Origin of the sequence: Streptomyces phaeofaciens, assembly GCF_014648915.1 — a bacterium.
Lineage (GTDB): Bacteria > Actinomycetota > Actinomycetes > Streptomycetales > Streptomycetaceae > Streptomyces > Streptomyces phaeofaciens.
In genome coordinates, this window is the sequence record NZ_BMSA01000024.1 from 113,337 (window position 1) to 169,311 (window position 55,975).

Annotated in this window: 55 protein-coding genes and 1 pseudogene (2 of these 56 only partly in view); 34 read left to right on the forward strand and 22 right to left on the reverse strand. The window is 71.7% G+C overall.

Going from position 1 to position 55,975, the window contains the following annotated elements; genetic code table 11:
• Both IE275_RS33140 and IE275_RS33145 read right to left on the reverse strand, forming a co-directional pair.
• Window positions 1-484 carry the 5' portion of an inorganic phosphate transporter gene (locus tag IE275_RS33140; RefSeq protein WP_189716045.1) on the reverse strand. It extends 752 nt beyond the left edge of the window, so 484 of the gene's 1,236 nt are visible here — the first part of the coding sequence; it begins with the start codon at window positions 482-484; its stop codon lies beyond the left edge, outside the window.
• A gap of 142 nt (window positions 485-626) precedes the next feature.
• Entirely contained in the window at window positions 627-1,412 is a 786-nt protein-coding gene (locus IE275_RS33145; protein ID WP_189716047.1) for a lysozyme, read from the reverse strand.
• Between the two features lie 204 nt (window positions 1,413-1,616).
• On the opposite strand from IE275_RS33145, the gene IE275_RS33150 reads away from it, so the two are divergent.
• The 3 genes from IE275_RS33150 (at window position 1,617) to IE275_RS33160 (ending at window position 5,253) form a co-directional block, all read left to right on the forward strand.
• Entirely contained in the window at window positions 1,617-2,348 is a 732-nt protein-coding gene (locus IE275_RS33150; RefSeq protein ID WP_189716049.1) for a class II aldolase/adducin family protein, read from the forward strand.
• Window positions 2,349-2,472: 124 nt separating this feature from the next.
• A complete protein-coding gene (locus tag IE275_RS33155) occupies window positions 2,473-3,621 on the forward strand; it encodes an alpha/beta hydrolase (protein ID WP_189716051.1) in 1,149 nt (382 codons plus the stop codon).
• Between the two features lie 201 nt (window positions 3,622-3,822).
• Window positions 3,823-5,253 (forward strand): hypothetical protein, encoded by a 1,431-nt coding sequence (locus IE275_RS33160; protein WP_189716053.1) that lies wholly within the window; start codon window positions 3,823-3,825, stop codon window positions 5,251-5,253.
• An 18-nt stretch (window positions 5,254-5,271) separates the two neighbouring features.
• Here IE275_RS33160 and IE275_RS33165 read toward each other — a convergent pair whose 3' ends face one another.
• Entirely contained in the window at window positions 5,272-5,685 is a 414-nt protein-coding gene (locus IE275_RS33165; protein ID WP_189716055.1) for a VOC family protein, read from the reverse strand.
• A gap of 243 nt (window positions 5,686-5,928) precedes the next feature.
• Between IE275_RS33165 and IE275_RS33170 the strand changes: the two genes are divergently transcribed.
• The 3 genes from IE275_RS33170 (at window position 5,929) to IE275_RS33180 (ending at window position 9,029) form a co-directional block, all read left to right on the forward strand.
• The gene (locus IE275_RS33170) at window positions 5,929-7,527 is read left to right on the forward strand and encodes an ABC-F family ATP-binding cassette domain-containing protein (RefSeq protein ID WP_189716057.1); all 1,599 of its coding nucleotides are present in this window, start codon (window positions 5,929-5,931) and stop codon (window positions 7,525-7,527) included.
• 335 nt (window positions 7,528-7,862) lie between these two features.
• Complete coding sequence (locus tag IE275_RS33175) at window positions 7,863-8,084, forward strand: helix-turn-helix domain-containing protein (RefSeq protein ID WP_004002281.1); 222 nt, start codon at window positions 7,863-7,865, stop codon at window positions 8,082-8,084.
• Window positions 8,085-8,225: 141 nt separating this feature from the next.
• Window positions 8,226-9,029 (forward strand): enoyl-CoA hydratase/isomerase family protein, encoded by an 804-nt coding sequence (locus IE275_RS33180; RefSeq protein ID WP_189716059.1) that lies wholly within the window; start codon window positions 8,226-8,228, stop codon window positions 9,027-9,029.
• A 46-nt stretch (window positions 9,030-9,075) separates the two neighbouring features.
• On the opposite strand, the gene IE275_RS33185 is transcribed toward IE275_RS33180, so the two are convergent.
• Window positions 9,076-9,792, reverse strand: a complete 717-nt coding sequence (locus tag IE275_RS33185) for a nucleopolyhedrovirus P10 family protein (RefSeq protein WP_189716061.1) — start codon at window positions 9,790-9,792, stop codon at window positions 9,076-9,078.
• 88 nt (window positions 9,793-9,880) lie between these two features.
• Between IE275_RS33185 and IE275_RS33190 the strand changes: the two genes are divergently transcribed.
• The 5 genes from IE275_RS33190 to amaP are packed head-to-tail and all read left to right on the forward strand — an operon-like array spanning window position 9,881 to window position 12,226.
• On the forward strand, window positions 9,881-10,360 hold the full coding sequence (locus tag IE275_RS33190; RefSeq protein ID WP_189716063.1) for an Asp23/Gls24 family envelope stress response protein: 480 nt from the start codon (window positions 9,881-9,883) through the stop codon (window positions 10,358-10,360).
• Between the two features lie 30 nt (window positions 10,361-10,390).
• The gene (locus IE275_RS33195; protein ID WP_124002412.1) at window positions 10,391-10,576 is read left to right on the forward strand and encodes a hypothetical protein; all 186 of its coding nucleotides are present in this window, start codon (window positions 10,391-10,393) and stop codon (window positions 10,574-10,576) included.
• Entirely contained in the window at window positions 10,573-10,956 is a 384-nt protein-coding gene (locus IE275_RS33200) for an Asp23/Gls24 family envelope stress response protein (RefSeq protein ID WP_189716065.1), read from the forward strand. Before IE275_RS33195 ends, IE275_RS33200 begins: the two co-directional genes overlap by 4 nt.
• Window positions 10,953-11,639, forward strand: a complete 687-nt coding sequence (locus IE275_RS33205; RefSeq protein WP_189716067.1) for a DUF6286 domain-containing protein — start codon at window positions 10,953-10,955, stop codon at window positions 11,637-11,639. The genes IE275_RS33200 and IE275_RS33205 overlap by 4 nt, the downstream gene beginning before the upstream one ends.
• A complete protein-coding gene (gene amaP, locus IE275_RS33210) occupies window positions 11,636-12,226 on the forward strand; it encodes an alkaline shock response membrane anchor protein AmaP (protein ID WP_189716069.1) in 591 nt (196 codons plus the stop codon). Before IE275_RS33205 ends, amaP begins: the two co-directional genes overlap by 4 nt.
• 74 nt (window positions 12,227-12,300) lie before the next feature.
• On the opposite strand, the gene IE275_RS33215 is transcribed toward amaP, so the two are convergent.
• The 5 genes from IE275_RS33215 to IE275_RS33235 all read right to left on the reverse strand — a co-directional run bounded on the left by IE275_RS33215 (window position 12,301) and on the right by IE275_RS33235 (window position 17,245).
• Window positions 12,301-13,056 carry an SDR family oxidoreductase gene (locus tag IE275_RS33215; protein WP_189716071.1) on the reverse strand — a complete coding sequence of 252 codons (756 nt, stop codon included), beginning with the start codon at window positions 13,054-13,056 and terminating at the stop codon, window positions 12,301-12,303.
• Between the two features lie 5 nt (window positions 13,057-13,061).
• Window positions 13,062-14,849 (reverse strand): glycoside hydrolase family 15 protein, encoded by a 1,788-nt coding sequence (locus tag IE275_RS33220; RefSeq protein ID WP_189716073.1) that lies wholly within the window; start codon window positions 14,847-14,849, stop codon window positions 13,062-13,064.
• A 121-nt stretch (window positions 14,850-14,970) separates the two neighbouring features.
• Window positions 14,971-15,765 (reverse strand): SURF1 family cytochrome oxidase biogenesis protein, encoded by a 795-nt coding sequence (locus IE275_RS33225; RefSeq protein WP_189716075.1) that lies wholly within the window; start codon window positions 15,763-15,765, stop codon window positions 14,971-14,973.
• Between the two features lie 70 nt (window positions 15,766-15,835).
• A complete protein-coding gene (locus IE275_RS33230) occupies window positions 15,836-16,069 on the reverse strand; it encodes a metallothionein (RefSeq protein ID WP_078633039.1) in 234 nt (77 codons plus the stop codon).
• An 81-nt stretch (window positions 16,070-16,150) separates the two neighbouring features.
• Complete coding sequence (locus tag IE275_RS33235; RefSeq protein WP_189716077.1) at window positions 16,151-17,245, reverse strand: DEDDh family exonuclease; 1,095 nt, start codon at window positions 17,243-17,245, stop codon at window positions 16,151-16,153.
• A 402-nt stretch (window positions 17,246-17,647) separates the two neighbouring features.
• Between IE275_RS33235 and IE275_RS33240 the strand changes: the two genes are divergently transcribed.
• Window positions 17,648-18,352: a VIT1/CCC1 transporter family protein gene (locus IE275_RS33240; protein WP_189716181.1), complete on the forward strand. Its 705-nt coding sequence runs from the start codon at window positions 17,648-17,650 to the stop codon at window positions 18,350-18,352.
• 8 nt (window positions 18,353-18,360) lie between these two features.
• Here IE275_RS33240 and IE275_RS33245 read toward each other — a convergent pair whose 3' ends face one another.
• The gene (locus IE275_RS33245; RefSeq protein WP_189716079.1) at window positions 18,361-21,441 is read right to left on the reverse strand and encodes an NACHT domain-containing protein; all 3,081 of its coding nucleotides are present in this window, start codon (window positions 21,439-21,441) and stop codon (window positions 18,361-18,363) included.
• 151 nt (window positions 21,442-21,592) lie between these two features.
• Here IE275_RS33245 and IE275_RS33250 point away from each other — a divergent pair, with 151 nt between their 5' ends.
• From IE275_RS33250 to IE275_RS33260, 3 genes are read left to right on the forward strand one after another with little or no spacing between them, the layout of a single operon-like run.
• The gene (locus IE275_RS33250) at window positions 21,593-22,558 is read left to right on the forward strand and encodes a sterol desaturase family protein (protein ID WP_189716081.1); all 966 of its coding nucleotides are present in this window, start codon (window positions 21,593-21,595) and stop codon (window positions 22,556-22,558) included.
• Window positions 22,555-23,217 carry a lysoplasmalogenase gene (locus IE275_RS33255; protein ID WP_189716082.1) on the forward strand — a complete coding sequence of 221 codons (663 nt, stop codon included), beginning with the start codon at window positions 22,555-22,557 and terminating at the stop codon, window positions 23,215-23,217. Before IE275_RS33250 ends, IE275_RS33255 begins: the two co-directional genes overlap by 4 nt.
• 36 nt (window positions 23,218-23,253) lie before the next feature.
• Complete coding sequence (locus IE275_RS33260; protein WP_189716084.1) at window positions 23,254-24,297, forward strand: zinc-dependent alcohol dehydrogenase family protein; 1,044 nt, start codon at window positions 23,254-23,256, stop codon at window positions 24,295-24,297.
• A 49-nt stretch (window positions 24,298-24,346) separates the two neighbouring features.
• Here IE275_RS33260 and IE275_RS33265 read toward each other — a convergent pair whose 3' ends face one another.
• Both IE275_RS33265 and IE275_RS33270 read right to left on the reverse strand, forming a co-directional pair.
• A complete protein-coding gene (locus IE275_RS33265) occupies window positions 24,347-25,723 on the reverse strand; it encodes a CoA transferase (RefSeq protein WP_189716086.1) in 1,377 nt (458 codons plus the stop codon).
• A 164-nt stretch (window positions 25,724-25,887) separates the two neighbouring features.
• A complete protein-coding gene (locus tag IE275_RS33270; RefSeq protein WP_189716089.1) occupies window positions 25,888-27,417 on the reverse strand; it encodes a S8 family peptidase in 1,530 nt (509 codons plus the stop codon).
• Between the two features lie 346 nt (window positions 27,418-27,763).
• Between IE275_RS33270 and IE275_RS33275 the strand changes: the two genes are divergently transcribed.
• The 3 genes from IE275_RS33275 to moaA all read left to right on the forward strand — a co-directional run bounded on the left by IE275_RS33275 (window position 27,764) and on the right by moaA (window position 30,880).
• Entirely contained in the window at window positions 27,764-28,120 is a 357-nt protein-coding gene (locus IE275_RS33275) for a DUF485 domain-containing protein (RefSeq protein WP_189716092.1), read from the forward strand.
• Entirely contained in the window at window positions 28,117-29,742 is a 1,626-nt protein-coding gene (locus tag IE275_RS33280) for a monocarboxylic acid transporter (RefSeq protein WP_189716094.1), read from the forward strand. The genes IE275_RS33275 and IE275_RS33280 overlap by 4 nt, the downstream gene beginning before the upstream one ends.
• Before the next feature lie 148 nt (window positions 29,743-29,890).
• On the forward strand, window positions 29,891-30,880 hold the full coding sequence (gene moaA / locus IE275_RS33285; protein WP_189716096.1) for a GTP 3',8-cyclase MoaA: 990 nt from the start codon (window positions 29,891-29,893) through the stop codon (window positions 30,878-30,880).
• A gap of 12 nt (window positions 30,881-30,892) precedes the next feature.
• Here moaA and IE275_RS33290 read toward each other — a convergent pair whose 3' ends face one another.
• Window positions 30,893-31,111 (reverse strand): hypothetical protein, encoded by a 219-nt coding sequence (locus tag IE275_RS33290; RefSeq protein ID WP_189716098.1) that lies wholly within the window; start codon window positions 31,109-31,111, stop codon window positions 30,893-30,895.
• A gap of 216 nt (window positions 31,112-31,327) precedes the next feature.
• Window positions 31,328-31,723: a DUF3099 domain-containing protein gene (locus tag IE275_RS33295; protein WP_189716101.1), complete on the reverse strand. Its 396-nt coding sequence runs from the start codon at window positions 31,721-31,723 to the stop codon at window positions 31,328-31,330.
• 202 nt (window positions 31,724-31,925) lie between these two features.
• Between IE275_RS33295 and IE275_RS33300 the strand changes: the two genes are divergently transcribed.
• On the forward strand, window positions 31,926-32,204 hold the full coding sequence (locus IE275_RS33300; protein WP_189716103.1) for a GlsB/YeaQ/YmgE family stress response membrane protein: 279 nt from the start codon (window positions 31,926-31,928) through the stop codon (window positions 32,202-32,204).
• 96 nt (window positions 32,205-32,300) lie between these two features.
• On the opposite strand, the gene tyrS is transcribed toward IE275_RS33300, so the two are convergent.
• From tyrS to IE275_RS33315, 3 genes and pseudogenes are all read right to left on the reverse strand, one after another.
• On the reverse strand, window positions 32,301-33,569 hold the full coding sequence (gene tyrS / locus IE275_RS33305; RefSeq protein ID WP_189716110.1) for a tyrosine--tRNA ligase: 1,269 nt from the start codon (window positions 33,567-33,569) through the stop codon (window positions 32,301-32,303).
• A 49-nt stretch (window positions 33,570-33,618) separates the two neighbouring features.
• Window positions 33,619-35,049, reverse strand: a complete 1,431-nt coding sequence (locus IE275_RS33310; protein WP_189716112.1) for a metallopeptidase TldD-related protein — start codon at window positions 35,047-35,049, stop codon at window positions 33,619-33,621.
• Window positions 35,046-35,312: pseudogene (locus tag IE275_RS33315) on the reverse strand (metallopeptidase TldD-related protein); the annotation flags it as partial. The pseudogene IE275_RS33315 and the gene IE275_RS33310, both read right to left, overlap by 4 nt.
• A gap of 978 nt (window positions 35,313-36,290) precedes the next feature.
• On the opposite strand from IE275_RS33315, the gene IE275_RS33320 reads away from it, so the two are divergent.
• From IE275_RS33320 to IE275_RS33350, 7 genes are all read left to right on the forward strand, one after another.
• Window positions 36,291-37,472, forward strand: coding sequence for a helix-turn-helix transcriptional regulator (locus IE275_RS33320; RefSeq protein WP_189716114.1), 1,182 nt, complete (start codon window positions 36,291-36,293; stop codon window positions 37,470-37,472).
• Window positions 37,473-37,604: 132 nt separating this feature from the next.
• Entirely contained in the window at window positions 37,605-37,790 is a 186-nt protein-coding gene (locus tag IE275_RS33325) for a hypothetical protein (RefSeq protein ID WP_229870783.1), read from the forward strand.
• A gap of 11 nt (window positions 37,791-37,801) precedes the next feature.
• Window positions 37,802-38,023, forward strand: a complete 222-nt coding sequence (locus IE275_RS33330) for a DUF7848 domain-containing protein (RefSeq protein WP_229870785.1) — start codon at window positions 37,802-37,804, stop codon at window positions 38,021-38,023.
• 264 nt (window positions 38,024-38,287) lie between these two features.
• Entirely contained in the window at window positions 38,288-38,602 is a 315-nt protein-coding gene (locus IE275_RS33335) for a hypothetical protein (RefSeq protein WP_189716120.1), read from the forward strand.
• 669 nt (window positions 38,603-39,271) lie between these two features.
• A complete protein-coding gene (locus IE275_RS33340) occupies window positions 39,272-40,660 on the forward strand; it encodes a replication initiator (RefSeq protein WP_189716183.1) in 1,389 nt (462 codons plus the stop codon).
• 20 nt (window positions 40,661-40,680) lie between these two features.
• Window positions 40,681-40,842, forward strand: a complete 162-nt coding sequence (locus IE275_RS33345) for an excisionase family DNA-binding protein (protein ID WP_189716122.1) — start codon at window positions 40,681-40,683, stop codon at window positions 40,840-40,842.
• A 47-nt stretch (window positions 40,843-40,889) separates the two neighbouring features.
• A complete protein-coding gene (locus tag IE275_RS33350; protein ID WP_189716124.1) occupies window positions 40,890-42,137 on the forward strand; it encodes a tyrosine-type recombinase/integrase in 1,248 nt (415 codons plus the stop codon).
• Between the two features lie 60 nt (window positions 42,138-42,197).
• Here the strand turns inward: IE275_RS33350 and IE275_RS33355 are convergent, their stop codons facing one another.
• The gene (locus IE275_RS33355) at window positions 42,198-43,724 is read right to left on the reverse strand and encodes a TldD/PmbA family protein (protein WP_189716126.1); all 1,527 of its coding nucleotides are present in this window, start codon (window positions 43,722-43,724) and stop codon (window positions 42,198-42,200) included.
• Window positions 43,725-43,982: 258 nt separating this feature from the next.
• On the opposite strand from IE275_RS33355, the gene fabG reads away from it, so the two are divergent.
• From fabG to IE275_RS33370, 3 genes are all read left to right on the forward strand, one after another.
• On the forward strand, window positions 43,983-44,687 hold the full coding sequence (fabG, locus tag IE275_RS33360; protein WP_189716127.1) for a 3-oxoacyl-[acyl-carrier-protein] reductase: 705 nt from the start codon (window positions 43,983-43,985) through the stop codon (window positions 44,685-44,687).
• Window positions 44,688-44,692: 5 nt separating this feature from the next.
• The gene (gene fabI, locus IE275_RS33365) at window positions 44,693-45,460 is read left to right on the forward strand and encodes an enoyl-ACP reductase FabI (RefSeq protein WP_189716129.1); all 768 of its coding nucleotides are present in this window, start codon (window positions 44,693-44,695) and stop codon (window positions 45,458-45,460) included.
• A gap of 174 nt (window positions 45,461-45,634) precedes the next feature.
• On the forward strand, window positions 45,635-45,967 hold the full coding sequence (locus IE275_RS33370; RefSeq protein ID WP_189716131.1) for a hypothetical protein: 333 nt from the start codon (window positions 45,635-45,637) through the stop codon (window positions 45,965-45,967).
• Here the strand turns inward: IE275_RS33370 and IE275_RS33375 are convergent.
• Entirely contained in the window at window positions 45,948-46,637 is a 690-nt protein-coding gene (locus IE275_RS33375; protein ID WP_189716133.1) for a FadR/GntR family transcriptional regulator, read from the reverse strand. The two genes, IE275_RS33370 and IE275_RS33375, sit on opposite strands and share 20 nt — an antisense overlap.
• 81 nt (window positions 46,638-46,718) lie before the next feature.
• Between IE275_RS33375 and IE275_RS33380 the strand changes: the two genes are divergently transcribed.
• The 4 genes from IE275_RS33380 to IE275_RS33390 all read left to right on the forward strand — a co-directional run bounded on the left by IE275_RS33380 (window position 46,719) and on the right by IE275_RS33390 (window position 49,339).
• Entirely contained in the window at window positions 46,719-48,185 is a 1,467-nt protein-coding gene (locus IE275_RS33380) for a CynX/NimT family MFS transporter (RefSeq protein ID WP_189716135.1), read from the forward strand.
• Window positions 48,186-48,189: 4 nt separating this feature from the next.
• Window positions 48,190-48,303, forward strand: a complete 114-nt coding sequence (locus IE275_RS46885; protein ID WP_268255312.1) for an SGM_5486 family transporter-associated protein — start codon at window positions 48,190-48,192, stop codon at window positions 48,301-48,303.
• Window positions 48,304-48,505: 202 nt separating this feature from the next.
• On the forward strand, window positions 48,506-48,715 hold the full coding sequence (locus IE275_RS33385; RefSeq protein WP_189716137.1) for a hypothetical protein: 210 nt from the start codon (window positions 48,506-48,508) through the stop codon (window positions 48,713-48,715).
• A 105-nt stretch (window positions 48,716-48,820) separates the two neighbouring features.
• Complete coding sequence (locus IE275_RS33390) at window positions 48,821-49,339, forward strand: SixA phosphatase family protein (RefSeq protein ID WP_189716139.1); 519 nt, start codon at window positions 48,821-48,823, stop codon at window positions 49,337-49,339.
• Between the two features lie 105 nt (window positions 49,340-49,444).
• On the opposite strand, the gene serB is transcribed toward IE275_RS33390, so the two are convergent.
• Window positions 49,445-50,659, reverse strand: a complete 1,215-nt coding sequence (gene serB, locus IE275_RS33395; RefSeq protein ID WP_189716141.1) for a phosphoserine phosphatase SerB — start codon at window positions 50,657-50,659, stop codon at window positions 49,445-49,447.
• A 127-nt stretch (window positions 50,660-50,786) separates the two neighbouring features.
• Window positions 50,787-52,970: a streptophobe family protein gene (locus IE275_RS33400; RefSeq protein WP_189716143.1), complete on the reverse strand. Its 2,184-nt coding sequence runs from the start codon at window positions 52,968-52,970 to the stop codon at window positions 50,787-50,789.
• A 205-nt stretch (window positions 52,971-53,175) separates the two neighbouring features.
• Here IE275_RS33400 and IE275_RS33405 point away from each other — a divergent pair, with 205 nt between their 5' ends.
• Entirely contained in the window at window positions 53,176-55,728 is a 2,553-nt protein-coding gene (locus tag IE275_RS33405) for an ABC transporter ATP-binding protein/permease (RefSeq protein ID WP_229870794.1), read from the forward strand.
• 69 nt (window positions 55,729-55,797) lie between these two features.
• Here the strand turns inward: IE275_RS33405 and IE275_RS33410 are convergent, their stop codons facing one another.
• Window positions 55,798-55,975, reverse strand: partial view of a transglycosylase SLT domain-containing protein gene (locus IE275_RS33410; protein ID WP_189716145.1) — the final stretch only. Its footprint extends 545 nt past the window's final position; the window shows 178 of its 723 coding nt (coding positions 546-723); the start codon falls outside the window, past its right edge — the gene reads right to left on this strand; the stop codon is at window positions 55,798-55,800.

The following is a 55,975-nucleotide window of genomic DNA, read 5'->3' on the forward strand; positions in this document are numbered from 1 at the left end:
TGCCCAGGGTGTAGGAGAGGCGGGTGGCGAGCATCGCCGCGACGCCCGCGACCAGCGGAGCCGCGATCGCCGGGATCAGGACCTTGGTGACGAGGACGTCACCGTGGACCGCGCCCATGCCCGCCGACGCGATGGTGGCGCCGATCAGTCCGCCCATGAGGGCGTGGGAGGAGCTGGAGGGGAGGCCCACCAGCCAGGTCAGCAGGTTCCAGAGGATCGCGCCGACCAGGGCGGCGAAGATGACCTCGGGACGTATGCCGGACTCGTCGACGAGTCCCTTGGAGATCGTGTTGGCGACCTCCACCGAGAGAAAGGCGCCCACAAGGTTGAGCGCGGCGGACATGGCCACCGCGACCTTGGGCTTGAGTGCACCGGTCGAGATGGTCGTGGCCATCGCGTTGGCGGTGTCGTGAAAACCATTCGTGAAATCGAACGCGAGAGCGGTAACCACCACAATCGCGAGGATCAGCGAGAAGTTTTCCATTTACCCAGGCAATCGTTCGAAGTCATTGGTCGGTTGACCGTAGGCAACCTGGGTGAACGGAAGATGAACTGAGGCGGTCACTGTGGTGTCCACATCAGGGGGTCGTCGCCGCATCCGGTGCGGCGACCCAAGCGCCCCTTGGTCACGCGCCCTTGGCGAACCTCGCGAGCCCCTCCGCGGAGCCGTTGAAGAGATTCTGGTCACCCGGAAGGCTGCCGCCGTCGGCGTACTGCCAGAAGGTCCACGACGCCCAGCCGGCGGGCAGTGCCCCGGTGTCCGACGGGTGGTAGCGGGCGATCCACAGCGCGTGGTCGGCGGCGAAGTCGGGGCTGCCGCCGGTGCACGTGTTCCACCAGTGCGTGGTCGTGTAGATCACCGGACGGCGGCCGGTGAGCCGGAGCACCTCGTCGCTGAAGGCCCTGATCCAGGCGACCGTCGCCGCCCTGCTCAGGCCGTAGCACCGGCGGTGCGCGTCGTACGGGTTGTATTCGATGTCGAGCGCGGGCGGCAGCGTTCCGCCGTCGGCGCTCCAGCCGCCCCCGTTGCGGACGAAGAACGCCGCCTGCGCCTTGCCCGGACCCTGGTCCGGCAGGGCGAAGTGGTAGGCGCCGCGGAGCAGGCCGACATCTCCGGCTCCGTCGTACTGCTGTGCGAAATACGGATTCCGGTAGCCGGTGGACTCGGTCGCCTTCACATAGACGAAACGGGCGCCGGCGGCCTTCGTCCGCGCCCAGTCGACGGTCCGCTGGTGGGACGAGACGTCGTGCCCCATCGGGCGCTCCGCCGCGGCGGCCGGCGGCCCGTCGAGCAGGGTGGCGAGCAGGGCGCCCGCCGCGGCGAGCGCCACGGCGCAGGCCGACCGGGTGCGGGTGCGGGTGCGGGTGTGGCGGTGGTGGCGGCGGTGGGGTGAGGAGTGATCGCGGGCCATGCTTCCCCCCGGAACGGCGGCGTGCACGAAACGCCCCAGAGGCTAGGGGAAGATCCCTGGACATTCGGGTATGCGCGCCGATCTCCGGCCAATCACCGCAACGGGGTGATGTATGCCGATATGCGGTCTTTCGGAGTCTCGGCTTCCGCCCTACAGTGCCCGCGTGCCGCGACGGCCCGCGGCTGCCCCTGGCAGGATCGGGGCATGGCTGAGCAGCGGCGTGAGCGACGGGAGTCCCGGGACGCGCGGGACGGCGCACCGGACGGGGAGGCCTCGCGGGGGAGGAGTGCGCTCCCCGAGGAGGCGAGCGCCTGGACGGCCCTCGTGGCGACGGCCCGCCGCACCGTCTTCGACGGCCTGGTCGTCGGCACCTCCGGCAATGTCTCCGTCCGCGTCGGCGACACCGTGCTGGTCACCCCTTCGGGCGTGCCCTACGACCGCCTCGGCCCGGACGACATCACCGGCGTCGACCTCACCGGCCGGCAGGTGCTCGGCACGCTCGTCCCGACGAGCGAGCTGCCCATGCACCTCGCCGTCCACGCCACCACCGACGCCCTCGCCGTCGTCCACACCCACGCCGTCCACGCCACCGCCGTCTCGACCCTCGTGGACGAACTCCCGTCCGTCCACTACATGACGGGCGCCCTCGGCGGCCCCGTCCGGGTTGCCCCCTATGCGCCGTACGGCACCCAGGAGTTGGCCGAGAACATGCTCCGCGCCCTCGCCGGCCGGACCGGCTGCCTCCTTCGCAACCACGGCACCCTCACCTACGGCACCACCCTCGACCAGGCGTACGACCGCACCGCCCAACTGGAGTGGATGTGCAGCCTGTGGCTCAAGGCATCCTCCGTACCCGGCCGGAACCCGACCCTCCTGACGGAGGAACAGATCGCCGACGCGGGGGAGCGGCTGCGCGGCTACGGCCAGCGCCGCTGACCCCCCCCGCGGCAAAGCCGCCCGCCCCCTCCCGCCGCGCCCGCCCCTCCCGCCGCCCGCCGCTCCCCGCCCACCGCTGCCGCCCCCACTGGCCGACGACGGGGATGGCCAGGAGACTGGACGCGTGCGCACTGTCACCGCGGCGGCCGCCGCCGTCACCGCAGCCCTGGCCGCCGGCGCCGCGAGTGTCGCCGCCGGCCGGTTCGCCAGCGACGCCGCGCTCAAGGCGCCGCCCGGCCGTCCCCTGCCCACCGAACCCCGGCTCACCGTGCACGCCACGGCCGCCGGCCAGGTCGTCCTCACCCGCCATCTGGCCGCCCTGCGCCCCGGTACCTACGGCCTCTCCGGCGACGGCTCCCACGCGGTCGTCGGCCCCGTCCTGGCCAACGCCGTGCACTCCGCCGACACCGTCGTACGCCGACTGGAACGCGTCACGCACGGCACCCTGAGCCCCGGCGACGCCGTGTGGCTCACCCCGAACCTCTACGTCGGCAACCCGAGCGGCACCCTCGGCCTGGACCACGCCGACATCGACGTGCCCGGCGAGCTGGGCTCGCTGCCTGCCTGGTTCGTGCCGGGAGCCCGCCGCACCTGGGTGATCGCGGTGCACGGCCTGGGCACCACCCGGGAGCACGTCCTGAACCTCCTGGGCTTCCTGCACCGCCGCCGCTTCCCGGTGCTCGCCCTCTCCTACCGGGGCGACCTCGGCGCGCCCCGCCCCCCGGACGGCCTGAACCACCTCGGCCAGACCGAGTGGCGCGACCTGGACGCGGCGATGCGCTACGCCGTCCGCTACGGCGCCGAACGCGTCATCCTGCTCGGCTGGTCCACCGGCGCCGCGATGGCCCTGCGGGCGGCCGCCCACTCCGGCCTGCGCGACCTGGTCTCCGGGCTCGTCCTGGACTCCCCGGTGCTGGACTGGCAGGCCACCCTGCGGGCCCTGGCCGCCGCCCGGCACACCCCGGGCGCGCTGCTGCCGCTCGCCGTGCGCGCCGCGCAGGGCCGCACCGGGCTGCACGACGGACCCGGCGGATCCGCCGGCCACGGCGACGGGGCCGCCGACCCGGCCGTCGGTCTGAAGGTGCCGACGCTGGTCTTCCACGGCCCCGACGACACCGTGGCCCCCTGGGAGGCCTCCCGCAGGCTCGCCGACCGCCTCCCCGGCCTCGTCGCCCTGCACACCGTCGCCCGGGCCCCGCACGCCGCGATGTGGAACGCCGACCCGGCGGACTACGAAGAGACCCTGCGCCGATTCCTGACCCCCCTGAGCTGACCGACGCCCCTCCGGGCCGACCTGCGCCGACCCGGCGGGCCGAGCGCCCGCGGAACCGCTCCCAGAGGTTCCGTTTAAGGCCGTACCACTGGCCTGAACACGCCTCTGCACCCCTCCCCGCATCCTGTGCGTTGGCCAGTCCCGTAGCCCGCCGTGACATTCCGTTTGGGTTTTCGGACCGTCAACCGGAAGACTGCACCCGTGACGTCCCGTATCCCGCGCGACTCCAGGCTTCGACTCGTCCGCCCGCGACCCCTGGCCTCCGCCCCCACAGCTGTGAACCAGCGGCGCCCGCGCCGCCCCGCGCCCCGCCCCCCGGAGGGCACCCCGGCCCCGGCGGAGCTGGCCAGAATGGCACGCTCAGGTCTGGCCGCCGCAGCCCGTGTCGCCCGCTGGGCCGACAGCGCCCTCGGCCCCGGCCGTGACGCCGCGACCGCCGACGGCAAGGCCACCCTGTCCGACCCGTCCGCCGAACGCGCGGCCGCCGATCTGGGCCTGACCCCGGATCAGGTCCGCCACGACTGGGACATCGCCCGCCTCGCCGGCCTCATCGAGGTGCACGGCGACAGCGCCCGCCCCGGCTGGCGGCTGCGCGCCTGGAACCGCGACGACAGCGCCGTGCTGCGCGGCTGGGTCGCCCTCTTCGACGCCTGGTCGCTCGCCACCCCGGAACCCGCCGAGGAGGAGGCCGCCGCCGTCGCCGAGGTCGTCTCGGCCATGCCGCAGGTGCTCTCCTTCCTCCAGCTGTCCGCCGGGCCCGTCCCCGTGGACCAGCTCCTCGACCTGCTGCGCCAGCGCGTCACCGAGCTGCGCACCGAGCGCTGCGAGGTCCCCTACGCGGCCGACGCGGCGAGCCCCACCGCCCTGGTGCCCACCGCCGACGCCGACCCGGCGGAGCCCGCCCGGGACGCCGAGCTCGCCCCGCTGCTCGACTGGGCTCTGCACGCCCTCGCCTCGGTGGGCGCGCTCACCTGCGGCGCCGGCCAGGCCACCCTCACCCCGCTCGGCAGCTGGGCGGTCTGGGTCAAGCTGGAGCAGATCTGCGTCGCCGCGCAGAGCCCCGCGGGCAACATCGAGCAGGCCGCCGAGGACATGCTGCGCGGCTGCGCCCAGCTCCGCCCCAACGCGGCCCGCTCCGAGTACCGCGCCTGGCTCGCCGCCCGCACCGTCGGCGGCGCCGTCACCGAACTGCTGGTCGCCTCCCGCGGCGAGGACGCCCTGCTGCGCGGCCTGGCCTTCGAGGCGCTGCGCGTCGTCGGCGCCCCCGCCGAGCCCGACGTCCGCGCGGTCGTCGACGAGCCCGCCCTGCGGCCGTATGCGCTGCTGTGGCTGGCGGAGCACGACGGGGTGGACCCCGAGGACGCGCACGAGGTGCTCACCCGCGAGGAGGCCACCTGGCTGTGGGTCGACACCGCCGCCGCCGTCGCCGACCACGGTGAGGCCCCGATGCTGGTGCGGCACCTGGAGTCCGCGCTGCAGCCGACCGTGCCCGCCCTGCTGGACGAGGTGCGGGCCGTGGGACACCCGCGCACCGTGCAGGTGCTGGTGGCGCTCGCCGCCGCGCACCCCGACCCGGCGCTGGCCAAGGCCGTCCGCCGGGCCGCCTTCCAGGTGCACACCGGCGGCAGCTGAGCCGCGGCCCCGGGGCCGTCAGCCCTGTATGTCGGGCGTGTACGTGCCGAAGCTCCAGATGTTGCCCTCGACGTCCCGGGCCATGTAGTCCCGGGAGCCGTACTCCTGGTCCGTCGGGGGCATCAGGATCTCCGCGCCGTGCTCCACGGCCCTGCGGTGGTGGGCGTCCACGTCGTCCACTACGACGTAGACGCCCGTGGGGCCCGCGCCCTTCATCGCCGTGTCGAAGACGCCGCCGCGGCCCTTCGAGCCCAGCATCACCGCGCCGTTGCCCTGGACCAGCTCGGCGTGCATCACCACGCCGTCCTCGCCCTCGTACACGGACAGCTCGGTGAACCCGAAGGCCTCCGTGAGCTGCCGGATCGCGGCCTTCGCGTCGGTGTACAGGACCGACGGATAGACGCTCGGGCGTGTGCCGTTCGTTACTGCCATGCCGATCACTCCCCTTGTGATCACCCTTGATCACCGCCGGAAATGTCATCCGCCGCCCAGTCTGGCAGCCACCACTGACAACGCCCCGGCGGAGCGGGAAGCGCGGTGATCGAACACGCGAACGCAGAAAACTGCTTGCACGGTCCCGTTAGACTGGCCTCATGGCCATTCTCCTCGCGCATTAGACGGCGGGAACGTCCTCAGCCGCCCATACCGCCATCGACCCCGCACAGGAGTCTGACCGTGATCTCCGCCTCCGGCATCGAGCTGCGCGCCGGTGCCCGCGTCCTCATCGAGAACGCCTCCTTCCGCATCGCCAAGGGTGACCGCATCGGTCTCGTCGGACGCAACGGCGCCGGCAAGACCACCCTGACCAAGGTCCTGGCCGGCGAGGGCATCCCCGCCGGCGGACAGGTCACCCGCTCCGGTGAGGTCGGCTACCTCCCGCAGGACCCCCGCACCGGAGACCTCGACGTCCTCGCCCGCGACCGCATCCTCTCCGCCCGCGGCCTTGACGCCCTGATCCGCAAGATGCGCGAGAACGAGCAGCGGATCGCGAACGGCACCGGCGCCACCCGTGACAAGGCCATGCGCCAGTACGAGCGCCAGGAGACGGAGTTCCTCACCAAGGGCGGGTACGCCGCCGAGGCCGAGGCCGCCACCATCGCCGCCGCGCTCAACCTGCCCGACCGGGTGCTCGGCCAGCCCCTGCACACGCTCTCCGGCGGTCAGCGCCGCCGCGTGGAACTGGCTCGCATCCTGTTCTCCGACGCCGACACCCTGCTGCTCGACGAGCCGACCAACCACCTGGACGCCGACTCGATCGTCTGGCTGCGCGACTACCTCAAGACGTACCGCGGCGGCTTCATCGTCATCAGCCACGACGTCGACCTGGTCGAGACGGTCGTCAACAAGGTGTTCTACCTGGACGCCAACCGCTCCCAGATCGACGTCTACAACATGGGCTGGAAGCTCTACCAGCAGCAGCGCGAGTCCGACGAGAAGCGCCGCAAGCGCGAGCGGCAGAACGCCGAGAAGAAGGCCGCCGCGCTGCACTCGCAGGCCGACAAGATGCGCGCGAAGGCCACCAAGACGGTCGCCGCGCAGAACATGGCCCGCCGTGCCGACAAACTGCTCTCCGGCCTGGAGGCGGTTCGCCAGTCCGACAAGGTCGCCAAGCTCCGTTTCCCCGAGCCCGCGCCCTGCGGCAGGACGCCCCTGATGGCCGAGGGCCTGTCGAAGTCCTACGGCTCGCTGGAGATCTTCACCGACGTCGACCTGGCCATCGACAAGGGCTCCCGGGTCGTCATCCTCGGCCTGAACGGCGCCGGCAAGACGACCCTGCTGCGTCTGCTGGGCGGTGTGGAGACGCCCGACACCGGCGAGGTCGTCCCCGGCCACGGCCTCAAGCTCGGCTACTACGCCCAGGAGCACGAGACCCTCGACCCCGAGCGCTCGGTGCTGGAGAACATGCGCTCCGCCAACCCCGACCTGGACCTGGTCGAGGTCCGCAAGACGCTCGGCTCGTTCCTGTTCTCCGGCGACGACGTCGACAAGCCGGCCGGTGTCCTGTCCGGCGGTGAGAAGACCCGGCTGGCCCTGGCGACCCTCGTGGTCTCCTCGGCGAACGTCCTGCTGCTCGACGAGCCCACCAACAACCTCGACCCCGCCAGCCGCGAGGAGATCCTCGGCGCGCTGCGCACCTACAAGGGCGCGGTCGTCCTCGTCACCCACGACGAGGGTGCCGTGGAGGCGCTCCAGCCCGAGCGGATCATCCTGCTGCCCGACGGTGTCGAGGACCTGTGGGGAGCCGACTACGCGGATCTCGTCGCCCTGGCGTGATCGAATGCGTGATCCACGGCGTATGGATCATTCGGCTTACCGGTGATCCATCATCTGTGTGAGATCTCCTCGTATCGAGGTGTGTCCTACATCGATTTCACGGCCGATCCCTTTGTCGACAAGGGGTCGGCCGTTGCGCGTCTCTGACCTGCCATTTCGCGGAACAACCCGTTCGGCCGTACGAACGCCACCCGGTGGAATCACAGGTTCCACTTGTGGGGACGCGCTCCTGTCGTCAAAACCCTGTCGCACGGACCTTGCCGAATGGGTGGCCATCACGCGCCGGAGGGGTGATCATGAGGGGACCAGAGCGCACTTCCCATGAGGAGGCACGGGTGGCCGAGACTCTGAAGAAGGGCAGCCGGGTGACCGGCGCCGCGCGCGACAAGCTCGCGGCAGACCTGAAGAAGAAGTACGACTCCGGTGCGAGCATCCGGGCGCTGGCCGAGGAGACCGGCCGCTCGTATGGCTTTGTGCATCGGATGCTCAGCGAGTCGGGCGTCACGCTTCGTGGGCGTGGCGGAGCGACCCGGGGCAAGAAGGCCGCCTCGTCCTGATCGGGCGGCCCACCGGCTTCGATGGTGGCCACCCGGTCGGTTCTCCGATCGGCCGGGTGGTTACTGTGCAGTCACTTAGCTGTTCATCCAGCTGTTCATCTGGCTTGATCGCTGACTGACCGCACACATCGGAGGCGCCCCATGGCCACGCCCGCCCAGGAACTCGTTCCCCTGCTCGACAAGGACGGCGTACGGCTCACCGTCGACGACGCACTCGCCACGGTGACGCTGACCAACCCGGCCAAGCGCAACGCGCAGAGCCCCGCGATGTGGCGGGCGCTGGCCGAGGCCGGACAGCTGCTGCCGGGCTCCGTCCGCGTGGTCGTGCTGCGCGGCGAGGGCAAGTCCTTCTCCGCCGGCCTCGACCGGCAGATGTTCACGCCCGAAGGGATCGAGGGCGAACCGTCCTTCATCGACCTCGCGCGCAGTGGCGACGCCGAACTCGACGCCGCCATCGCCGGGTTCCAGGAGGGCTTCACCTGGTGGCGGCGGAGTGACGTCGTGTCCATCGCCGCCGTCCAGGGCCACGCCATCGGCGCGGGCTTCCAGCTCGCCCTCGCGTGTGACGTCCGCGTCGTCGCCGACGACGTGCAGTTCGCCATGCGCGAGACCAGCCTCGGACTCGTCCCCGACCTCACCGGCACGCATCCCCTCGTCTCGCTCGTCGGCTACGGCCGCGCGGCCGAGATCTGCCTGACCGGGCGGTCCGTCGGGGCCGAGGAGGCGGTCGTCTCCGGGCTGGCCAACATCGCCGTTCCGGCGGCGGAACTCGACGCCGCGGCGACGGACCTCGCCTCGGCGATCCTGGCCGCGCCCCGGGACGCCGTCATCGAGACCAAGGCACTGCTGCGCGGTGCGACGGGCCGTGACTACGACGGCCAGCGTGCCGCCGAGCGGGCCGCGCAGGCACGACGACTGCGGGACCTGGCCGGCCTCGGCGAATGAGCCGTGCCCGCGGCGGGCGCCCGGCCCGGCGCGGCGGCGCGCCCGGTCAGCCCACCGCCGTGACCACCACCGCCACCGTCGGGTGATCCGGCAGGGCGTTCCCCACCGCCGTCCGGACCTCCCGGGTCACATCCAGGGCCCGGAGGTCCCTGGCGACGGCGATCTCCACGCGCGCGTGCCGGCGCGGCAGGGCGGTCGCGTCCCCGGCGGGTTCCGCCAGCTGCACCGCCCGGCCCAGTACGCCCGTCAGGGCCGTCACCCCCGGCACGGACCGGGCCGCCCGCGCGGCCCGCTCCTCGTCGCCGCTCCGTTCGCGCCCGGCCGGCGGTATGTCCGGGGGCGGTGCCGGTTCGGGTTCGGGAGTCTCGTCCAGCAGGGCCGTGATCCGCAGATCCACCTCCGCCACCACCAGGCCCAGCCGCCCGGCGGCGGCCCGCGCCAGAGCCTCCCGCACCCGGGCCGCCACCGCCGGCAGAGGCTCCGTCGCCACCGCCGCGAAGTCCGCCGTCAGCCGCAACGGCCCCGGCGGCAGCCCGCTCGGCGGCCGCGGTACGACGGACTCGACCGACTCGTCGGCGTTCTCCGGATCCGCCGGGGCGAGCCGCAGCCCGCCCGGCCGTACCCCCGGCACCTCCCGCACCGCCTCCCGCAGCACCGCCCGGGCCGCGGTCTCCGCGATCCACGCGCCGTCCCGCGGCCCTCCCAGGGGGAGCAGTCTCCCCAGCTCCAGCTGGTGCCGTACCGCACTCGTCCACCCGTCCATTCCTCCAGCCTGCCGTATCGGCGGGGCGCGGGAGGGCAACCGCGCTTACCGTGGTCGAAGGGACGACGACCGAGAAGGACGTGCGGCCATGACTGAGGCAACGGAGCAGGCCCGGGCGCAGACCGAAGGCGGGACGGAGGGTGTGTCGACCCGCAAGGCCACCAGGCGCGGCGGTGGGGACCCGGGAACCCGCGGGCGGACCACCATCGCCGACGGGGTCGTGGAGAAGATCGCGGGGCTCGCGGCCCGGGACGTCCTCGGCGTCCACGCCATGGGCAGCGGCGTCAGCCGCACCTTCGGGGCCGTACGGGACCGGGTGCCCGGGACCTCCAAGTCGGTGACCCGTGGTGTGAAGGCCGAGGTCGGCGAGGTGCAGACCGCGCTCGACCTGGAGATCGTCGTCGACTACGGCGTCTCCATCTCCGACGTGGCGCGGGATGTGCGGGAGAACGTGATCACGGCCGTGGAGCGGATGACCGGACTCCAGGTCGTCGAGGTCAACATCGCGGTGAGCGACGTGAAGCTGCCCGATGAAGAGGACGAGGAGCCGGAACCCCGGATCCAGTGACGCACCGTCCGACGATCGGAGGAACGCAGCATGAGCATGGCCGTGGTCGGCATGATCGCCGGCATGGCACTGGGCTTCGCCGGGTACTTCGGCGGGTTCGGGGCCTTCCTGCTGGTGGCGGCGCTGGGCGCCATCGGGTTCGTCGTCGGCCGGTTCCTGGAGGGGGACCTGGAGATCGGCGACTTCTTCCGCACCCGTGACGACCGGCGCAGGTGACGCCGGTGAGCGAGGGCGCGGACGCCGTCGTCGGACGCCCCGCCGTCGTCCCGCCCCGTGAACGCGGGGCGACCCGGATCGCCGACCGGGTCGTCTCGAAGGTCGCCGCGCAGGCCGCCCATGAGGCGGTCGGCCCGCTGCCGCCCGACGTGACCCGCCCGCACGCCACCGTCGTGGTCCACCACGGCGCCGCGCATGTCCGGGTCCACCTCGAACTGGACTATCCCACCGATATCGGCACCCGTTGCCGCGCGGTGCGTCGACATGTCACCGAGCGGGTAGGCGCGTTGGTGGGAATGGAGGTCCCGGAGGTCGCCGTGCAGGTCGAACGGCTGCACCGGACGGCGGCCCACGGCGAGGCACACGGGAGGACGCGATGAGCGAGCCCCGGGGCTCGGAGAGCACACTGCCCGTCCTGGAGAAATCGGCGCAGAACGAGGCGGACGACGCCACGGAAGGGGCGGCGCCGAACACGCCCGCGCATCCGGGGGAGGAACCGCCCGCCGCCCACGGCCTCGGCGGCGGCCGGCGGTTCTGGTCCGCGCGCCGCGTCCCGGCGGGCATCGTCGCGGCGGTGCTGCTCGTGATCGCGGGCGCCTTCCTGTACGACGTCGTCGCGGTCCGCGCCGACCGCACCGCGTCGGCCTGGCGGCGCGGCCTGGCCCGGGAGCTCGCCGAACGCCCCCTCGACGACACCTGGGTGCTGGTCGGCGCCGGCGTCGCGGCCGCCCTCGGCCTCTGGCTGATCGTGCTGGCCGCCACCCCGGGCCTGCGGGCCGTCCTGCCGATGCGGCGCACCCACCCCGACGTCCGCGCCGGCCTCCACCGGGACGCCGCCGCACTGGTGCTGCGCGACCGCGCCATGGAGGTCGCCGGTGTGCAGTCGGTCCGGGTACGCACCGGTCGGCGCCGGGCCGATGTCCGCGCGCTCTCCCACTTCCGTGACCTGGACGACGTCCGCACCGACCTGGACACCGTCCTCACCGAGGCCGTCCGCGGCCTGGGCCTGACCCACCCGCTCGCCCTGTCGGTGCACGTGCGGCGGCCCGGGAAGAAGAGGTGAGGGCCGTGCAGCTCAGGACCGTCAACCGGGTGCTGCTGGGGGTCGTCGGGCTGGTGCTGCTCGCCGTCGGCGGCGCGGTCCTCGCCGTGGGACTGGGCGTGTCCCCGCCGTCCTGGTGGATCCACGACGGCCCCCACGACGTCCTGCTCAGCACCGCCGAACGCACCCGTTGGCGCACCGAGACCTGGTGGTGGCCGACGGTCATCGCCGTCCTGGCGCTGCTGGTGCTGCTGGCCCTGTGGTGGCTCACGGCGGTGCTGCGCCGCCGCCGGCTCGGCGAGGTCCTGGTCGACACCGGCGACGGCGCGGGCGCCCTGCTGCGGGGCCGGGCCCTGGAGGGTGTCCTGACGGGCGAGGCGGCCGACCTGGAGGGCGTGGCCCACGCGCACGTCCATCTGACCGGCCGCAGGGACGCCCCGCGGACGCGTGTGCGCCTCCGGCTGGAGCCGCACGTGGACCCCGGCACGGCCCTGCACCAGCTGACGGCACAGGCCCTGGCCCACGCGCGGGACTCGGCGGCCCTCCCGGCGCTCCCGGCCGAGGTACGGCTGCGGGCGGCCAAGCACAAGGCGGAAAGGGTGAGCTGAGAGAACCCGCGCCCCGCGCCCGGCGACCCTTGTCGGAACCCGTGTCTCGGAACCCGTGTCTCGGAATCCGTGTCTCAGAACCCGTGCCGCATTCCGCCGTCGACCGGCACCATCAGGCCCGTCAGATAGGAGGCGGCGGGCGACAGCAGGAACGCGGCGGTCCGCCCGAACTCGTCCGCGGTCCCGTACCGCCGCAGCGGGATCCGGGACTCGTTCGCGGCCCGGGTGGCCTCCGGGTCGGCGGACATCGCGTCCAGCTCCCGCACGCGATCCGTGTCGATCCGTGCCGGAAGCAGCCCGACCACCCGGATCCCCCGCGGCCCCAACTCGTCCGCCAGCGACTTCGCGAAGCCCGCGAGACCCGGCCGCAGCCCGTTGGAGATCGTCAGTCCGGGAATTGGCTCATGCACCGACCCGGACAGCACGAAACCGATCACACCGCCGGCGTCCAGCTCGGCCGCGGCGGCCCGCGCCAGACGGACCGCCCCGAGGAACACCGACTCGAACGCGGCCTGCCACTGCTCGTCCGTGTTGTCCGCGACGAACCCGGGCGGCGGCCCGCCCACACTCACCAGCACCCCGTCGAACCCGCCGAAGGCCTCCCGCGCGGCGGCGATCAGCCGTGCCGCCGCCGCGGGGTCGGCGTTGTCGACGGCGACGCCGACCGCGTTCGGCCCCAGCGCGGCCGCCGCGTCGGCGACCCGCTGCTCGTCCCGTCCGGTCAGCACGACCCGCGCGCCGTCCGCGACCAGCTCGCGCGCGGCGGCGTTGCCGAGGCCGCGGGTCGCTCCGGTGACGACGTACACCCGGTCCTTCAGTCCAAGATCCATGGCCCCTATCCTGCCTCCTCGCCGCCGAACAGGGCGAGGGCGGTGTTCACCAGGCCGATGTGGCTGAAAGCCTGCGGGAAGTTGCCGAGGTGGCGGCCGGCGGCGGGGTCGTACTCCTCCGGCAGCAGGCCCACGTCGTTGGCCAGGCCCACCAGCCGCTCGAACAGCTCCCGCGCCTCCTTCGTACGGCCCGTCAGGTGCAGGGCGTCGGCGAGCCAGAACGAGCAGGCGAGGAAGGTGCCCTCGTCGCCCGGCAGGCCGTCGACGGGCGTGCCGTCGGTGCTGTACCGGCGCACCAGACCCCGGTGGCCCAGCTCGGCGCCGATCGCGTCGACCGTGCCGACGACCCGCGGGTCGTCCGGCGGCAGGAAGCCGACGCGCGGGATGAGCAGCAGGGAGGCGTCCAGTTCGAGCGAACCGTAGGACTGGGTGAAGGTGTTGCGCCGCCGGTCGAAGCCCTTCTCGCACACCTCCAGGTGCACCTCGTCGCGCAGCGCCCGCCATCCGGCCAGGTCCCCGGCCAGTTCCGGGTTCTCCTCCAGGGCGCGTACGGCCCGGTCGGCGGCCACCCACACCATCACCTTGGAGTGGACGAACTGGCGCCGGCCGCCGCGCACCTCCCACAGCCCCTCGTCCGGCTCCCGCCAGTTCCCGGCCAGCCACTTCATCAGCGCGCACTGCACCGCCCAGGCGTGCGGTGTGGCCGGCAGACCCGAGCGGCGGCCCAGCGACAGACTGTCCATGACCTCGCCGTAGACGTCCAGCTGGAGCTGGTTCACGGCCTCGTTGCCGATGCGTACGGGCACGGAGTCGGCGTGTCCGGCCAGCCAGGACAGTTCGAACTCGGGCAGCCGGCGTTCGCCCGCCAGCCCGTACATGATCTGGAGGTCGGCGGGGTCGCCGGCCACGGCGCGCAGCAGCCAGTCCCGCCAGTCCCGAGCCTCCTCCTGGTAGCCCGCGGCCAGCAGGGCGTTCAGGGCGAGGGTGGCGTCGCGCAGCCAGCAGTAGCGGTAGTCCCAGTTGCGCACCCCGCCCGGCTCCTCGGGCAGGGAGGTGGTGGGGGCGGCGACGATTCCGCCGGTGGGCCGGTAGGTGAGGGCCTTGAGGGTGATCAGGGAGCGCACGACGGTGTCCCGGTGGGGGCCGTCGTAGCGGCACCGCGCGGCCCACGCCTGCCAGTCCTCGACGCTGACGCGCAGGGCCTCGCGCGGGTCGACGAGGGGCGGGCGGGGTTCGTGCGAGGGGTGCCAGGTGAGCACGAACGCGACCGACTCGCCCGGGCCGACGGTGAACTCCGAGTGGGTCGCGAAGTCCTCGCCCCAGGTCCGCACGGGCGGTTCGCTGCGCAGCCAGACGGCGTCCGGTCCGGCGACGGCCACCCGGTGGCCGTCGGACCGGCGCATCCAGGGGACGACCGAGCCGTAGTCGAAGCGCAGCCGCAGCCGGCTGTGCATCGTGACCCGGCCGCGCAGTCCCTCGACGACGCGTACGACGTCGGGGGCGCGGTCGCGCTGCGGCATCAGGTCGGTGACCCGGACCGCTCCCTCGGGGGTCTCCCACTCCGTGTCCAGCACGAGGGTGTCGGGGCGGTAGGCGCGCCGGGTGCAGGGGCCGTCGACGCCCTTGGGAGCGATGCGCCAGTGGCCGTTCTCCTCGTCGCCGAGGAGGCGGGCGAAGCAGGCGGCGGAGTCGAAGCGGGGCAGGCAGAGCCAGTCGACGGAGCCGTCCGTGCCGACCAGGGCGGCGGTCTGTTCGTCGCCGATGAGCGCGTAGTCCTCGATGCGGGGGTGCACGGGGTTGCGGGTTCCCGCCGGAGGCCCGGGGCAATCAGGGTGGGGCCGGGCGGGTGACGGCGCACCCGCGGGCCGCGTGACCGCCTCGGGAGCCGCCCGCGTCCCACCGGCGGGGGCGCGCTCACACCGGAGCCGGTGCCTCTTCCCTGCGGTCCTGCGCGACGGCCGCCGCCGCACGGTCCCGGCGTTCGCGGCGGACCAGGACGAACCAGCCCACGGGGACGCCCGCGGCGAACAGCCACCACTGGATGGCGTAGGCGTAGTTCAGCGCGGCGTCCTCGTCGCCGGGGGTGCCGATCGGCTCGGGGGTGTCGCCCTTCGGCTCGGGCGCGGTCTGCGCGATGTAGCCGCCGAGCACCTCGGCACCGAGACGCTCGGCCTCCCGCTCGCTGTTGATCAGCATGATCTGCCGGTCCGGCAGCCCCTGGAGGTTCTTGATGCCGCTCGCCGCGGTCGTCTCGTCCGGCATCAGCCGGCCGGTGACGGTGACCTTCCCGGCGGGCGGCGCGGGGATCTTCGGGAACGCGGTCTGGCTCGGGCCGTCCGCCGGGATCCAGCCGCGGTTGACCATCAGCACCTTGCCGTCCGTCAGCACCAACGGGGTCAGGACGTGGAAGCCGACCTCCTCGTCGGAGTTGACCCGGCGCCGGACGACGACCTCGTGCGCGGTGTCGAAGGTGCCCGTCGCCGTGACGCGCCGGTACCGCTCGTCGCGGCTGACGGTGTGTCCCGGGGACGTCATCCGCTCCACGGGTACCGGCGTCGCGTGCAGCGCGTCGGAGACGAGCTGGTTGCGCGCGGTGCGCTCCTCGTAGCGGTGCATCTGCCAGAAGCCCAGCCGGATCATCGTGGGGATCAGGAGGAGGGCGACCAGCGTGAGGATCACCCACTGCCGGGACAACAGGAAGCGGTACACCCCACGACCGTACCTCCCGGCCGCGGGGCGCTCTCAGCGGGGTACCGGCAGGGGGACACCGGCGGGGGACTCAGACGCGGTCGACGATGCCCGCCCTCCCTTCCGCCCGCGCGCAGTGGGCGCCGCAGTACCAGTGGCCCTCGACCTCGACGCCCTGGCCGATGATCTGGACCCGGCAGTGCTCGCAGATCGGGGCCATGCGATGGATCGCACAGGAGAAGCAGTCGAAGACGTGCACCGCGCCCTGCGCGTGCACCTCGAAGGTCATTCCGTAGTCATTGCCGCATACTTCGCATCTCGCCATGCGCCACAGGGTGAGCCGTCGCCCCGCGCGCGGGCGAGCGGGGCGTGGGCGAGTCGCGCGGCAATCACCCGGACGTACGGGTCACCCGGCGGCGGACGCGGCGTCCCCCGCCGGGAGCGGGCCGTCCTCCGCCGGGCGCGCGCTCTCTCCCGCCGCGGGCGCCGTGTCTCCCGCCGCGGGCTCGACGTCTCGCAGCAACTGCCCGAACGCCGCCTCGTCGACCACCGGCGTCCCGAACTGGCGGGCCTTCAGCACCTTCGAGGTGGCCGAGTCGGGGTCGTTGGTGACCAGCAGACTGGTCAGCCGGGACAGGCTCGTCGCCACATGCAGGCCCGCCTCGGTCGCCCGGTCCTCCAGCAGTTCGCGGTCGACGGACGTGTCACCGGAGAAGGCGACCCGCATGCCCTGTTTGAGCCTTTTGCCGTCTTCGTACCGCCCCGGGTTGGGATATGGGCACGCGGGCCGCTTGCGGGACGCCCGCCAACTGGTCGGCCGGTACCCGCCGCCGTACCCCCCGTACCCGCCCCGGCCGCCGGCCTGCTGCCCGATCCGGGGCGCCGGCCGGTCGTGCCACTCGGTCAGCGGCCGGCACTCGTGCAGCGGCAGCCGGACCCCGCCCGCCGCCGCGGCCCGCAGACTCGGCCGGAACGCCTCCGCGAGCACACGCGCGTCGTCCAGCGCATGGTGCGCCCGCTGCTGGACGACGCCGAAGTGGGCCGCCAGCGACTCCAGCTTGTGGTTGGGCAGCGGCAGCCGCAGCTCCTTGGAGAGCGCGATGGTGCACAGCCGCTGGCGCACCGGGGCCTCGCGCTCCGCGCGCGCGTACTCCCGCGCGATCATCTGCCAGTCGAAGACCGCGTTGTGCGCGACGAGCACCCGGCCCGCGAGCCGCTCCGCGAACTCCTCGGCCACCTCCCCGAACAGGGGGGCGCCCTCCAGTACGTCGCTCGTCAGACCGTGGATCCACACCGGGCCCGGGTCGCGCTCCGGGTTGACCAGCGTGTACCAGTGGTCCTCGACCTCGCCGCGCGCGTCCAGCCGGTAGACGGCGGCGGAGATGATCCGGTCGTCCCGGGCCAGGCCGGTGGTCTCCACGTCGACGACCGCGTACCCCTGCGGATACGCCGCCGGCCACTCCGTGGCGGAGGACGCTGTGGTCGTACGGTCTTCGAGCATGGTCAATGAGGATACGGGGCCGCACTGACACCCCGTCGCACACGCCCCGGGGAAGGGCACGCCGGAAGACCGGTGAGACGTACGGGAGTTCGCGTCAGGGCGCGTGTGTGTACGAATGAAAGACACGCGCGCGTGCACGTGCGTGTACCAGACGGTCAGCCCCGAGCGGCCACCAGGTCCCCCGCGGCCAGGGCCCTGAGCGCACGCGCGCGTGCCGCGAACGCGGTGTCCGGCTCACCGGTGCTTCGCCGGTAGCGCCACAGCGCGTCGGGGGCGCCCGGCCGGGGCGCGCGCCGTACCACCGCGACCTCGCCGCGGGGTGCGACGCTCCGTCGTGTGACGGAACACGAGAGGGATCACGAGGGGGATCGCAAGGGGGATCACGAGGGGGGACCCGACCCGGTGCCCGGCCACGGCGAGGCGCACGGGGGCACCCTCGGGTCCCGCCTGAACTGGCTGCGGGCCGCCGTCCTCGGCGCCAACGACGGCATCGTCTCCACCGCGGGCCTCGTCGTCGGCGTGGCGGGCGCGACGGCCGACCGTTCGGCGCTGCTGACGGCCGGCCTGGCCGGTCTGCTGGCCGGGTCGATGTCCATGGCGGCGGGGGAGTACGTCTCCGTGTCGACCCAGCGCGACTCCGAGAAGGCCGCGATCGCGCAGGAGCGGCGGGAACTGCGTGAGCAGCCGGAGGCCGAACTCGAGGAACTGACCGGGCTGCTGGAGGAGCGGGGCCTCACCCGCGAGGTGGCCCGCGAGGCCGCCGTCCAGCTCACGGAGCGCGACGCACTGAGGGCCCACGCGCGCGTGGAGCTGGGCATCGACCCCGACGACCTCACCAACCCCTGGCACGCGGCCTGGGCGAGCTTCCTCGCGTTCACGGCGGGTGCCCTGCTGCCGCTCCTCGCGATCGTCCTTCCCCCGTCCGGCCTGCGCCTGCCCGTGACCGTCGTCTCGGTCCTGCTCGCCCTGGCCTGCACCGGCTGGAGCAGCGCCCGCCTGGGCGCGGCGGCCCCGGGACGAGCGGTGCTGCGGAACGTGGCGGGCGGCGCACTGGCGATGGGGGTGACGTACGGGGTGGGGGTGCTGTTGGGGGCGGCGGGGGTGTGAGGTGCGGGTCAGGAGGAGATGCGTTTCAGGCGGTCCGCAGGGAGGAGCTCGGCGCCGCGCAGGTCCAGGTCGGACGTGACATGGACCGTGAGGGTCTCGTGGTCGGCCAGTGGCGTCAGGTCGATCGTTCCACGGCAGCGGGCGATCTTGAGGGTGCGCAGGTTCGGCAGCTCCTTCAGGGGGTCGAGGCCGGTGGTGAGCTCGCACCCGTGGAGGGCGAGCTCGGCCAGCCCCCGGTGGCGGGTCAGGGCCTTTGGTGCCACGGCGGGGCTGTCGGCGATCTGAAGGATCTCGATGGAGGGCAACTCCGTCGAACGGGCCAGTTGTTCGGTGTGTGCCGCGCCGGTGACGCTCAGCCAGTCGAGCCGCGACAGCCGGGACAGTCCGTCGAGCCGGATCCCCTCCGCCTCGCCGAAGAGCCCAAGGCCCGCGAGCGACGGGATCTCGGGAAGGTCGGCCAGGCGGCGCACGTCCTCCGGCAGGTAGTCCAGCGAGACGTGCCGGAGGTCCCGGAGCCCACCGAGCGGGGTCAGGGACACCCTGGGCGAGAGCTTGTAGAGGTAGAGGTTCGTCACCGGCAGGTCTGCCAGAGGCGAGAGGTCGCGCACGCCCGCGCAGCCGTCGAGGCCGAGCAGTTCGAGCCGGGTGAGCCGGGCCAGAGGGGTGAGGTCGTCCACCCCCTCGCCGTTGAGGAACAGCCAGGTCGCGTGCGCGTTCCTCGTGATCACTTCGGGGATGCCCAGGTGTGCCGCGAGGTGGAAGTGCTCGATGTGCGGGAGCCGTTCGAGCGTGGCCAGCTGCGCCGGTGTCACCACATGGAGGTAGTTGCCCGGGAATCGCGCTCCGGACAGCACGGTATCCGCGTACTCCCGTGCGTCGAAGGACCGCCAGCCGACGGAGATCTGGTGAGCCACCCGGAACCTGATGTCCGCCCGGAACCGCGCGACGACCGCCATCCCCGCCGCCCCGCCCACCAGCGCCGCCGTCCGGACGACGGCCGCCGCCGTCTCCTCGTCCAGCCCCTCCGGTCCCGGCAGCAGCTCCAGCACCAGCTCGCCGACCTTCGCGAGTTCCTCCGCCTCCGCCAGGCTGCGCGGCGGCATCAGCTCCTCGGCCCGGGACTCGACCTCCCGGCGCACCGCCGGATCCAGTTCCGGGGCGTGTTCCAGGCTCGCCGCCGCCAGCAGCACCAGCCGATGCCGATGGCGCTGCGCCTTCTCCGCGCGGCGCAGCAACTGCCGTAGCAGACGTGTGCGTTCCTCCACGCGCGCGTGCCCGACCGCCATGCGGACGACGTCGTCCCACTGGTCGTCGTGCGCGTGGCGCACCAGCACACCGAAGTCGCGGGCCTCGACGGCCGCCTTCGCGCCGAGGTAGTCCTGGAAGGTGCGGTGGACGAAGTCCACGGAGCCCGGCACCGGCTCGCGCAGCAGCCCGCTGCGGATCAGCAGATGGGCGAAGACCTGCTCGGCGTCGCCCTGGTCCCGTACCTGCGGCATCGCGGCCAGCCACTCCTGGAGCAGGGCGACGACCTCGTCCCGCGCGGCCTCCACCTGGCCGTTGCGGATCATCCAGTACGCGAGTCGCTGGAGGAGGACGGTCTGCTCCTCACGGGAGAGGACGATGCCCTCGGCCCGCGCGATCTCCCGCTCCGTGTCCCGTCGTACGAGCAGCATGTCCAGGGCCGCGTCGTACAGCTCCTTGCGCGCGCGGGGCAGGTAGGTGCGCCGGTCCCGGTGCAGGGCGCACAGCAGCGCGCACATCAGGGGATTGGTCGCGAGCCGGCCGAGGTCCCGGCGGGTCGTCACCGCCTCCGTCAGGCTCTCCTCGTACCGGTCCAGCAGGTCCCGTTCGGTGTCCGGGGCGCACTCCTCGCGGGCGGCGTCGTGCCAGTGCCGAACGAACGCCCTGATGTCGTCGCGTTCCATCGGCAGCAGCGTGTGCGCGGTGAAGCCCTGGGGCGCCAGCCAGTCCTCCGGGACCGCCGACGGACGCGTGGTGACCACGTACCGGGCCCGCGGGAAGGCCGTGAGCAGCGACTTCAGCCACTTCTCCGTGCGCTCGCGCAGACGCTGCGGCACTTCGTCGACGCCGTCCACGAGGACCAGCGCCCGTCCGTCGCCCAGGAGCCCCTCGGCCCAGCCCTGCGGGGCGCTCAGCGGTACGCCCGACGCGGGGAGGAAGTCCTCCGGCAGCGGGAACCCGTCCGCCGCGGTGAAGGAGCGCAGGCGCAGGACGAACGGTACACAGCGGTTCCAGTCCGCGAGCTCCGGGCCGAAGGAGCGCCGGGACGCGTTCAGCGCCAGCCACTGCATCAGCGTCGACTTTCCCGAGCCGGCCGGGCCCCGCAGCACCAGCCGTCGGCGGTCCGCGAGCGCCTGTTCCACCGTCATGGGCGTCCGCGTCCCGTCGGGCGGGCCCTCACCCGGCGGTGCGTGGTGCCGCTCCGCGGTCACCGCCAGGCTCAGGTACGCCGTGTCCAGCGGCCACTCCGCGCGCCGCCGGCCGCCGAGGGTGATCCCGAACAGCTCCAGCCGGGAGTGGGTAGCGGCGACGAAGTCGGCGTACCGCTGCTCGAAGGCGAGGTGGGCCGGCGGCACCGGGTCGGCCCGGTCCCGCAGCAGCGCACCGGTCCGCCGCGTCTGCTCCACCGCCGCCCGTGCCGCGAACGACGGCTGCGCGGTGAGCTGTTCGACGACATGCGCGCAGCACAGCCGCAGCAGCTCCGTGTAGAGGCCCTGCGCCGCCTCCGTCAGGTCGTCGACCGGACGCCGCAGCTCGTCCGCGAGCCGTCGGGGGTCGAGGTCCGCCGCGAACAGCCGGCCGGGGGTCAGCTCGCCCGCCGCCGTGAACGTGTCCTGGACGGCCGCGACCGCGGCCAGCCGCTCGTGCTCCGGCAGGGACGCGTACCCGTCGGCGATCCGCCCGCCCAGGACCCGTGCCAGCCGGTCCGGCCCCGGCCGCCCGGGCAGCGGCCGCACCGGATCCGTCACCAGCCCCGCGCCCGGCTTCGGCGCGAGCACCGACTTCGCGACCGTCGAGACCACCGTCGACGCCAGCCGCACCACCACGACCTCGATGCCCTGCATTTCCGGCCTCCCCCGTCCGCCGTCCCCGGAATCGTAGGCAGGTCCGGTGCGTCCGTTGGCGGAGATCGCCAACAAGCAAGCGCATCCCCCCGGGAATACTTGTGGGTAACACCGTCTAGCCGGGGCTGACCAGCGGTTCTACGGTGCCCCCATGCCGAACCTGCCCGATGTCGTGCTCTGGTCGATACCCGCCTTCGTCCTGCTCACCGTGATCGAGATGATCAGCGTCCGTCTCCACCCCGACGAGGACGCGGCGGGGTACGGGACGAAGGATGCCGCGACGAGCGTCGGCATGGGGCTCGGGAGCCTCGTCCTCGACTTCGTCTGGAAGATCCCGATCGTCGCGATCTATACGGCGATCCACGAACTGACGCCCCTACGGGTCCCGGTGCTGTGGTGGACCGTCCCGCTGATGCTGCTCGCGCAGGACCTCCTCTACTACTGTTCCCACCGCGGCCACCACGTCGTCCGCATCCTGTGGGCCTGCCACGTCGTCCACCACTCCAGCCGGAAGTTCAACCTGACCACCGCGCTGCGCCAGCCCTGGACGTCCCTGACCGTCTGGCCGTTCTACGTCCCGCTCGTCGCCGCCGGTGTGCACCCGGCCGCGCTGGCGTTCTGCTCCTCGGCCAGCCTGGTCTACCAGTTCTGGATCCACACCGAGCGGATCGACCGGATGCCCCGGTGGTTCGAGTACGTCTTCAACACGCCCTCCCACCACCGCGTCCACCACGCCTCCCAGGGCGGCTACCTCGACCGCAACTTCGGCGGCATCCTCATCGTCTGGGACCGTCTCTTCGGCTCGTTCGCCGCCGAGACCGAACGGCCCGTCTACGGGTTGACGAAGAACATCAACACGTTCAACCCCGTCAAGGTCGCCACCCATGAGTACGTCGCGATCGTCAGGGACATCAGGGCGGCGGACGGCTGGCGCGCACGCGCGGGCCATGTGTTCCGCGGACCGGGCTGGCAGCCGACGGCCGGTCCGGGGGCGGTGACGGCGACAGCCGGGGCGACGACGGCGGGGGCCGCGACGCCGGCCACGTCCGACGCCGGTGCTCCCGCCACGGCCCGCGCGCGTGTCACCGCCCCGCCCGAGGAGAGCACGGTCTCGTGAACCCCCGCGTCCCCCTCCTCGCCCTCGGTCTCGCCACCGCCGTCGACCTGACCTCCCTCGCGGCAGGCTTCGACCCGGGACACCTGGTGGCCAAGCCGCTCCTGATGCCGCTCCTCGCCGTCTGGGCGGCCCTGAACGGCGCACCCCGGCTGCTCGTCGCCGCGCTCCTGTGCGGCTGGGGCGGCGACGTCCTGCTCCTGTCCGACGCGGACCCCGCCTTCCTCGCCGGCATGGCCTGCTTCGCGGCCGGCCATGTCTGCTACCTCGCCCTGTTCGTCCGCGCCGGCCGCTCACGCGCGTGCGCCGTCCTCCTCGCCCCCTGCTACGCCACCGCGCTGATCGCCACCGTCGCGCTGCTCCGGCCCGACCTCCCGCCGGACCTGCGCCTCCCGGTGGCCGCGTACAGCACCCTGCTCATGGCGATGGCGTACACCGCCACCACCCGGCTCGGACCCGTCACCGGCGCGGGTGGCGCGCTGTTCCTGCTGTCCGACACCCTCATCGCGACCGGCGTCGCCGACTGGCCGCAGCCGCCGCGTCCCGAGGTGTGGATCATGCTCACGTACATCGCCGCGCAGTTCCTGCTGGTCCGGGGCACCCTCGCGGAGCGGCGGGCGCCGGTGACGGCGTACCGTGAAGTGCGCTCGACCACCCCCTGAGCGCACCCACGCAACCGCACGAGAAGGACCCTCGCCATGCGCGCCACCACCATCCACGCCCCGTTCGACATGCGCGTGGAGGACGTTCCCGAGCCCGTGGTGCAGCTGCCCACCGACGCCGTGGTCCGGGTGCTGCGGGCCTGTATCTGCGGCAGCGACCTGTGGGCGTACCGCGGTGAGGCGGCCCGCCGGCCGGGGCAGCGGATCGGGCACGAGTTCCTCGGTGTGGTCGAGGAGACCGGCGCCGAGGTGGGCACGGTCAGGACCGGCGACCTGGTCGTCGCGCCCTTCATGTGGTCCGACGGCGTGTGCGACTACTGCCGCGAGGGCCTGACCACCTCCTGCGTGCACGGCGGCTTCTGGGGCTCGGTCGGCTACGACGGCGGCCAGGGCGAGGCCGTCCGCGTGCCTTTCGCCGACGGCACCCTCGTCGCGCTGCCCAAGGACGCGGTCTCCGACGACCGTCTGCTGTCCGCGCTGCTCACCCTCTCCGACGTGATGGGCACCGGCCACCACGCCGCCCTCGGCGCGGGCGCCCGGCCGGGGGCCACCGTCGCCGTCGTCGGGGACGGCGCGGTCGGCCTGTGCGCGGTCCTCGCCGCCAAGCGGCTGGGCGCCGAGCGGATCATCGCCCTCGGCCGCCACCAGGTGCGTACGGACATCGCCCTCGGCTTCGGTGCCACCGATGTCGTCGCCGAGCGCGGCGAGGCGGCCGTCGAGGCCGTCCGCGAACTCACCCGCGGCCAGGGCGCGCACGCCGTCGTCGAGGCCGTCGGCACCGAGCAGTCCATGCGGACGGCCGTCGACATCACCCGCGACGGCGGCGCCGTCGGCTTCGTCGGCGTCCCGCACGGCAGCGGCACCGGGCTCGACCTCGGCGTCATGTTCGACCGCAACATCGCCCTGCGCGGCGGCGTCGCCCCGGTCCGCGCCTACATCCCCGAGCTGCTGCCCGACATCCTGGCCGGCACCATCGACCCGTCCCCGGTCTTCGACCTCACCGTCGGCCTCGAGGGCGTACCGGCGGGCTACAAGGCGATGGACGAGCGCACCGCCCTCAAGGTCCTGGTGACCAACTGACCGAGGGGGCGGGGTCCACCGGCCGCCCTGGCCGGTGGACCCCGCCCGCTCAGGCGGCCCAGCGCGCCGGATCCGCCCCCCACGGCCCCGGCGGACGCGCCCAGTCGCCGGGCCCGCTCTCGAAGGACACCGGCGGCAGCGCGTACCGCAGCCGCCCGAGCGGGCCGTCGGTCTCCGCGAGCCAGGCGCCGGGCCCCTCGTGGACCTCCCCGTCCTCCTCGGCGGCCGCGTCCCGGCCCGCCATGAGCCACCCGGCCGTCCGCGCCAGCGCCACCCGTACGAAGCGGCTCCCGCCGTCGTACGACCGCTCGGTCAGCGCCCGCAGCACGGCGGCCGCCAGCAGATAGCCGGTGCCGTGGTCGAGCGCCTGCGCGGGCAGCGCGCCCGGCCGCTCCGGCGACCCCTCGACGGCCGCGATGCCCGTGGCCACCTGCACCAGGCTGTCGAAGCCGCGCCGCCCGCCCCACGGCCCGTCCGGACCCCACGCCGACACCTGCGCCACCACCAGCCCGGGCCGGCGCCCGGCCAGTGCCTCGGGGGAGAGCCCGAACCGGTCCAGGGAACCCGGCCGGTAGCCGGTGACCACGACGTCCGCCGCCGCCAGCAGCTCCTCGAAGGCGCGCCGGTCCGCCGTCAGGTCCAGCAGCGCCGACCGCTTCCCGAAGCCCGTGTCGGCGTGCTGGTCGGGCAGTTCCGGCAGTCGCGGCGCGTCGAGCCGCAGGACGTCGGCGCCGAGCAGGGCGAGCGTGCGGGTGGCGACCGGCCCGGCGAGGACCCGGGTCAGGTCCAGCACCCGCAGACCGGCGGCCGGCAGCAGGGGAGTGCCGCCGCCCCGGAGCGGTGCGAGCGCACGCGCGTGTGCCCCGTCCAGCCGGCCCCGCTCGACCAGTGGCCGCGCGGCGACGGCGGCCGCCTGCGCGTGCGCGGCCCACTCCTCGGGGGTGCGCAGGGCGACGGCCAGGCCGCCGGCCGCGTACACCGCCTCCTCGACGTCCCGCGCGGACCGTTCGGCGAGCGCCGCCTCGACGGCGGCCGGGTCCTGCGGCACACCCAGCGCCCTCGACAGCCGCTCCCGGTGGTGCGGGTAGTTGGCGTGCGTGCGCACCCATCCGTCGGCCGTCCGCCAGAACCGCGACAGCGGCGCGAAGAGCACCGGCGGCCGCCCGTCGACCAGCAGCTGCCGCTCACTGGTGAACGCGGTCGCCACCGCCCCGTCGTCCACGCGTACCCCCGGCACCCGGGCGAGCCCGGCCCGGTGCGCCCCCAGCTCCGCGCCGGCCAGCGCGCACGCGCCCACACAGGCGCGCGCCAGCTCCCGCACGGGCAGTCGCGCCGGCAGCGCGCCCTTCCGTGCGACGGTCGACACGCGCGCGAGGAGGGCGGGATCGCCGCCCAGTTCCGACCAAGCGAACTTGATTTCCACCATGACTGCATCATGCAGTATTGATTCAATCAACATAGGGAGCCCGGGGCGGCTGAGCGCGACGGGACGCGCCGGCCTTGCCGCGCGAGGCACCGAAACAGAACCCGTGGCACGGCGAAGGGCCGGACGGATGATCCGCCCGGCCCTCGGAACCACCCGCTCCGCGCCTACTTCACGGCACGCAGCGCGTTCACGATGCCCCAGCCGTAGAAGCCGTTGACCCGCGGGTTGCCGGCGCAGGTCGCGTCCTGCGTGCCGTCGCCGTTCTGGTCGTACGACTCCGGGCAGCCCGGGTTGTCCGCCTGGACCTTGAGCAGGGCCTGGAGCTGCGCCGGGGACGCCCACGGGTGCTCGGACTTCAGCAGCGCGGCGACACCCGCGGCGTGCGGCGAGGCCATCGAGGTGCCCTGGAGGAAGCCGTAGGAGTTGTTCGGCATCGTCGAGAGGATGCGGCCGTTCTTCGACGGCGTGTCCGGGATCTGGTAGAGCCGGTCACCGCCCGGCGCGGCGATGTCGACGACACCCTTGCCGTACGAGGAGTAGTACGACTTGACGTTGTTCACGCCCGTCGCGCTCACGGTGACGACGCCCGGCAGCTGGGTCGGCACGTCGAAGCACTCGTGCGGGTCGATGGTCCGCTCGTACGGCGTCGTGTCGTCGGGGCTGCTGGCGTCCACGATGGCGTCGGAGTCCAGGTCGTGGTTGGAGTTGCCCGCCGAGGCCAGGTTGAGCGTGCCCTTCTTCTGGGCGTACAGCTGGGCCCGGTTGACCGCGTCGACGATGGCTTCCTGGTCCGGGTCGTCCATGCAGTTGTACAGCCACGGGTCCACGTAGTAGCTGTTGTTCGTGATCTCGACACCGTGGTCGGCGGCGAAGACGAACGCGCAGACGACGTTCTCCGGGTAGAAGAGGCCGTCCTTCGGGTCGCTGACCTTGATGCTGGACACCTTGACGCCCGGCGCGACACCGGCGACACCGATGCCGTTGCGGGCCGCGGCGATCTCACCGGCCACGTGCGTGCCGTGGTAGTCCTCCGCCGTGTACGGGCGCCAGGCGCCCTCGGCGGTGTCCGCGACGCCGCCGACACAGTTCGCCGACTGGGACGCGGAGAAGTTCGGCGCGAGGTCCGGGTGGGTGTCGTCGACGCCGGTGTCGATCACGGCGACGGTCACCTTGCGGCTGCCCGGGTTGATCTCCGCGGCCTTGTCGGCGCCGATCGCCCGCAGGTCCCACTGGTCGGCCTCGAGCGGCTCGCTCTGCGGGGACGCGGCGGACGCGGCCTCGATCTTCTCGGCCTGCGCCTCCGACAGCACCTGCGCGGCACCGTCGTCGGTGGTGTCCGCGACACTCAGCGGGCCGGTCCGGGTGGCACCCGCCGACTGCACGCCGCGCACCGCGCGTATCTGCGGACCGAAGTCCGGGTTGGCCGAGTGCACGACGATGACGCCGATCCTGTCGTACGTCGCGACGACGGTGCCGCCGGCCTTGGCGATCGCCTTCTTCACCGACTCGATCGTGCGGTGGTCCACCTTGGTGTTGACGACGTACGCCAGATTCACGGCGTCGGCCGTCTGGGTGGCGGACGTCGCGACCGGCGCCGCGGAGGCCGCCGTCGGCAGGAAGCCGAGGGAGGCGGTCAGCGACAGTACGACGGGCACCGCGAGAGCGAGGCGACGTCTGGAAGGCAGATGAGCCATGGGGTCTCCACATCATCCGGAAACGAGACCGGCCCGGGACGCAGGTGACGCCTGGGCAGGTACATGACGGGTGGTGCTCGCCCGAAGCTATCTCCCCGACTCACGGGCCAGCAATGACCTTTGGCGACGACTTCCGACGAAAAGTCGCCGCGGACGCCGGACAGGTCACCCACATGGCCCCTCCGACGCACCCGGGAGCCGCCCCCCGAAACGTCACGACAACGACTTTCGAAACAACCCGATCGTGTTGAACCGGCCCTAGCGCGCCGCCGTGACCTTGTGCAGGGAGCCCGTGGACGATCGAGCCTCCCCGTACACCCCGCCGCCCGCAACGCGAGGAGACTCCGTGGCCACCGAGACACCGCCCCCCTCGAAGACCCAAGCCAGGCTCCCCTCCACCGAGGAGTTCGTCGCGGTGCACGAGAGCGCGGAGTTCGGTGAACTGCGCCGTTCCTACCGGGGCTTCGCCTTCCCGCTGACCGTCGCCTTCATCGCCTGGTACCTGCTGTACGTCCTGCTCTCGAACTACGCGGGCGACTTCATGGGCACCAAGCTCTTCGGCAACATCAACGTGGCCCTCGTCCTGGGCCTCGCCCAGTTCCTCACCACGTTCCTCATCGCCTGGTGGTACGCCCGGACCGCCGCCGCCAAGTTCGACCCCAAGGCCGAGGCCATCAAGACCCGGATGGAGGGCGACGCATGAGCCCCGCACAGCAGACCCTGATCGCCGCGGGCGAGGCCAGTGAGCACCGCCCGCTGATCATCACCCTGTTCGCGGTGTTCGTCGTCGCGACCCTCGTCATCACCGTCTGGGCCGGCCGCCAGACGAAGGACGCCGCCGACTTCTACGCCGGCGGACGCCAGTTCACCGGCTTCCAGAACGGCCTCGCCGTCTCCGGCGACTACATGTCCGCCGCGTCCTTCCTGGGCATCGCCGGCGCCATCGCCCTCTTCGGCTACGACGGCTTCCTGTACTCCATCGGCTTCCTGGTCGCCTGGCTGGTCGCCCTGCTCCTGGTCGCCGAGCCGCTGCGCAACTCCGGCCGCTACACGATGGGCGACGTCCTCGCCTACCGCATGCGCCAGCGCCCGGTCCGCACCGCCGCCGGCACCTCCACCATCGTCGTCTCGATCTTCTACCTGCTGGCCCAGATGGCGGGCGCCGGCGTCCTGGTCTCCCTGCTGCTGGGCATCACCAGCGACGGCGGCAAGATCGGCATCGTCGCCCTGGTCGGCGTACTGATGATCGTCTACGTCACCATCGGCGGCATGAAGGGCACCACCTGGGTGCAGATGGTCAAGGCCGTGCTGCTGATCGCGGGCGCCCTGCTGCTGACCTTCCTGGTGCTGCTGAAGTTCGACTTCAACGTCTCCGACCTGCTCGGTTCCGCCGCCGACAACAGCGCCAAGGGCTCGGCGTTCCTGGAGCCCGGCCTGAAGTACGGCGCCACGAGCACCACCAAGCTGGACTTCATCTCCCTCGGCATCGCCCTGGTCCTGGGCACCGCGGGCCTGCCGCACATCCTGATCCGCTTCTACACCGTGCCCACCGCCAAGGCCGCCCGTAAGTCGGTCATCTGGGCCATCGGCCTGATCGGCGCCTTCTACCTGATGACCCTCGCCCTCGGCTTCGGCGCCGCCGCGCTGATCAAGCCGGACGAGATCATCGCGTCGAACAAGGCGGGCAACACGGCCGCACCGCTCCTGGCCCTCCATCTGGGCGGGGTGGACTCCAACTGGGGCGCGATCCTGCTGGCCACGATCTCCGCGGTCGCCTTCGCCACCATCCTCGCCGTCGTCGCGGGCCTCACCCTGGCCTCGTCCTCCTCCTTCGCGCACGACATCTACGCGAACGTGATCAAGCGGGGCCAGGCCTCCGAGAAGCAGGAGATCAACGCGGCCCGCTGGGCCACCGTCGGCATCGGCGCCGTCTCGATCGTCCTGGGCGCCCTCGCCCGCGACCTCAACGTCGCCGGCCTGGTCGCCCTCGCCTTCGCCGTCGCCGCCTCCGCCAACCTCCCCACGATCATCTACAGCCTCTTCTGGAAGCGGTTCACCACCTCCGGGGCCCTGTGGTCGATCTACGGCGGCCTCGTCACCGCGGTCGGCCTGGTGCTGTTCTCGCCGGTCGTCTCCGGCAAGCCCACGTCGATGTTCCCGGACGTCGACTTCCACTGGTTCCCGCTGGAGAACCCCGGCATCATCTCGATCCCGGTCGGCTTCCTGCTGGGCGTCGTCGGCACCCTCCTGTCGAAGGAGGAGCCGGACGCGGACAAGTACGCCGAGCTGGAGGTCCGCTCCCTGACGGGCACCGGAGCCCACTGACCCCCTCCGGGAGCGCGGCCGCGTCGTAGATCCCTACGACGCGGCCGCGTCTTACCTCGTGGGATCGGGCCCTGTCGATGTCGGTGGCGTCACGTAGGCTCGCAGGTGACGGAGAACGACGCGATCCGCTGCGAGGGAGGGGGCCCACGTGCTCATCGACACGTACGGCCGAGTGGCCACCGACCTGAGGGTCTCACTGACCGACCGCTGCAATCTGCGGTGCACGTACTGCATGCCCGAAGAGGGCCTCCAGTGGCTGGCCAAGCCCGACCTCCTCACGGACGACGAGATCGTCCGCCTGATCGACATAGCCGTCTCCGGGCTCGGCATCGAAGAGGTCCGCTTCACCGGCGGCGAGCCCCTGCTCCGTCCCGGCCTGGTCGGCATCGTCGAGCGGGTGGCGGCCCTGACCCCGCGGCCCCTGATGTCCCTGACGACGAACGGCATCGGCCTCAAGCGCACCGCCACCGCCCTCGCGGCGGCGGGCTTGGACCGGGTCAACGTCTCCCTGGACACCCTCCGCCGGGACGTCTTCAAGACCCTCACCCGCCGCGACCGCCACCAGGACGTCCTCGACGGCCTCGAAGCCGCCCGCGACGCCGGCCTGACACCGGTCAAGGTCAACTCCGTCCTGATGCCGGGCCTGAACGCCGACGAGGCCCCCGACCTCCTCGCCTGGGCCGTGGCCCACGACTACGAGCTGCGCTTCATCGAGCAGATGCCCCTCGACGCCCAGCACGGCTGGAAGCGCGAGGGCATGGTCACCGCGGGCGACATCCTCGCCTCGCTGCGCACCCGCTTCGACCTCACCCCCGAGGGCCAGGGCGAGCGCGGCTCGGCCCCCGCCGAACGCTGGCTGGTCGACGGCGGCCCGCACCGCGTCGGCGTCATCGCCTCCGTCACCCGCCCGTTCTGCGCCGCCTGCGACCGCACCCGCCTCACCGCCGACGGCCAGGTCCGCACCTGCCTCTTCGCCCGCGAGGAGACGGACCTGCGCGCCGCCCTGCGCTCCGACGCCCCCGACGAGGAGATAGCCCGTATCTGGCGCCTCGCCATGTGGGGCAAGAAGGCAGGCGCGGGCCTCGACGACCCGAGCTTCGTGCAGCCGGACCGACCGATGTCCGCGATCGGCGGCTAGGGCGGACACGGCCTAGGACGGTCCCGGGTTCTGCCACTCGGTCAGCAGGACCACGTCCTTCAGGAAGCCTCGTACGCCGAGGAACTGCGAGAGGTGCTCGCGGTGCTCCTCGCAGGCCAGCCAGGTCTTGCGGCGGTCCGGGGTGTGGAGCTTCGGGTTGTTCCAGGCGAGGACCCAGACGGCGTCGACACGGCAGCCCTTGGCGGAACAGATGGGGGTCTCGTCAGTCACAGGTCCGTCTCACAGATGCGCACACAAAGGCGACGCCGAGCAGCCACGGGGGGAGCTGCCCGGCGTCGGTCCGTCGCTCCGACGGGGGATGCGGAGCGCGTACGAAGTATGTCACGGCCGACCCTTCACAGGGGACCTCAACAGCATGATTGATCTGAGCTTTTCCTGAGCTTCCCGCACAGGCGGTTCATGGCCTGCGCCCAGCCTGCGCGGACGTCAGTCCTCCCGGAGGGATTCCGCGGCCCGCTCCTCTTGCGCCGCGCGTTCCTCCCGCACGGGGGATCCCGCCGGCGCCCGGTCCGCCCGCGGCGGCTCGATCATCGGCGTGCCGGGCGTGCTCACGAACGTCGACGGCAGCCCCGGCGCGTTCTCCCGCCCCGCGTTGGCGATCACCACCGCGACATAGGGGAGCAGCACCCCCAGGACGAGCGCCACGAACGCCACGTGCCGCTCCACGTTCCACAGCGACACCGCCAGGATCACCGACACCGTACGGATCGACATCGAGATCACGTACCGGCGCTGCCGGCCCCGCACGTCCTCCTGGAGACCCTGCCGGGCGCCGGTGATCCGGAACACCTCGACGTTGCCGCCGCCACCCTGCTTCCGCATCGCATTCCACCGTCCGCCCGCGTCACACTCTCCCCGGCCTCCCACGGTACGCCGCGGCTCCGCCGCCTTCGAGACCGGGGCGCGTCCGGTCCGGGCGAACGTCCTGCGCCGTCCCGCGTACAGCGGTACCCGACATGCGCCGTACGGCGTACGGCCCGAGACTGAGGGCACTGCTCACGTCGAGCCGTACGAGGAGGCAGCCATGGGCTGGTTGTGGGCGATCATCGTGGGATTCGTGCTGGGTCTGATCGCCAAGGCGGTCCTTCCCGGCAAGCAGCACAGCCCACTCTGGCTGACGACCATCTTCGGCATCCTGGGTGCGGTCGTCGGCAACGCGATCGCCCGCGGGTTCGGCGTCGAGGAGACGGCCGGCATCGACTGGTGGCGCCACCTCTTCCAGATCGTCGCCGCGGTCGTCATCGTGGCCCTGGGCGACAGGGCGTACATGGCGACGCTGGGCAAGCGGAAACAACGGGCCTGAACCGGGACGCCGGGACGCGCGAAGGGGCGCGGGGAACCGCGTGATCGGCCACGACACAGTCGCGGCCCGCGGAGTCCCCGCACCCCTGGGGTGCGCCTAGGAACCGACCACCTCGACCGCGGCCAGGTTCTTCTTGCCCCGCCGCAGGACCAGCCACCGCCCGTGCAGCAGCTCCTCCTTCGCCGGCACCGCGTCCTCGGCCGTGACCTTCGCGTTGTTCACGTAGGCCCCGCCCTCCTTCACGGTGCGGCGCGCGGCGGACTTGCTGGCCACGAGGCCGACCTCGGCGAACAGGTCCACGACCGGACCCAGCTCGGTGACCTGGACGTGCGGCACCTCGGACAGGGCCGCGGCCAGCGTCCGGTCGTCCAGATCCGCCAGCTCGCCCTGCCCGAAGAGCGCCTTCGACGCGGCGATCACGGCCGCCGTCTGGTCCGCGCCGTGCACCAGCGTCGTCAGCTCCTCGGCCAGCGCCCGCTGCGCCGCCCGAGCCTGCGGCCGCTCCCGCGTCTGCTCCTCCAGCTCCTCCAGCTCCTCACGGGAGCGGAAGGACAGAATGCGCAGGTACGTCGAGATGTCCCGGTCGTCCACGTTCAGCCAGAACTGGTAGAACGCGTACGGCGTCGTCATCTCCGGGTCGAGCCAGACCGCGCCGCCCTCGGTCTTGCCGAACTTGGTGCCGTCCGCCTTGGTCATCAGCGGCGTCGCCAGCGCGTGCACGTTCGCGTGCGGCTCCAGCCGGTGGATCAGGTCCAGCCCGGCAGTGAGGTTGCCCCACTGGTCGCTGCCGCCCTGCTGGAGCGTGCAGCCGTAGCGCCGGAAGAGCTGGAGGAAGTCCATGCCCTGGAGGATCTGGTAGCTGAACTCGGTGTAGCTGATGCCCTGGTCGGACTCCAGACGCCGGGCCACGGAGTCCTTCGTCAGCATCTTGTTGACGCGGAAGTGCTTGCCGATGTCCCGCAGGAACTCGATCGCGGAGAGACCGGCGGTCCAGTCGAGGTTGTTGACCATCACGGCCGCGTTCTCGCCCTCGAAGGACAGGAACGGCTCGATCTGGCCGCGCAGCTTGTCGACCCACCCCGCGACCGTCTCCGGGGCGTTCAGGGTGCGCTCGGCGGTCGGGCGGGGATCGCCGATCAGACCCGTCGCCCCGCCGACCAGCGCCAGCGGCCGGTGACCGGCCTGCTGGAGCCGGCGCACGGTGAGCACCTGGACCAGGTGCCCGACGTGCAGGGACGGCGCGGTCGGGTCGAAGCCGCAATAGAACGTGACGGGACCGTCCGCGAGCGCCTTGCGCAAAGCGTCCTCGTCGGTGGACAGGGCGAACAGGCCCCGCCACTTCAGCTCGTCGACGATGTCCGTCACAGTTCTCGTATCTCCTCGAGTGGAGTGGGCTCGTAAGTCAGGTACGAGGTTATACGCCCTGGCTGACAGAACTCATATTGAAATCCGGCACCCGCAGCGCGGGCATCGCGGCCTTGGTGAACCAGTCGCTCCACTCCCGGGGCAGCGTCTTCTCCGTGCGCCCGGCCTCCACGGCCCGGCCCAGCAGGCCGACGGGCGACTCGTTGAAGCGGAAGTTGTTCACCTCGCCCACGACCTCGCCGTCCTCGACGAGGTAGACGCCGTCCCGGGTCAGCCCGGTGAGCAGCAGGGTCGCCGGGTCCACCTCGCGGATGTACCACAGACAGGTCAGCAGCAGTCCGCGCGAGGTGCTCGCGACCATCTCCTGAAGGGAGCGGTCGGTGCCGCCGTCCAGGATCAGGTTGTCGCCGGCCGGGGCCACCGGCAGGCCGGTCAGGCCCGCGCTGTGCCGGCTGGTCGTCAGGTTCCTGAGTTCGCCGTCGCCGATCCACTCGGTGCTCCGCAGCGGCAGCCCGTTGTCGAACACGGACTGGTCGCCGCCGGAGGAGTGCGCGATGAGGAAGGGCGCCGACTCCAGGCCGGGCTCGTTCGGGTCGCTGCGCAGGGTCAGCGGCAGCTCGGACAGCTTCTCGCCCAGACGCGTGCCGCCCCCCGGCTGGGAGAACACCGTCCGCCCCTCGGCCGCGTCCCGGCCCGACGCCGACCAGAACAGATAGATCAGCAGGTCCGCGACGGCGGTCGGCGGCAGCAGCGTCTCGTACCGTCCGGCGGGCAGCTCGATCCGCCGCTCGGCCCAGCCCAGGCGTACGGCCAGCTCGGCGTCGAGGGCCCCCGGGTCGACGTCCTTGAAGTCCCGGGTGGAACGGCCCGCCCACGCCGAGCGGGTACGGTCCGGCGACTTGGCGTTGAGCTCCAGCGTCCCGTTCGGCTGGTCGTGGCGCAGCCGCAGCCCCGTCGAGGTGCCCAGATACGTCGTCACCATCTCGTGGTTCGCGAAGCCGTACAGCTCCCGGCCGCCGCCGCGCGCGCGGGCGAACGCCTCCCCGAGCGCCGGGGCGAAGTCGGCGAACACCGCGGACGACGTCTCCGCCGGGCCCTCCGTGAAGTCGGGGGACTCCGGCACGCCCGTGACCAGCGGCTGCGCGTCCTCGGCGGACCCGGCGCCGCGCGCGGCGGCCTCGGCGGCCCGCACCAGGGGCTCCAGCTCGTCCACCGTCACCGCGGACCGCGAGACGACCCCGGAGGCGGTGCCCTCCTTGCCGTCGACGGTCGAGATCACGGTGAGCGTGCGCCCGCGGGTGACACCGTTGGTGGTGAGCGCGTTGCCGGCCCAGCGCAGGTTCGCCGTCGACTGCTCGTCGGCGATGACGACACAGCCGTCGGCCCGGGACAGCGCCAGGGCGCGCTCGACGACCTCGTACGGCTTGTTCGCCTTGGTCGCTTTGGTCGCCTTGGTCGCTTTGTCGACGGGGTCGCTCATCGGCCGGCCTCCTGCGTGGTGTTGAGGATGTTGACTCCCTTGAACAGCGCCGACGGGCAGCCGTGCGAGACCGCCGCGACCTGCCCGGGCTGGGCCTTGCCGCAGTTGAAGGCACCGCCGAGGACGTACGTCTGCGGCCCGCCCACCGCCGCCATGGACCCCCAGAAGTCGGTGGTCGTCGCCTGGTAGGCCACGTCCCGCAGCTGTCCGGTGATCCGCCCGTTCTCGATCCGGAAGAACCGCTGCCCGGTGAACTGGAAGTTCACCGCAGGGTCAGGGGGCATACGTCTCTGAACGGCGTTTGTGCAGGTCAGGCGGCTATTCAAGGTCTGCCCTCAATCCCTGTTCATACGGGTTGAAACCGGACTGTACGGGGTCTGGTGATGACTTGGTGTCGACCTCTGGGAGACCCCCGGAGGGTGATCGAACCATGCTCAGGATGCCAGGCTGTGGATCAATGCTGAGGGTACCTAGAGAGCATGTGCGCGGGCGGGTCGGTTGCCGCCGTCCTTGGGCCCGTCGTTCCCGTCTGGCCAGGTCGTTCGAGGAGCGCAGTCACTCCGAAGCTATGTGGAAGTTGTCCGTTGGAACCGGCTCCGGAGTGATGGAAGTGCGGTAGCTTTGTCTTGCGCGGAAGCAAGCTGACTTGCACGCGTGCAAGACCGAAGGGCCCGCCTCGGGTGGCACCCCGAATCGAGCCCTTCAGCGCAGTTCACGAGCCCGGTCGCCTACCTGCCGACCGGGCTTTGCGTGTTGTGGCCCTGGTCGTGACCGTCTCGTGCGTGGGGTTGCTAGCGTGCGAACTGCCCCACAGTGGCGATGATCGCCACGATCAACCCTGCTGCGGCTAGATAGACCTGCCACCTTTCGGCGTTGGTCCACTTTGCCTTGCGAGGCTTCACATCGCTTTGACCACTCACTCACTCCTCCTCGCTCCTCCAGGAGCCTCACTGACGATTTTTCAGTGAAGCTTCCGGAGGAGGCGGAGCGCGTACGAAGTATGTCACGGGGGGCCCGTTGACCGGCACTGGAACCACATGATTGATCTGAGCTTTTCCTGAGCTGGGCGCGGCAGTTGGCCGGTGCGTCGACGGGATGTTTGGTTAGACGCGCTCATGGAAGGCTGCGCCCTCAAGGCAGCTAGGACGTGAGGCTGATCCACTGCTGCGACGCCTGATGTCGCTGTGAAGCAGCGAGACAGAGGCACTACGAACTGCGTTCAGTCGCCGTACGCTCGAATCATGAATGCCGACATTGGCGAGCGGCTCAAGGAAGTACGCAAGCGCCGCGGTATGACACAGCTTCAGCTGGCGAGTGAGTCAGGTGTGTCCCTGTCCCTGATCCGGAAGCTGGAGCAGGGGGAGCGGGCGGATACGCGCTTGGAGACCGCGCGCCGACTGGCGCAGGCCCTGAGGGTGCCGACGACGAACCTCATCGCGGATCATGAGGACGAGCGGGCGGCGGCTCCGGGGGCCGATGATCGTTGGGAGGCCGTCAGGCGGGCCCTCGTCGCTCCGGTCCGGCAGGACGGCCCCGCTGAGGAACCGACGGTGGACGGGGTGCGGGAAGCCCTGGAAGCGGCTCTGCCGCTCTTCTCCAGTGATCGTTTCGCGGAGCTGAGCATGATCCTTCCGCCTCTGCTGCGGGACGCTGATCTCGTCGCGGAGTCCGGGGCTGAGGGCAGGGCCGTGCGGGTCCGGCTCTCGCAGCTGACAGGGTGGCTGCTCACTCAGACTCGGCAGTTCGAGGCTGCCGACATCGCCCTCTCTCGCTCCCTGGAGGAGTCCTCGGACCGGCTTGAGGCAGCGGCGACGGTGAGCACACAGTGCTGGCTACTGCTGCGGCGTGGCCGACTGGCTGAGGCGCGGGAACTGGCGGCGCGCTGGGCGGACGAGGTGGAGCCGCGTATCTCGCGCGCGACTCCGGCTGAGCTGAGCGCGTGGGGCTGGCTGCTGCTGCGGTCGTCCGCGGCGGCGATCCGGGACAACCGGCCCGGTGAGGCTGAGGAGACCTTGCGCTACGCGAACTCGGCGGCGGTCGCGATGGGGCGCGAGTACGCTCCGCGCAACGACTTCTTGCAGGCGTTCGGCCCCGTCACGGTGGCCTTGAAGCGTGCCGAGAACGCCATGATCGTCGACAAGCCGGACTTGGTTCTCAAGCTCTCGGCGCGCATCCCCACGGGCGGCATGCGGCCCACCTCCAACAACCGCAACCGCCACCTCCTCGACGTGGCAGAGGCGCATGCCCGCTCGCGCGACTACGCGCGGACTGTCGAGATCTTGCAGGGTATTCGCGCGGACGCGCCTCAGTGGCTGCCGAATCAGCGGTACGCGCGGGACATCTTCGGCCGGGTCGTCGCACGTCGGCGGACACTCACGTCTGAGATGAGGGAACTCGCCGACGCGATCGGGATGCCCATGTGACTCGGTGTGGCACTTCCGGCCGACGCCTCGCCAAAGTGCCATTGAGGTGTGCTCCCGTGGCTACGTAGCGTCATTGCCATGGTGATTCAAGACAGAGCCTCAGAGACGACCGTCCCTGAGCGTGGAGACCTGATGTACGACCCTCGGACGTCCAAGGTCGGCGAATACCAGGACAGAGCCGGTCCCTACGCCATGCTGCGTCCGGTCGGCGGTGGCCGTGAGTGGGAGGCGGACCCGGATCGGATCCGTCCAGCCAGCCCCGAGGAGCGGCTCAGGGCGGGCGTCAGGGCGGCCAACGCGAGGGCGGTACGGCCGTGAGCGTGCGTTCGGTGATTCGTCACGAGAAGTGGACACTCGCGCCGGACCGTGAGCCGGACGCGGAGCCGATCACGTACGCGATGACGTGCGCGGTGTGCGGCCAGTCCTCGGACGTGAGTGAGGACTTCGCAGAACCGCAGAGCTGGGTGCTGGAGCATTGCGGCAAGAACCCGTCGCATCACACCTTCCGCGAGATCATCACCCGCGCATGGCGTACATGGCGGCACATCTGATCCGCCCGGTAGCGGCGCGGTGTGGCACGCCGCCGGCCGTAGAGGCTTTGGGCGGGAGCTGCCATGGGGCGAGTGAACAGGGGGCCTTACGCTCGCCAGCGGATCGGGCAGTCCTTGGGGCCTGCCCGCAGTAGCCCGATCGGCCCCCTGTTCTTAGAGGCTCGCCCCATGGTGGCTGCCTAAAGCCTCGTAGGCCGTCGGCCCCAGCCCAAGAGGGTTTGTGCCGCGTAGTGGCCTGTTCGTTCGGTGACGAGTGAGGTGTGCATGAAGCACTGCGAAGATCAGTTCGCGCCCCCTCCAGAGATGCAGACTGAGGCGTGCCGGGTGGCGGGGGTGCAACTGGATGTTGATCCCGCCCTGGTGCTGCGGTGCGAGCTGGGGGCGCACGAAGGGCAGGATCATGCGGCAGGGATCGTGGAGGCTCAGGATCCCTCTGGGCGCATGACCTGGGTGTGGTGGCGATCGGGCGTGGACGTGCGCGATCCGTGCATGGCGCGCCGCTTCGGGGAGGCGGAGCGGCTGGACAACGTCGTGTGCGGCCTGTTCGCGGGCCATGAGGGCGAACACGCCTGGCCGTAACAGTGAAGATGCGGCTGATGTCTCGGCTCGTCTGCGGCACGCCGGGCGGCGGCACCCCGGACCGGACCGGCCGAAGGCCGCACGCCGGGCAGGGGAGCGCAAGCAGCCCGGCGCAGGGCATGGATGTGGCGGGTGTTTCTGCTGACTGCATGGTTCGGTACTGCGCGCTGAGTGGCGGGGTCGCCGCAGCGATGGCGGAGACAGGGAGCGGCGGCGGCCCCGGCCGCCAGCGCGCGCGGTCCGCCGGAGGCGGGCCGCCTGGAGGAAGTGAAGACAGATTCCGACACGCCCCGCACTTCCGCTTCAACTGTCGTGCCAGTGACGGTAATTCACTCGCGCATCTGCGACCGCCCGTGCGATCGTTCGGGTTCGAGCGACGAGCCTTCCTCGGTGATTCTCAAACACAGACATAGACACAGACTTCTTCAGCAGACATCACACTCTTCTTCTGCCTTCTCTGTCTTCGCTCTCATCCACGCTGCCTCGACGCGTTCCTTACGTCTGACACTTCATCACCTCGCTTTCAAAGGACATCACACATGACTCACGCCTGCGCCCTGGCTCGCGCTCCTCCCTGTCCGTCTGTTCTGGAGGTGCCCTGTGCTCAACGCCTCACATGAGGTGACTTCATCGACTTTCCGCTCCGCTGAGCTGGAGCGTGAGAAGCGTCTGCGGCTGTTGTCCGATGCCGATCGGGGCATTGTCCGCCTTGCGCACGATCCCCTGTTTCCGCGCTTGCTGGAGCAGATCAAAGCCATCGGGGGTTGTGCCCATCCGGTCTACCTTTCCGGCTCCACCGTCACCTCCGACGCCCTGACGGGTGAGGTGATCTCGTCCTACTCGACGGCCGGAGAACCGGGCGAGCGGCTGGCCGTCCGCTGCCGCAACCGCCGCGCCTCGGTCTGCGCGCCGTGCGCCTACCTGCATGCGGGCGACACCTATCAACTGATCCGGGCGGGCCTGTCCGGCGGCAAGAACGTCCCCGAAAGTGTTCGTGACCAGCCTCGTCTGTTTGTCACCCTGACGGCTCCCTCGTTCGGGCCCGTCCACCGCTCCCGCGACGGCAAGCGGTGCCGACCGCGCAGGGACGGCGGCGTATGCGAGCACGGGCGTCCCGTCGGCTGCGGCCTGGTCCACACCGAGGATGACCCCGCACTGGGTCGCCCGCTGTGCGCGGACTGCTACGACTACGTGGGACACGTGCTGTGGCACGCGCACGCAGGGAGGCTGTGGGATCGGTTCACCACCGCCGCACGGCGTCACCTGGCCTCCGCCGCGGGGATACCGCGCTCACGTCTCCGTGACCACCTGGTGGTGTCCTTCGCGAAGGTGGCCGAGTACCAGAAGCGGGCCGCCATCCACTTCCATGCCGTGGTCCGCCTCGATGGTCCGGCCGGCCCCGGCACACCACCCCCGCGCTGGGCCACGACCGAGCTGCTGACCGAAGCCGTACTCACGGCTGCCTCGTCGGCGAACGTACGGGCCGCGGAATCGTGCGCCTACGGGGACGCGCTCCTCGTCTGGGGGAAGCAGCTGGACGCGCGGCCGATCCGGGCCTTCGAGGGCGGTGAGGGGCCGACCGATGACGCTGTCGCCGCCTACGTGGCCAAGTACGTCTCCAAGGGCACCGCCGAAACCGGCGCCGGACTGGACTACCGCGTATCAGGTCCGGACGACATCGCCGCCGCGGTCGTCGCGCCCCACGTACGGGCTCTGATGGCCACTTGCTGGCGCTTGGGCGGTCTGCCCGAACTGGAACACCTCAGGCTGCGGTCATGGGCTCACAGCCTCGGATACCGCGGTCACGTCCTCACCAAGACCCGTCGCTACTCGACGACGTACGCGGCGTTGCGTGATGAACGAGCCGCGTACCGTCGCAGCGACACAGAGCCGACCGACGACCCGGCCTTGATCACTGAGTCGAGCTGGCGCTACGTCGGTTCCGGCTACACCCCCGGCGCTGCCGGACTCGCCGCCGGAATCGCCGAAGACCTGGTCATGAGCCGTCAGCTTGCCCGTGAAGCGGCGGAAGACGAGGCGCGGGGGTGGGAGCTGTGAGGGGTGGCAGCAACCTGCTCATGACGCCGGACGAGGCCGCGACGCAACTCGGCGTGACGAAGCGGGTTCTCATGGACTCCTACCGGCGCTGGGGCATCCCGTACCTGAAGGTCGGCAAGCATGTCCGGTTCCGAACGCGGGATCTTCACAACTGGGTTGAGGTGCGAATGCGGCACGGCTAGCCTGATGATCCGTCACTAACCAATCAACATGCGGAGGTTCAACAAGCGTGGCGACCATCAAGAAGGAAGACTGTTCGTGCCCCCGGCGTAAGAAACCGACGTGCCCGCACAAGCCGTACCGGGTGTCGTACCGGGAACCGGGCGGCAGGGCGGGCAAGCCGCGGCAGGTGTCGTTCAAGAAGCTCGAAGACGCGGAAGCCTTCGCAGTCAAGGTCGAGCGGGACAAGGACCTGGGGACGTACATCAACCCCAAGGCGGGACAGCGCACCTTCCAACAGGTCTGGCGCGAATGGGTCGAGGCGGGAACTCTCGAAGAGTCCTCGAAGAGGAACTACCAGAGTGTCTACGACAACCACTACGGGCCGTTCTTCGGGAACAAACCCATCGGCAGCATCACGCCGACGATCATCCAGGAATGGGAGGCGGACCAGAAGGAGCGCGGATACAAGGAAAACGGAATCAACGGACGTAAGAACGTCCTGTCGTCTGTTTTCAACTACGCGGTAGCCGCCGAGATCATCGGCCGAAATCCGTGCAAGAAGGCGAACCCTCGTAGACGCTCAGGGCAGCAGATCACGCCGGTGACCGACGACGACATCCCGACCATGGAAGAGGTGCTGGGGATCATCGCGGAAGCTCCGAAGCTCATCCGCGCCGGATTCTGGGCCATGGCGGGCTGCGGGATGCGCCCGGGAGAGTCCTTGGCGCTGTCGGACGAGTCCATGGACTGGGAGCGCAGCGTCCTCGCTGTGGATCACCAGGTATCCGCCTACGGGTGCCAGGAAATCTCCGGCTATCGGCGTGGTGTGAAGAGGGGTACGAAGCATCGCGCCTTCGAGCAGGCGCGGAAGACGCCGGTGCCCGAATCAATCAACGAGATCTTCAATGATCACATCGACACCTTCGAGACATGGGGGGATCGGGGCTGGTTCTTCGAATCGCCCAGGCTGAACGACCGCCACCCGTCGTACGACTGGTTCCTGGACCAGTTCAAGGCGGCGGCGAAGCTGGCCGGTACCCCGCAGTACACCCCGAAGAGCTTCCGGCACTTCTTCGTCTCCGAGGCCATCCACGCTCAGATCCCGCTCTTCGAGGTCGCGGCATGGGTCGGGCACCGAACCACCAGGACGACGGAACTGGTCTACGGCCACCTGGTCCGCCGGGCCATGGACCGGGGCGCCCGCACCATGCACAACCGCCTGGGGCTCAAGCTGGAGCCCTTCAAGGGCCTGATCGTCCCGCCCTCGCTGACGCCCGCGGAGGACGATATCGAGGACTGGGACGACGTGGCGTAGGAGGTTCGCTGTGGCGACGTGCGGACCTGGTGCAGACTTCGGGCCGGTTCGGCCGACCCCTCAGGTACGGCCGGACTCGTTCGAGGTGTTCAGGATGTTCACACTCCGAAACAGTGCGGAGGGGCACCCGTGAGACACGGCAGCGACCTGCCCCGGTTGGGCCTTTCCGCAGTTGAAAGCCCCTCCTAGCACGTAAGTCTGGGGGCCTCCGACGCCCTCCATGGAGCCCCAGAACTGGGGGGTGACTCCCTGGTATGCAAAGTCCCGGACCTGCCCAGCGAGGCGGCCGTTCCGGATCATGTATGCCCTCTGACCCGTAAACTGGAAGTTGTAGCGCTGCATGTCGATGGACCAGGACCGGTCCCCGACGACGTAGATGCCCCGGTCCACGCTTCCGATGAGGTCCTCGGTCGACATCCCGGCCGGGTCCGGCCGCAGCGACACGTTCGCCATGCGCTGCACGGGCACGTGCCCGGGGGAGTCGGCGAAGGCGCAGCCGTTGGACCGCCCGAGGCCGGTGAGCTTCGCGATCCGCCGGTCCAGCTGGTAGCCGACGAGCGTGCCGTCCTTCACCAGGTCCCAGGACTGCCCCTCGACGCCCTCGTCGTCGTAGCCGACGGTCGCCAGACCGTGCTCGGCGGTGCGGTCACCGGTGACGTTCATCAGCTCCGCGCCGTACTTCAGCTTGCCGAGCCGGTCGAAGGTGGCGAAGGAGGTGCCGGCGTAGGCGGCCTCGTAGCCGAGCGCGCGGTCCAGCTCGGTGGCGTGGCCGATGGACTCGTGGATGGTCAGCCACAGGTTGGACGGGTCGACGACCAGGTCGTACAGGCCCGGGTCGACGCTCGGCGCCCGCATCTTCTCGGCGAGCAGCTCCGGGATCCGCTCCAGCTCGTCGTCCCAGTCCCAGCCGGTCCCGGTGAGGTACTCCCACCCCCGTCCGACGGGCGGCGCGATCGTGCGCATCGAGTCGAACTCGCCGCTCGACTCGTCCACCGACACGGCCGTCAGCGCCGGGTGCAGCCGCACCCGCTGCTGGGTGGTGACCGTGCCCGCCGTGTCCGCGTAGAACTTGTTCTCGTGCACGGTGAGCAGCGAGGCGTCGACGTGGTTGATCCCGTCGGCCGCCAGCAGCCGCGCGCTCCACTCGGCGAGCAGCGCCGCCTTCTCCTCGTCGGGCACGGTGAACGGGTCGATCTCGTAGGACGACACCCAGGTCTTCTCGGCGTGCACCGGCTCGTCCGCCAGCTCCACCCGCTCGTCCGACCCGGCCGCCTTGATCACCTGCGCCGACAGCTTCGCCATCGCCACGGCCTGCGAGGCGACCTTGGCGGCCGCGTCCATCGTGAGGTCCACGCCCGACGCGAACCCCCAGGTCCCCCCGTGCACCACCCGCACCGCGTATCCGAGATCCGTCGTGTCCGACGACCCGGCCGGCTTGGCGTCCCGCAGCCGCCACGAGGCGCTGCGCACCCGCTCGAACCGGAAGTCGGCGTGCTCGGCCCCGAGCGCACGCGCGCGGGCGAGGGCGGCGTCGGCGAGGGCCCTCAGCGGTAGCGCCAGAAATGACTGATCGACCTCATGGGCCACGAGGGCCTCCCCTTGTCACGGTTGCCGAGATGGGTTCGTGTCGCAGTGAATCATGCAGGGCCGACACACCGTCATCCAACGGATTCGGCCGTCCCCGCGCCCTCGCGCCGACTGTAGGAATCCGACAGCCAGCCCTGCGAGCCACTGTCGGTGCCCGAATGTCCCCGTGCCGGAGGAGACCGATAGGTTTCGAGGTAAACCGCCTGCCGTCCAGGTTCCGGGCGGATGTGTTCAGACCCCTATCGAAAGGGTGATCCGTTGAGCCGCTCGGTTCTCGTCACCGGAGGAAACCGGGGCATCGGCCTCGCCATCGCCCGCGCGTTCGCCGATGCCGGCGACAAGGTCGCGATCACGTACCGCTCGGGCGAGCCCCCGGCCGGCTTCCTGGCCGTGAAGTGCGACATCACGGACTCGGAGCAGGTGGAGCAGGCATACAAGGAGATCGAGGCCGAGCACGGCCCGGTCGAGGTGCTGATCGCCAACGCCGGCGTCACCCGGGACCAGCTCCTGATGCGCATGTCCGAGGAGGACTTCACCTCGGTCATCGACACCAACCTCACCGGCACCTTCCGTGTGGTCAAGCGCGCCAACCGCGCCATGCTGCGCGCCAAGAAGGGCCGTGTCGTCCTGATCTCCTCGGTCGTGGGGCTGCTCGGCTCCGCGGGACAGGCCAACTACGCCGCCTCCAAGGCCGCCCTTGTCGGCTTCGCGCGTTCCCTCGCCCGTGAGCTGGGCTCGCGCAACATCACTTTCAACGTCGTCGCTCCCGGCTTTGTCGACACCGACATGACCAAGGCGCTCACCGACGAGCAGCGCACGGGCATCGTCTCGCAGGTGCCGCTCGGCCGGTACGCCCAGCCGGAGGAGATCGCCGCGACGGTGCGGTTCCTCGCCTCGGACGACGCCTCGTACATCACTGGAGCCGTCATCCCCGTTGACGGCGGACTGGGAATGGGTCACTGATCACCATGAGCGGAATTCTCGAGGGCAAGCGCGTCCTGATCACCGGTGTGCTGATGGAGTCCTCCATCGCGTTCCACACCGCCAAGCTGGCCCAGGAGCAGGGTGCCGAGATCATCCTGACCGCGTTCCCGCGGCCCACCCTGACCGAGCGCATCGCCAAGAAGCTGCCCAAGCCCACCAAGGTCATCGAGCTGGACGTCACCAACGACGAGCACCTCGGCCGCCTCGCGGACATCGTCGGCGAGGAGCTGGGCGGCCTCGACGGCGTCGTCCACTCCATCGGCTTCGCGCCGCAGGACGCCCTGGGCGGCAACTTCCTCAACACGCCGTTCGAGTCGGTGGCCACGGCCATGCACGTCTCGGCGTACTCCCTGAAGTCGCTCACCATGGCCTGCCTGCCGCTGATGCAGAACGGCGGCTCGGTCGTCGGTCTCACCTTCGACGCGCAGTACGCCTGGCCGCAGTACGACTGGATGGGCCCGGCCAAGGCCGCCCTGGAGGCCACCAGCCGCTACATGGCGCGTGACCTGGGCAAGCAGAACATCCGCTGCAACCTCATCTCGGCGGGCCCGATCGGCTCCATGGCCGCCAAGTCCATCCCGGGCTTCGCCGACCTGGCCGCCGTCTGGGACAGCCGCTCCCCGCTGGAGTGGGACCTCAAGGACCCCGAGCCGGCCGGCCGCGGTGTCGTCGCCCTGCTGAGCGACTGGTTCCCGAAGACCACGGGCGAGATCATCCACGTGGACGGCGGGCTGCACGCCATCGGAGCCTGACGCCCGCACGGCACGACGACCGAAGGGTGAGGGCCCGCGCCACCGGTGGCGCGGGCCCTCACCCTTCACCCGTTCGGCCCACCTGGCCGGGCGGCGGAGGCCTCTCACCAGGCACGCTGGAGTACGCGTTCACCCACGCGCTTCCCTCCCCAGCTCTGCCGAGGAGGTTCCCTTGTGCGCCTGTTCCGTAGTCTCGCCCCAGTGACCGCAGCCGCCGCCCTCGTCCTCTGTCTGCCGTACGAGGCGCTGTCCCACCCGCGCGCCGAGCGGCCCGAGCCGTTCGGCGCGGAGTGCCGCACCGTCGTCCGCGGCTCCCACGTCGTCGCCTACTGCCACAACCCCTACGCCGAGACCGACCGGGTCCGGCTGCACATCGAGTGCGACCGCTGGTGGGACCTCGACACCGACGGCGCCCCGGCCGACGCGGGACCCGCCGTGACCGTACGACTGTCCGGCCGCTGCTGGAAGGAGGTCCGCTCGGCCTGGGTCAGTCACCAGAAGGGCTGAACCGTCCCGGGCGGCACAGGAACGGGTAGCCGGCCGCCTCCGCCGCCGCCGTCTCCGTGTCGCCCGCGCGGATCGCGTCCACCAGCCGCGCGTGGTCCATGTGCGTCTCCGGCGTCAGCTCCTCGCCGACGTCGTCCCGCAGCCAGTCCCGCAGCACCTCGCCCAGGTCGGCGTACATCGCCGTCATGACGTCGTTGTGGGAGGCGGCCACCACCGCCAGGTGGAAGGTCGCGTCCGCCGTCACGAACGCCTCCGTGTCGCCCGACGCCCACGCCTCCTCCCGCCGCACCAGGAGCGCGTCCAGCTGCTTGAGGTCCTTCTCGGTGCGCCGCCCGGCCGCCAGCCGGGCCGCGCTCGACTCCAGCGTGGCGCGCAGTTCGGCGATGTGCCGGGGGTCGGCGTCCGCGAAACGGTGGTGCATCACGCCCGCCAGCTCGCTGGTCGCCACGACGTACGTGCCCGAACCCTGCCGGATGTCCAGCAGGCCGTTGTGCGCGAGCGCGCGGACGGCCTCGCGGACCGTGTTGCGGGCCACGCCCAGCTGTTCGACCAGCTCGGGCTCGGTGGGGATGCGCGAGCCGACCGGCCACTCGCCCGAGGTGATCTGGGTGCGCAGCGCGGCGATGACCTGTTCGGACAGCGCCGAGCGGCGGGGATGGCTCAGGGGCATGGCACACCTTCGCACGGGCGGAGCGGGGAAGGCGTACCCGGGGATGGACAACCAATCATCCCATGATTCTATGATGTCGGCATGGCAAGCGAGGAGACCCGGACGACGACGTCCCCACCCCTGTCCCGGCACCTGCACGGTCCGTCCGTCGGTCCGGCCCCTGGTCCGTCCGCCGGTTCGTCCGTCGGTCCGCCCCGTGGTTCGTCCGCCGGCGACGGCTCGCGGACGGCCACGCACGCGTGGACGGCACGGCTGCTCATGGCCGGCATCGTGCTGGCCGCCCTCAACCTCCGCCCCGCCATCACCAGCCTCGGCGCCCTCCTCGAAGAGGTCCGCGACGGGCTCGGCATGAGCGCGGGCCTGGCCGGGCTCCTCACCTCCGTACCGCCGCTCTGCTTCGCCGTCTTCGGCCTCACGGCCCCCCGGCTCGCCCGCCGCTTCGGCCCGGCCGCGGTCGTGTGCGCCGGGATGGCCGCCATCGCCGCGGGCCTGCTCATACGGCCCTACGCGGGCGGTACGGCCGGGTTCGTGGCCGCCAGCGCCCTCGCGCTCATGGGCATCGCGGTGAGCAACGTCCTGATGCCGGTCATCGTCAAGCGCCACTTCCCCGACCGGGTCGGCTCCATGACCGGCCTGTACTCGATGGCCCTCGCCCTCGGCACCTCGACCGCCGCCGCGGTCACCGTCCCCCTGACCGAGACCCTGGGCGGCGACTGGCGCACCGGCCTCGCGGTGTGGGCGGGCCTGGCCGTGTCCGCCCTCCTGCCCTGGCTGGCGGTCGTCCGGCAGCGTCGGGCGCCGGCCTGTGCCGACGGTACGGCGGCGTCGCGCCAGGAAGCGGCATCCGGGGCGGCATCCGGGGCGGCACCCGGTGCGGAGGCCCCCGCACGGCCCCACGCGCGTGCGGAGGCGGAGGAGCCCCCGCTGTCCATCACCCGCAGCCGCACCGCGTGGGCGCTCGCCGTGTTCTTCGGGCTCCAGGCCACCGCCGCCTACATCACCATGGGCTGGATGGCGCAGATCTTCCGGGACGCGGGTGTGCCCGCCTCCACGGCCGGGCTGCTCCTCGCCGTCACCATGGTCATGGGCGTGCCCCTGTCCTTCGCCATCCCGCGCCTGGCCGCCCGGCTGCCGCACCAGGGCCCGATCGTCGTCGTGCTCGCCGTCTGCGGCCTCGCCGGATACGCAGGCCTGTACCTGGCGCCCGCCGAGGGCGCCTGGGTCTGGGCGCTGCTGCTCGGCGTCTCCAACTGTGCCTTCCCGCTGGCCCTCACCATGGTCGGCATGCGGGCCAGGACCGGCGCCGGAGTGGCCCGGCTGTCGGCGTTCGCGCAGAGCACCGGCTACCTGATCTCGATCCCGGGCCCGCTCCTGGTCGGCGTCCTCTACCAGCACAGCGGGGGCTGGGGCCTGCCGCTGGCACTGATGGCGGCACTGTTGATCCCGCAGACGGTCGTGGGCGTCCTCGCGGGCCGCAACCGCACGGTGGAGGACGAGACCGCCCGCCGACCCCGCGAGCACCGGCGGGCGCACGGGGTGGGAAACTGACCGTATGCCCCTCGACCCGAACCCGCAGAACGGCCAGAAGAAGATGCTGATCATCTTCGGCTCGTTCCTCGCCATCTTCGTGATCATCGCTGTCGTCGCGACGATCGCCTCGCCCTGACGATCGCCTTGCCCTGACGACCGCCTCCCCGCCACGGCTCCCGAGAGGCGTTGGTGGGGTTAACCCCCCTGTCCCCTAGGGGGTGAGGGTCAGGGTCAAGTGGGTGGATCACCGGATGGGGCGCAGGCCGAGGTTTCCGTAGATTCGAGATGTGGCCGCGCGAGGCGGGCCACGGTCCACTCGAAGACCCGCGGAGGCACCCATGTCGGCCCAGACGCACACCCGGCACCACCCGGCTGCTGCCCCGGGCGGCATCGGCACCCGGCTGCCCTGGTGGGCCCTCGCCCTCCCCACTCTCGCCTTCATCGCCCTGCTCACCCTGATACTCAACCCGGCCGACGCCCACGCGGCCGGCGGCGACCCGGCGATCACGCATCTCGTCGAGCGCGTGCGAGAGCTCGTCGCGCGGTAGCCGTGTCGATCACGCCCCGGTGTGCTCCACATACCCCCGGGCGGTGCGAAAGCCGCATGTCAACTCCCTGCGCCCCATGGCCTGTTTCATGCGAAGCTGGGAGCCATGAGCGTCGCAGAACCCCGCAGGATCGTCCTCTTCCGTCATGCGAAAGCCGACTGGTCACAGGAGACCGACCACGAGCGGCCGCTCGCCGACCGGGGCCGGCTGGACGCGGCAGCGGCCGGCCGCAGCCTCGCCGCGACCGGTGTCGCCGTCGACCTGGCCGTGTGCTCCACGGCGGTCCGGACCCGTGAGACGTGGAAACTCGCTGTTCAGGAGCTCCCGCACCGGCCGAGAACGGTCTACGAGGAGCGGATCTACGAGGCGTCCCCGGGCGAGCTGATCGCCCTGCTCAACGAAACCCCGGAAGACGTCCGCGATCTCGTCCTGATCGGCCACAACCCGGGCATCCACGGCCTCGCCGAGATCCTCGCCGGCTCCGTCGAGGGCGACGCGGACGGGCGGATGAATGCCCACGGCTTCCCGGCCGCCTCCTTCGCCGTCCTGACCTTCGACGGCTCCTGGAAGTCCCTGGAGCCGGCCGCTGCCACCCTGGTCGACTTCTGGGCGCCGTTCGAGTGAACTCTCCGGTCCCGGACACCCCCCGTCCCGGGACCCCCGGCACACACGAGGGCCCGGCACCTTGCCGGTGCCGGGCCCTGCTCGTCGTCTCCGCGGGTGTCCGCGCTACTCCTCGTCGTGGGTGTCCGCCGCCTCGACCTCTTCGCGGGTGACGCCCAGCAGATACAGCACGGTGTCGAGGAACGGCACGTTCACCGCCGTGTGCGCCGCCTCCTGCACCACCGGCTTGGCGTTGAAGGCGACGCCGAGACCGGCCGCGTTCAGCATGTCCAGGTCGTTCGCACCGTCGCCGATCGCCACGGTCTGCGAGAGCGGTACGCCCGCCTCGGCGGCGAACCTGCGCAGCAGCCGCGCCTTGCCCGCACGGTCCACGATCTCACCGGTCACCCGGCCGGTCAGCTTCCCGTCGACGATCTCCAGCGTGTTCGCCTGAGCGAAGTCCAGCCCCAGCCGCTCCTTCAGATCGTCGGTGACCTGCGTGAAACCGCCGGAGACCACACCCACCTGGTAGCCGAGCCGCTTCAGCGTCCGGATCAGTGTGCGCGCGCCCGGCGTCAGCCGCACCTCGGTGCGCACCTTCTCCACGACCGAGGCGTCCAGCCCCTCCAGCAGCGCCACCCGCGCGTGCAGGGACTGCTCGAAGTCCAGCTCACCACGCATCGCCGCGGCCGTCACCTCGGCGACCTTGTCCTCGCAGCCGGCGTGCGCGGCGAAGAGCTCGATCACCTCGTCCTGGATGAGGGTGGAGTCCACGTCCATCACGACGAGCCGCTGGGCCCGCCGGTGCAGGCCCGCGTCCACGACCGCGACATCCACGCCGAGCGCGGCCGCGTCCGTGACCAGGGCGGGGCGCAGCTGCGAGGTCTCCACGCCGGAGATCGCGAACTCGACGGCCGTCACCGGGTACTTGGCGAGCCGGAAGATACGGTCGATGTTGCCGCCGGTCTTGGTGATCCGCGCGGCGATCGCGGCGGTGGCCTCCGCGGTGAGCGGATGGCCCAGCACGGTCACCAGGGAGCGCCCCAGGCCACGCGGCCGGTTGTCGCCGAGGCCCGAGATGATGTCCGCCTGCATCTTCATCGACTCGGCCCAGCTGTGGACCGTGGAGCGCAGGTCACCCTCCAGACCGGACGGCGGCTCGGTCACGAGCGCGCACAGCACCATCCGGCCACGGGTGACGACCTGCTCGATGTCGACCACGTCGACGGAGAAGGCGGCGAGGGTGTCGAAGAGGCCGGCCGTGATGCCCGGCCTGTCCTTGCCGAAGATCCTGACAAGGAGAGTAGGGACGTCTGAGGACGAAGTCTGCGAAGTGCTCATGATGTACCCACCGTATCCGGCACCCAGTGCCGGACGCCGCTCAGGTCCGCCCAGCGGACAGGGAACAGTGGGCGTCGCGCAGATGAAGCAGCCCTTACGTCATGCCGCGCGCACCCGCCGTGTCCCGTCACCGCGGCTTCTTCGGCCCCCTCGGCGCGGGCGGCGGTGGCGGGGGAGGAGGCGGAGTCCCGTCGTCCGGCCCACCCCCACCGGGCCGCCGAGGAGGCAACGGCCCCACCGGCCCCACGACGGTCGGCGCGCCGTACACGTCATCTGGCCCGGGGCTTTGGCCGGGCGCCTGCCCGGGGCCTCGGCCGGGCGTCTGCCCGGACCCTTGCCCGGGCGCCTGCCCGGGGCCTTGACCAGGCCCCTGGCCGGGCGCTTGCCTTGGACTCCGGCCGGGCGCCTGCCCGGACCCTTGCCCGGGCGTCTGCCCGGACCCTTGGCCGGGCGCTCGCCTTGGACCCTGCCCGGACCCCTGCCCCGATCCCCGCCCCGGCGCCCCGGACAGCCCGCCGGATCCACGCCCGCTCGCTCCTCCGGCCCCCCGCCCGCCTCCCGCCCCGGGCTCACCCGGCCGCGCGCTCTCGTACGACCTCCCCTGCGGAGCCCCGCCGCCACGGCCGCCACCGCCGCTGCCGTCGCCGCCCCGCCCTTCACCGGGTCGCGCGTCCTGCGGCCCCCGCACCTCGTCCGGCATCCGCAGATAGGGATTGGTCGCCGGGTTCGGCGGCCGGTACGACGCGTTCGGCGCGTACGGCCCGGCGCCCTCGCCACGCCCCTGACCCGCACCCGCGTCCGCCCCGACGCCCGTGTCCACCCCCGCGCCCACTCCCGACCCCGCCCCGACCCCGACCCCCACGTCACCCAGTGCCAGCCGCGCCGCCCGCCGCCCGGCGGCGCCCGTGGCGGACGCCAGCAGCGCTCCCGCGGCCCCCGCCCCCGCCCCCCACACCGCGCCGAGGAGCAACGCCGGGCCGGCGTTCTGGTGCAGCTCGATCCCGGCGCCGAACGCGTCGAAGCCGAGCACGGACAGCGAGGCGTCCACGGACACCGCCGCCAGCCACCCCAGCAGCGGCAGCGCCACCGCCGTCACGATCCCCAGCCGCAGCGCACACCGCCCCACGAACCCGGTGACGCCGCGTCCACCCGCGCCCGCACCGACCCCGACCCCGGCCCCGACCGGCGTGCGCGCCGCGGCCAGCACCCCCGCCAGCAGCATCATCACCGCCGTGGCCACGCCCAGCAGCCACACCCGGCCGTCCAGCTCGGCCAGCCGGCCCAGCGTCACCGACTGCCCGGAGCGGGAGCCGAGCAGGTCGTCCAGCGGGTCGGGGAGGACCTGCTTGAGCACGCCCGTGGCCTTGCCGTCCCAGGGCACGAACAGGCCGATCGAGAGGCCCAGCCACACCCCGTTCGGGGCGCCGAGCAGCGCCGCTCCCGCGATCCGTTTCGGATGCGCGTCACCGATCGCCGCGTACGCCGCCGCCGCCAGCCCGGCCGCCACGGCCAGCAGCACCACGGTGACCAGGGCGGACACCGCCGGCCGTACCGTGCGGTGCACCGTCTCCCACCCGCGCGGCAGGGGGGTGCGGCGCGAGGCGAGCAGGGCGATCAGCAGGATCCCCGCCGACCAGACGAGCCCGCCGAGCAGGGTGGGCGCGGTGTCGACGGTGAACCCGACCGCGGCCTTCGCCTCGATCAGGTCCCCGACCCGGTCGGGCAGCAGCCCCCCGATGTCCCCGACGTCCCCGAGCCCGGGAATCTCCAGTCCGCCGCCACCGCCCCCGCCGCCGCCTCCGACACCGGGCAGGTCGTCCAGCCCGAGCGCGCCGCCGTCGAGCGTGATGACGTCGTGCCCCGCCCAGGCCAGCCCGCCCAGCATCGCCACGAACAGCGCGACCACCGCGCCCGCGCGGGCGAGGAGTTCGGCCGGCGCGACCACAACTCCGGCCGTGCGCAGGGACCGTAGGAAGAACCACGACAGCAGCAGGGCCCCGACCAGGCCCACGCCCAATGGCGTGATCTCGATGGCCGTGTTCGCCTCTGCGCCCGTCAGGCCGAACGCCGACACATCGCCGGACGGTGTCACCGAACCGCCCGCCCCCAGTGCCACGACCGCCGCCGTCATCGGCCCCAACGAGCCCACCGTGTCCGCGCCCAGCAGATGCAGGCCGAGCGCAGCCGTCCCGGCCATCCCGATCAACGCCCAGCTCACCGCGGCGATCGCGGACAGCAGCACGTCCACCCACGGGACGCTCCCACCGTACGCAGCGCCCTTGTCGCTCCCGATCCCTGTGCCGGCACTCATGCAGACCCCCCGATCCGCGCGCGGCGGCGAAGATCGCCGCTTCCGTCCCCCTCGCGTGCGTTTACCACTCTCCGGGCCGATTTCAACCCCGTCAACGGGGACGGCCGATGCGCTCGCCCAGGCTCTTCACAAGGCCCGACTTTCGGTCAGGGGGCCGGGCCTGAAATAGTTCCCGACGATGTTCGACATCCCTAGACTCCCTGTGATGGGGCGTAACTCGGGGGACTACTCAGTGGGGCATGGAGTGCCGGAACTCGTACTGGAATTGAACGGACGCACCTGGACGCTCGACACGTCCAGGCCATACACCCTCGGACGTGATCCGCAGGGGGACCTCGTGTTCGAGGACGCCAGGGTCTCCTGGCGCCACGCCACGGTCAGCTTCAACGGCCGCAGTTGGGTCATCGAGGACCACGGCAGCACCAACGGCACGTTCGTGCAGGGCCAGCGGATCCATCAGCTGGAGATCGGCCCGGGTACGGCGGTGCACCTGGGCAACGCGACCGACGGCCCGCGCGTGAACGTCTCGGGGGCGCAGGCGCCCGTCGCGCAGCCCCAGCAGCAGCCGTACGCCGCGCAGGGCGCGAACCAGGCGTGGGCCCAGCCCGCGCCCCAGCCGCCGGCCGCGAACACCGCGCAGCCCGGCTGGCAGCAGCCGCAGCAGGCCGCCGCACCGCGGATCCCGCAGCAGGGACAGGGCCCCGGCGTCGGCGCGGGGGCGCCGCCGGTCTACGGCGACCGCAGCCCCACCACGTTCCACCAGTTCTCCCTCGGCCGCGTGATGCGCATCGGCCGTGCGCTGGAGAACGACCTGGTCGTCTCCGACCTCCAGGTCTCCCGCAACCACGCCGAGTTCCACTCGACGCCCGACGGCCGCATGGAGATCCGCGACCTCGGCTCGCACAACGGTACGTACGTCAACGGTCAGCCGATCGCCAAGGGCGGCACCCAGCTGCTCGGCCCCACCGACATCGTCGGCGTCGGCCACTCGACGTTCCGGATCGTCGGCGACCGGCTCGAGGAGTTCGTCGACACCGGTGAGGTCTCCTTCTCCGCCCGCCACCTCACCGTCACGGTCGACGGCGGCAAGCAGATCCTCAAGGACGTCTCCTTCGGCGTCCCGGAGAAGTCGCTGATCGCGGTCATCGGACCGTCCGGTTCCGGCAAGTCGACGCTGCTCAAGGCGCTGACCGGCTACCGCCCGGCCAACCAGGGCGACGTCCTCTACGACAACCGGAACCTGTACAAGCAGTTCGCCGAGCTGCGCCAGCGCATCGGTCTGGTCCCGCAGGACGACATCCTGCACAAGGAACTGACGGTCAAGCGGGCCCTGAAGTACGCGGCCAAGCTCCGCTTCCCCGCCGACACCACGGGCGCCGAGCGCGACGCCCGTATCGACGAGGTGCTGCGCGAGCTGAAGCTCGACATCCACAAAGAGAAGAAGATCACCTCCCTCTCCGGCGGCCAGCGCAAGCGCGTGTCGGTGGCCCTGGAGCTGCTCACCAAGCCGTCGCTGATCTTCCTGGACGAGCCGACCTCCGGCCTCGACCCGGGCATGGACCGTGACGTCATGCAGCTGCTGCGCGGCCTCGCCGACGACGGCCGCACGGTCCTCGTCGTCACGCACTCGGTGGCCGAACTCGCGATCTGCGACAAGCTGCTCGTGATGGCGCCGGGCGGTGCCGTCGCCTACTTCGGTCCGCCCGAGGAGGCACTGAACTTCTTCGGCTACGACACCTGGGCCGACGTCTTCTCCGCCTTCGAGAACTACCGCGACTACGACTGGGCGGGCCGCTGGAAGGGTTCGCAGCACTACCAGATGTACGCCGCGGACATCGACGCCATCGCGCCGCAGTCCGTACAGATGCCGCCGATGCAGGCGATGAAGCCGCCGAAGCCGCAGGGCTGGATGTCGCAGTTCGTCACCCTGGTGCGCCGCTACACGTCGGTGATCGCCTCCGACAAGGGCTTCCTCGCCCTGTCGGTGATCCTGCCGGTCGTCCTCGGTTCGGTGAGCCTGCTCATCGACTCGGGCAACAGCCTGCTGCCCAACCCGGTGAACCCGAAGACCGGCCGGATCATCCCCAACGGCACGGCCACCACCGTCCTGCTGATCCTCGCGGTCGGCGCCTGCTTCGCGGGTGCGGCGAACTCCGTCCGTGAGCTGATCAAGGAACGGGTCATCTACGAGCGGGAGCGCGCCACCGGCCTGTCCCGCTCGGCGTACCTGATGTCCAAGGTGTTCGTGCTCGGCCTGGTCACCGTGTTCCAGGGGCTGCTGGTCGGCGTCATCGGCTTCTCCAGCCGGGAGATCCCGGCGGAGGGCCTGATCCTCAAGAGCGCGCCGCTGGTGGAACTGTGCCTGCCGATCATGGCGCTCGGCTTCACCTCGATGATGTTCGGCCTGATCATCTCCTCGCTGGTGAAGACGGCCGAGAAGACCATGCCGCTGCTGGTCATGTTCGCGATCATCCAGGTGGTGTTCACGGGCTGCCTGTTCGCCCTGGGCGGCTCGATCGGCGTCAACGAGTTCTCGTACCTGATGCCGTCCCGCTGGGCGGTCGGCGCCGCGGGCGCCACGCTGGACTTCAACAAGATCAGCCCGCCGGCGGACGGCAACGACAGCGACCCGCTGTGGGAGCACACCGTCGGGGCCTGGGGCCTGGACATGGTCGCCCTGATCGCCCTCGGCGTGATCTGCGGCTTCTTCGTGGCCCGCTTCCTGCGCCGCCACGAGCCCGAGGTCATGCGCAAGTAGCGTGCCGTGCACGACGCCGAAGGGCGGCGCCCCATGACGGGGCGCCGCCCTTCGGCGTGCGGCGGCGGGTCAGTACGCGCTGTTGACGTTGTCGATCGAGCCGTACCGGTGGGCGGCGTAGTTCGCCGCGGCGGTGATGTTGGCGACCGGGTCGTAGATGTTCCGGGACGTGCCGGCCACGTGGTACGCGTTGAAGGTCGGCTGGATCACCTGGAGCAGGCCCTTGGAAGGGACGCCGTTGACGGCG

What these genes read in the sequence shown, in the direction of transcription:
- IE275_RS33250 (WP_189716081.1), top strand. Translation starts at nt 21,593, where the DNA reads ATGCCGAACCTGCCCGATGTCGTGCTCTGGTCGATACCCGCCTTCGTC.
- IE275_RS33310 (WP_189716112.1), bottom strand. Translation starts at nt 35,049, where the DNA reads ATGAGCGACCCCGTCGACAAAGCGACCAAGGCGACCAAAGCGACCAAG.
- IE275_RS33185 (WP_189716061.1), bottom strand. Translation starts at nt 9,792, where the DNA reads ATGGACGGGTGGACGAGTGCGGTACGGCACCAGCTGGAGCTGGGGAGA.
- IE275_RS33265 (WP_189716086.1), bottom strand. Translation starts at nt 25,723, where the DNA reads ATGGTGGAAATCAAGTTCGCTTGGTCGGAACTGGGCGGCGATCCCGCC.
- IE275_RS33400 (WP_189716143.1), bottom strand. Translation starts at nt 52,970, where the DNA reads ATGAGTGCCGGCACAGGGATCGGGAGCGACAAGGGCGCTGCGTACGGT.
- IE275_RS33235 (WP_189716077.1), bottom strand. Translation starts at nt 17,245, where the DNA reads ATGCTCGAAGACCGTACGACCACAGCGTCCTCCGCCACGGAGTGGCCG.
- IE275_RS33375 (WP_189716133.1), bottom strand. Translation starts at nt 46,637, where the DNA reads ATGCCCCTGAGCCATCCCCGCCGCTCGGCGCTGTCCGAACAGGTCATC.
- IE275_RS33335 (WP_189716120.1), top strand. Translation starts at nt 38,288, where the DNA reads ATGAAGCACTGCGAAGATCAGTTCGCGCCCCCTCCAGAGATGCAGACT.
- IE275_RS33270 (WP_189716089.1), bottom strand. Translation starts at nt 27,417, where the DNA reads ATGGCTCATCTGCCTTCCAGACGTCGCCTCGCTCTCGCGGTGCCCGTC.
- IE275_RS33345 (WP_189716122.1), top strand. Translation starts at nt 40,681, where the DNA reads ATGACGCCGGACGAGGCCGCGACGCAACTCGGCGTGACGAAGCGGGTT.
- IE275_RS33180 (WP_189716059.1), top strand. Translation starts at nt 8,226, where the DNA reads ATGGCCACGCCCGCCCAGGAACTCGTTCCCCTGCTCGACAAGGACGGC.
- IE275_RS33300 (WP_189716103.1), top strand. Translation starts at nt 31,926, where the DNA reads ATGGGCTGGTTGTGGGCGATCATCGTGGGATTCGTGCTGGGTCTGATC.
- IE275_RS33165 (WP_189716055.1), bottom strand. Translation starts at nt 5,685, where the DNA reads ATGGCAGTAACGAACGGCACACGCCCGAGCGTCTATCCGTCGGTCCTG.
- IE275_RS46885 (WP_268255312.1), top strand. Translation starts at nt 48,190, where the DNA reads ATGCCCCTCGACCCGAACCCGCAGAACGGCCAGAAGAAGATGCTGATC.
- IE275_RS33195 (WP_124002412.1), top strand. Translation starts at nt 10,391, where the DNA reads ATGAGCATGGCCGTGGTCGGCATGATCGCCGGCATGGCACTGGGCTTC.
- serB (WP_189716141.1), bottom strand. Translation starts at nt 50,659, where the DNA reads ATGAGCACTTCGCAGACTTCGTCCTCAGACGTCCCTACTCTCCTTGTC.
- IE275_RS33190 (WP_189716063.1), top strand. Translation starts at nt 9,881, where the DNA reads ATGACTGAGGCAACGGAGCAGGCCCGGGCGCAGACCGAAGGCGGGACG.
- IE275_RS33205 (WP_189716067.1), top strand. Translation starts at nt 10,953, where the DNA reads ATGAGCGAGCCCCGGGGCTCGGAGAGCACACTGCCCGTCCTGGAGAAA.
- fabI (WP_189716129.1), top strand. Translation starts at nt 44,693, where the DNA reads ATGAGCGGAATTCTCGAGGGCAAGCGCGTCCTGATCACCGGTGTGCTG.
- IE275_RS33320 (WP_189716114.1), top strand. Translation starts at nt 36,291, where the DNA reads ATGAATGCCGACATTGGCGAGCGGCTCAAGGAAGTACGCAAGCGCCGC.
- IE275_RS33385 (WP_189716137.1), top strand. Translation starts at nt 48,506, where the DNA reads ATGTCGGCCCAGACGCACACCCGGCACCACCCGGCTGCTGCCCCGGGC.
- IE275_RS33215 (WP_189716071.1), bottom strand. Translation starts at nt 13,056, where the DNA reads ATGGATCTTGGACTGAAGGACCGGGTGTACGTCGTCACCGGAGCGACC.
- IE275_RS33245 (WP_189716079.1), bottom strand. Translation starts at nt 21,441, where the DNA reads ATGCAGGGCATCGAGGTCGTGGTGGTGCGGCTGGCGTCGACGGTGGTC.
- IE275_RS33295 (WP_189716101.1), bottom strand. Translation starts at nt 31,723, where the DNA reads ATGCGGAAGCAGGGTGGCGGCGGCAACGTCGAGGTGTTCCGGATCACC.
- IE275_RS33405 (WP_229870794.1), top strand. Translation starts at nt 53,176, where the DNA reads ATGGGGCGTAACTCGGGGGACTACTCAGTGGGGCATGGAGTGCCGGAA.
- IE275_RS33380 (WP_189716135.1), top strand. Translation starts at nt 46,719, where the DNA reads ATGGCAAGCGAGGAGACCCGGACGACGACGTCCCCACCCCTGTCCCGG.
- IE275_RS33280 (WP_189716094.1), top strand. Translation starts at nt 28,117, where the DNA reads ATGAGCCCCGCACAGCAGACCCTGATCGCCGCGGGCGAGGCCAGTGAG.
- IE275_RS33325 (WP_229870783.1), top strand. Translation starts at nt 37,605, where the DNA reads ATGTACGACCCTCGGACGTCCAAGGTCGGCGAATACCAGGACAGAGCC.
- IE275_RS33260 (WP_189716084.1), top strand. Translation starts at nt 23,254, where the DNA reads ATGCGCGCCACCACCATCCACGCCCCGTTCGACATGCGCGTGGAGGAC.
- IE275_RS33390 (WP_189716139.1), top strand. Translation starts at nt 48,821, where the DNA reads ATGAGCGTCGCAGAACCCCGCAGGATCGTCCTCTTCCGTCATGCGAAA.
- IE275_RS33150 (WP_189716049.1), top strand. Translation starts at nt 1,617, where the DNA reads ATGGCTGAGCAGCGGCGTGAGCGACGGGAGTCCCGGGACGCGCGGGAC.
- IE275_RS33145 (WP_189716047.1), bottom strand. Translation starts at nt 1,412, where the DNA reads ATGGCCCGCGATCACTCCTCACCCCACCGCCGCCACCACCGCCACACC.
- IE275_RS33230 (WP_078633039.1), bottom strand. Translation starts at nt 16,069, where the DNA reads ATGGCGAGATGCGAAGTATGCGGCAATGACTACGGAATGACCTTCGAG.